The sequence below is a fragment of the Microthrixaceae bacterium genome (assembly GCA_016702505.1).
GTDB lineage: Bacteria > Actinomycetota > Acidimicrobiia > Acidimicrobiales > Iamiaceae > Aquihabitans.
On the sequence record JADJDU010000010.1, the window covers coordinates 55822 to 112931 of the forward strand.

Below are 57110 nucleotides of genomic sequence, written 5' to 3' on the forward strand. Positions count from 1 at the left end.
GTCGGGTGGAGGTGAAGTCGAAGAACTCCTCGGAGTCGACGGTGGCGACCTGCTCGGCCCCATGGCGGTGGATCAGCCACCGGACCGCTCCCGACGCGGCGTCTCCGGCATCGTTCCAACCCTCGAAAGCGGTCACCAGCACTGGTCGGCGCAGCTCGGGGTGGTGAATCCAACGGATCGGGCTCACGGGGCCCACGCTACCGGCCTACGCTCGGCGACCGTGGCCGTACAGGTAGAGATCGCAGACCAGACCACCGACGAACTGGTGGAAGCCTTCGTCCGCCTCACGCCCCAGCTCTCCAGCTCGGCCCCGCCTCCCGGTGCTGTCGAACTGGCAGAGATCGTGGCGTCTCCCGCCACCCACCTGCTGGTGGCTCGTGGCGACGATGGGACGATCCTGGGCTCGCTGACGCTGGTCCTGTTCCGCATCCCGACCGGAATGCGGGCGTGGATCGAAGACGTGGTCGTAGACGGCGACGCCCGCGGCCAGGGTGTGGGGGATGCTCTCAACCGCTTCGCCCTGGACCTGGCCGCCCAGCACGGGGCCCGGTCGGTGGACCTGACATCGCGTCCCAGCCGGGAGGCCGCCAACCGGCTCTACCGTCGGCTCGGCTTCGAACCGCGCGAAACCAACGTCTACCGCTATCAGGCGGGGTCCAACCTGAACACTGTTCCTTCCAGCGAAAGCACATAGACGTTGCCGTCCTGGTCGGTGCCGAACGAGGAGGGACTCGGGATGTGCAGGCCGAGGTCTACCGCCTCGATGGCGTCGTCTTCACCTACGAGCAGGGCCTGGACCCAGCCGGTGCAATAGTCAGACACCAGGTAGGCGCCGTCGAGGCCGACCAGGTTCGTGCCCCGATATACGACGCCTCCGGTGACCGAGCAACCGCCCAGGTCGTCGTCGTGGTGGTAGGAGAAGACCGGCGCCACGGCATCGGAGGGGCGACGGTCGTCGCCCTCCAGGTAGGGCTCGGGGCCCTCGTATCCGCTCCATCCGAAGTCGGCACCGTCCAGATCGGCCAGCGCGATGCGGTTCACCTCTTCGATGGCGTTCTGGCCGACGTCGGCGATCCACATCACCTGATCCTGGGGGTCTATGTCGAAGCGCCACGGATTGCGCAGCCCGAGGGCGACGATCTCGTGGTCCTCGTCTCCGCTCAGGTCGACCCTGATCAGCTTGCCCAGCAGGGTGTCGGGGTCCTGGGCGTTGTTGTCGGGGTCGTCGCCGGACCCACCGTCGCCCAGGCCCAGCCAGAGCTGGTTGTCGGAGTCGACGAGCAGGTGGCCGCCGTTGTGGTTGGAGAAGGGCTGGGCCTGGGTCAGCAACACCTGGCGGGTGTCGGGGTCGACTGTTGTTCCATCGTCGTCCTCGGTCACGTCGTAGGCGGCCACGGTGCTGGTGCCGTCCAGGTCGGTGTAGCTGACGAACAGGGTCGCACCGTCGGTGGAGAACGCCATCCCGAGCAGGCCCTGCTCCATGTCCAACGATGTCTCGTCCGACAGGTCCAACACCGGATCGGGAGCAGGATCGAGGGTGCCGTCGTCCTCAACCTCGAGGCGTCGGACGGTACCGGCCTTCTCGGCGGCCCACAGCTGTGCGTCGCCTGGGCGCACAACCAGGGCGATGGGCTCGGTCAACTCGGCCACCTCGGTGGCCTTGACCTTCCCGATGCCGTGATCGGCAGGGTCGGCATCGCCCGCTTGGGTGGTGGAGGAGGATGTGGTCGAACGATTCGAGCCGGTGTCCGAGGTGTCGGTGGATGCATCGTCGCTGCACCCTGGGATCAACAAGATCCCCGCAGCCGCCACGGTGGCGAGCGCGGTGCGGTAGAAGGTTCGGGCAGGTTGCATCGACAACGGAGAACTTCCCCTGGTGGTGTGTGCCGGGCGGTGGTCGCCGGTCGCCGGGCAGGCTAGAGCAGTGGTCACCGGGGCTTCACTCGGGCCGCCGATCGGCCGATGACTGTGGGGTGACCGTCGTCTCAGCCTACGATCGGGTCTTCGTGAACCTGAGTCCCTCCGCCCTCTACGCCCATGCCCGCAGTGAGCCGGGCCGGCGGGCCATCCGCTACGTGGCAACATCTGGGTTCGGCGTCGTCGCCACCCAGCTCCTGCTGGCTCTGATGCTGCACGTCTTGGAGTGGCGCTCAGGCGTGTCCAACGTGGTGGCGGTGTCGGTGGTGTCGGTCCCGGCCTTTCTCCTCAACAAGTACTGGGTGTGGGGGAAACGGGGCCGAGCCCACATGCGCCGTGAGGTTCTGCCGTTCTGGCTGTTCACCATCGCCGGACTGGGTCTGTCCACGCTCTTCGTGGTGCTGGTGGCGACGGCCACCAAGGACCCGACCGTCCCCGAGCTCCGCCACGGCAACCCCTTCGCCGTCCAGCTCGCCAACATCGCCGGATTCGGTGTGCTGTGGGTGCTCAAGTACATGTTCTTGGACAAGATCATGTTCGGCCCGCACCATCACACCCCCTACGACGAGGACATCGAGGAGCTGGAAGCGGCCGAGGCCCTCACCCACGCTCAGAAGACCCCGATGAACGGCTGATCGGCGACGGCGCGGAGGGGACGCAGGCACCGTGACGATCACCACACCACCCCAGGGGCTCGAACAGGAGGTCTTGGCGCGCGCCGCTCGGGCGACGGGGAAGGGGATCGGCTATCCCACCGACCGTCCTCCGCGGGAGCTGGGTCCAGCCCCGACGTTGGTCGAGGTCGCCATCTTGGGCGTGGCCTTCGTGATCGGCATCGTGCAGCGATGGAACCTTCTCACCGGGCCACTGGGATACATCGACCTGGACGAAGCTGCCGCCGGACTGGCCGCCCACAGCTTCTTTCGTGAACCATCGGTGTTCTTCCCGGGGCAGCCCTACGGCGGGACCCCCGAGACCGCCCTGGTCGCTGTCGTACACCAGCTGTTCGGGAGCGGGACCCTTCAGCTCAAGATCGTGCCGGTGGTGCTGCACCTGGTGGCGTGCCTGCTGGTGTGGGGAGCGGCCCGGCGGGTGGTGCCGACGCGGGCCGGCCAGCTAGCCGCCCCGATCCTGTTGTGGCTGGGTCCGGCTGGCGGGGTGTGGCAGTCGACCAAGGAACGCGGCTTCTACGGGGCGGCCATCGTGGCCGCGGCGCTGATCGTTTGGCTGGTGGCCCGACTGGACCATCACCTCCACCACGCTGGCCGCGTCGACCCGGCCCGAGAGGCCCTCACCCGTCGCGAACTCGTGGGCTTGGGCGTGGCCCTGGGTGTCGGTTGGTGGGTCAGCCCGCTGCTCTTGCTGGTGGGGCTGCCGGCGTTGGCTTGGGTGCTGTTTCGCGATGCTGGACGGCTCGATCACTGGACCCGGGTTCTGGTGGGGGCGGTCATCGGTGCTGCACCCTGGATCGTGTGGAACGTGATCCACGCCTTCAGTTCGCTGCGCCAACCCGCCAGCCTCGGATCCGATGCTCCTGGACGGTTCGGCGAGGGCATCGCCAAGCTGGCCGTCCTCCTCGGGCTCGAGACCCCGTGGGACCCGGACCGCACCCTCGTGCCCATGGCCCGGTTCGTGGCCGTGATCGTGTTGTTGGCCGCGGTGGCGGTGGCTCTCAGTCGCCATCCATCCACGGGAGCCAGCCTGCCAGCGGTGATGGTGATCGGATACTTGATCTTGTACCCGTTGGCCAACAACACGGGAACGGTCGGGGCCGACCCTCGCTACCTGTACCCCATGCTCCCGGCCATGGCCCTGCTGCTGGCCGGCCTGGTGCCGTCTCCCCGGGCCGTGCCACCGGCCGCGGTGGCCCTGGTGGTCGCGGTGCTGGCCGCCGCTTCCACGTCGTGGGGCATCTCGGGCATGAACGAGGTCAGTGGCACCGACGTTCGCTTTCTTGCCGCACCTGGGACCGACGACGTGATCCGGCTGCTGGAGGAGAACGACGTCGAGTACGTGGTGACCGACCTGGCCGGAACCCAGATCACCTACCAGTCCGGTGGCCGGATCAAGGCTTCGTCGTTCGCGGTTCCCCGCTTCGACGACCTCGAGTGCACGATGCTGGTCGAGCAGCCATCCACCTATGTCTTGGACAACAAGCTGGCCAACAACGTGGCCAACCTGGAGTGGTACCTGGCCACCAACCAGATCTCTTACTCGAAGCACCTGGCCGGCACGTGGACGGTGATCTTCGTGGACGAGTGGGTGCCTCCGTGGGAGGCCGGTCTGGGCATGCTCCTCGGTGTCGTCCCCATCCCCGACTGCGGTGACGGGGCGGGCCGTAGATAGCGTCTCGGCTCGTGACCGACCAGATCCTTCCTGACCCCGAGACGGACATGGCCGCCGGCGTCCGCCTGGCGGCGGTCGGAGCCCGAGGTTTCATGCCTACAGATGAGGGCGACTCCCTGTGGGTCGCGGCGATGGAAGCCACCGCCGCGGTGCCTGACGCCCCGCTGCTGGAGATCGGTTCGTACTGCGGCAAGTCCTCGGTGTGGTTGGGGGCGGCAGCTCAGGCTGCCGGTGTGGTGCTGTTCGCCTTGGACCACCATCGGGGGTCGGAGGAGAACCAGGCCGGATGGGAGTGGCACGAACCGGACCTGGTCGATACCGAGGTGGGGCGCATGGACACCTTGCCCCGGTTCCGTCGGACCGTGTTCGACGCCGGGCTGGAGGGATCGGTGGTGGCCGTCGTCGGGGACTCGCCCACCGTCGGACGGTTCTGGTCGACACCGCTGGCGTTGTTGTTCATAGACGGCGGTCACGGTTCGGAACCGGCCCACCGCGACTACGACCTGTGGACCCCGCACGTGGCGCCGGGCGGCACGTTGTGCATCCACGACGTGTTCCCCGATCCTGCCGATGGCGGCCGCCCGCCCTATGAGATCTACGTGAGGTCCCTCCAGGACGGGTTCGTGGAACGACGTGCGGTCGGATCCATGCGGATCCTGACCCGCCCGGCCTGATCGGCCCAACCCGTTCGGCGGATCGGGGCTCAGACCTTGGGCATGTCCACCGTGTCCATGTCGGCCTTGACCGTGGCCAGCTGCTGCTCGATGAGAGCACCCCTCAAGTTGAGCTTGGTCAGGGCGTAGGCGCCGGTGCGCAACGCCCCCAGTCGTTCGGCTTCGGCGACGGCGGCATCCACCAGGTCGGCTTCGGCCACCACCCGATCCAGGTAACCGGCGGCCACGGCCCCGGCCGGGTCGTACACCCGGGCTCCGAGCGTGGCCTCGCCCAACTCGTGGGCCGGGACCCGTTCACGGGCCAGTTCCACCGCGAACTTGGGGAGGGCCATGCCGATGGCCACCTCGTTGAGGCCGATCTTGGCCGGGACATCGGCACCGATCCGCACGTCGCAGCTCAACAAGGTCAACGCTCCGGCGGCCAGGGCGTGCCCGGTGCAGGCCGCCACCGTCGGCACGCCGAACCCGTACAGCCGCATCAGCCACCGGGCGCCGTGGACCACCAGGGCCCGCATGGATTCGACGTTGGCCGTCATCTCGCTCAGGTCGAATCCAGCGCTGAACTTCCCGGGGCGTCCGACGATCACCAGCGCCCGGGCTCCCTCGGTCTCCACCCGGTCCATGTGGGCGTTGAGGGCGTCGACCACCGCAGTTGAGATCACGTTGGCCTTGCCGTCGTCGAGGGTGACGATGGCGACGTCTCCTTGGCGGTGGTAGGTGGGCAGTGCAGCGGTGGTGTCGGACATGGGTCCGAAACCTAGTGCCGGTGTCAGCCTCTGCCGGAGGGGGCGAGTTGGCCCCGTCGGGTCTCGGCGGTGTCATATAGGGCACGGGCGTCGACGGTGCCGATCGTTCGACCGTGGTCGTCCACCACCAGCCCGGTCCTGATGTCTCCGCTGTCTATGCGCTGCACGGCCGTCAAGAGGGGCTCATCGGCCCGAACCACGGTGAGACGGTTGAGCGGGAAGGCCAGGTCGGAGTTGCGTAGGGCCTCCCACTTTTCGGCGGGGACGGCCCGGATGGCGTTGGCCGTCAACAGCCCCACCACCCGACCGTGGTCGGCGATCACCGGGTAGGCCTGGTGGCGGGTGTCGCGCGGCAGGGTGCGCAAGAAGTCGGCGACGGTGTCTTCGGCACGGGCGGTAGGCGGGTTGGCGTACATGGCGTTGCTCACCCGCACCCCCTCCAGCAACGAGTACAGCGGCGCCGAGCGCAGGGCCTGCCAGGCGTTCATGGCGATGAACCCGCCGACGGCCAGGATCCAGATGCCGAACCCGTCGCTGTCCTCGGCCCGCAGGTCCCCCAGGCCGTACCACGCCAGTCCGAGGCCCACGGCCACCCCGCTGCGGGCGGCCCAGACCTTGCCGGCGCTTTGGCTTCCGGTGCGCCACCAGATGAGGGCGCTGAGAACCGTGCCCCCGTCCAGGGGGGCAGCCGGCAGGAGGTTGAAGCCGGCCAATATCAAGTTGAGTACCCCGAGCCACGCCGACGCGGTGCCGGCCAGGTCCCACCGCCCGGTGTCGGGCAGAACGTAGGCGACCGAGATCAGGAAGGCGCCGCAGGCGGCGCTGGCCAGGGGGCCGACGACGGCGATGCGGAACTCGGCACGGGGGTTTGCGGTGACGACTCGAGGCGGGCCACTCCGCCCAGCAACCACAGGCTTATGCCCTTCACCCCGATGCCTTCCTCCCGGGCCACCAAGGCATGGCCCATCTCGTGCACGAGCAGCGAGACGAAGAACGCCAGCGCGGCCACTACGCCCGCCACCCAGTAGTCGGTGGTGGTCAAACCCGGAACCTGGATGGGGAAGTTGTTATCGGCCAGCACCCAAGCGTTGAGGCCGGCGATGAGCAGGACGCTCACGTTCATGCCGACCTTGATGCCGGCGATGCGCCCGAGGGGGATGTCTCGACCCATCGGGTCAAGCTATCGCCGAGGTCCGCCTCACACGTTTCGGCGGTATCGGCCTCCAACTTCGAAGAGGGCGTGGGTGATCTGGCCGAGGCTGGCGCTGCGGGTGGCATCCATGAGCACCGCGAACAGGTTCTCTCCGGCCAGTGCCGCCTCTCGCAGTCGGGTAAGCGCTGCGGTGGCCTCGGCGCTGTGGTCGACGTGGAACCGTTCCAGGCGGTCGAGCTGGGAACGCTTCTCCTCCTCGGTGGAGCGGGCCAAGGCCACGGGGGGACCATCGGTTGCCATCGAGTCCTCGGTTGAGCGGTCGCCGGGGGCGTCGGCGGCCCGGGTGAAGGTGTTGACCCCGATGATCGGCAGGGTGCCTTCGTGCTTGCGGATCTCGTAGTCGTGGGATTCGTCTTGGATCCGGCCCCGCTGGTAGCCGGTCTCCATGGCCCCGAGCACACCGCCTCGTGCGGCCAGCCGGTCGAACTCCGCCAACACCGCGGCTTCGACCAGGTCGGTCAGCTCGTCGATCACGAACGACCCTTGGTTGGGGTTCTCGTTGAGGGCCAGCCCCCACTCCTCGTTGATGATCAGTTGGATGGCCAGGGCCCGGCGGACCGACTCGTCGGTGGGGGTGGTGACGGCCTCGTCGTAGGCGTTGGTGTGGAGGCTGTTGCAGTTGTCGTAGATGGCGATGAGGGCCTGGAGGGTGGTGCGGATGTCGTTGAAGTCCATCTCCTGGGCGTGGAGGGAACGGCCCGAGGTCTGCACGTGGTACTTGAGCTTCTGGCTGCGCTCGTTGGCGCCGTAGCGGTCCCTCATGGCCACCGCCCAGATCCGTCGGGCCACCCGTCCCAGCACGGTGTACTCGGGGTCCATGCCGTTGGAGAAGAAGAACGAGAAGTTTGGGGCGAAGTCGTCCACGTCCATGCCCCGAGCCAGGTAGGCCTCCACGTAGGTGAACCCATTGGCCAATGTGAAGGCCAGCTGGGTGATCGGGTTCGCGCCGGCTTCGGCGATGTGGTAGCCCGAGATCGACACCGAGTAGAAGTTGCGGACCTGGTGGTCGATGAACCACTCCTGCATGTCGGCCATCATCCCGAGGGCGAACTCGGTGGAGAAGATGCAGGTGTTCTGGCCCTGGTCCTCTTTGAGAATGTCGGCTTGGACGGTGCCGCGGACGTTGGCCAGCACCCAGGACCGGACTTCGCCAGCTTCCTCGGCGGTCGGAGATCTTCCCTCGATGGCTTCGAAGGCGTCGAGCCGTTGATCGACGGCGGTGTTCAAGAACATGGCCAAGATGGTCGGGGCCGGTCCGTTGATGGTCATCGACACCGAGGTGGTGGGGTCGCACAGGTCAAACCCCTCGAAGAGCACCTTCATGTCTTCGAGGGTGGCGATGGACACCCCGGCGTTGCCGACCTTGCCGTAGATGTCGGGGCGTTCGTCGGGGTCGAAGCCGTAAAGGGTCACCGAATCGAAGGCGGTGGAAAGCCGAGTGGCGGGCTGGCCTGCCGACAGCAGATGGAACCGCTTGTTGGTGCGGAAGGCGTCGCCCTCGCCAGCGAACATGCGGGCCGGTCGTTCGTTGTCCCGTTTGAACGGGAACACCCCAGCCGTGAACGGGAAGCGGCCCGGGAGGTTCTCCAGCCACAAGAAGCGCAGCAGGTCGCCGTGGTCGTGCAGTCGGGGGAGGGCCACCCGGGGTACGGGGGTGCCCGACAGGGAGGCTTTGTGCAGTGTTGGATGGGCGGGATTCGACTGGTCGGCCTCGGTGCCGGTGCCGGTGTAGGCGGCGATGGTGGCGGGCCAGTCCGCCAGCAGGGCCCGGGCTTGGGGATGGAGGCGGTGATCCAGGTCGGCTTCCAGGCCGCCCAGCCGGTCTACCTCGGTGCCGTTGGGCTGTTCGCCGAGCATCGCTCGAACGGCGCGGACCTGTTGTAGCTGGCGGGCAACGTCGGCTTGGACGTTCACCTGGAGGTGGTGGTCACGAACCGTGTCGGCCACATCGGCCAGGTACCGACTGCGCGCCGCCGGTACCACGGCGGTGTCAGCCGAGGAGACCCGCACCGTGACCGGAGCCAGGCCTGCGGTCATCGGGTGGGCGGGGAGCCCGTGGGGCACCAGGAGGGTGCGCAGCTCCTGGTAGAGGGCGGTCACGCCGTCGTCGTTGAACCGTGACGCAACCGTTCCGAACACCGGCATGTCCTCGGGTGAGGCACCGAAGTCCTCGCGGTTTCGTAGGAGCTGGCGGGCCACGTCTCGCCGGGCATCGGCCCCTCCCCGTCGGTCGAACTTGTTGATCGCCACCAGGTCGGCATGGTCGAGCATGTCGATCTTCTCGAGCTGGCTGGCGGCTCCGAACTCCGGTGTCATCACGTAGAGGGACCGGTCGACGTGGTCCACGACGGCGGCGTCGCCTTGGCCGATGCCCGGGGTCTCCACGATCACCAGGTCGGCGCCGGCGGCCTTGGTGGCCGCCACGATGTCGTCGATGCCGGGCGGCACGGTGGTGGCGGTGCGGGTGGCCAGCGACCGGAAGTAGACGGATCCGCCATGGATGGCGTTCATGCGGATGCGGTCGCCGAGAAGGGCTCCGCCTCCCTTGCGGCGGGTGGGGTCAACGGCGATGACGGCGATGGACAGCTTGTCCTCGTAGTCGAGGCGGAACCGTCCGATCAGTTCGTCGGTGAGCGAGGACTTGCCCGAGCCACCGGTTCCGGTGATCCCGAGCACCGGAACGGCGCGGGCCGCGGCCGTGGCCCTCAACTCGTTCAGGAGGGTTTCGGGTAGGCGGCCCGCTTCGATGGCGGTGATCACCCGGGCCAGGGCGGTGTGGTCACCTCCCATCAGGGCGGTGAGGTCTGCTGGCACGCGGTCGGCCAGGTCGTGGTCGCAGTCGGCGACCAGTTGGTTGACCATGGCCGGTAGGCCCAGGGTTTGGCCGTCCTCAGGCGAGAAGATCCGAGACACGCCGTAGGCCTGCAACGCGGCGATCTCGCTGGGGATGATCACGCCGCCGCCACCGCCGAACACCTTGACGTGGCCGGCACCCCGGGCATCGAGACGGTCGATCAGGTAGCGGAAGTACTCGTTGTGGCCGCCCTGGTAGGAGCTGACGGCCACGCCGTGGACGTCTTCTTGCACGGCTGCGTCGACCACCTCGTCGACCGAACGGTTGTGGCCGAGGTGGATCACCTCGACGCCTTGGCTTTGGAGGATTCGCCGCATGATGTTGATCGACGCGTCGTGGCCGTCGAACAGGCTGGCGGCGGTGACGAACCTCACCGGGTTCACCGGTCGGTGGAGGGCGGTTTGGGCGGGTTCGGCGGAGGTGGAGCTCACCAACCCAGAATACTTGGAAATCAAACTATTTGTCGACCGACCATTGGGCGGTCCGGGAGCGTTAGCCTCCCTGGCCATGCGCCGTCCGCTCCCGTTCGACCCCATCGAGGAGGCCGGCCGCCAATGGGAGCTTCGATGGGATCAGGTGGAGGCCATGCAGGCGGCCACCTCCATCATGCGGGCCCAACAGATCCTGCTGGCCCGGGTCGATGAGGCCCTGAGGCCCTGGGACCTCTCCTTCGCCCGCTATGAGGTGCTGATCCTGCTCCACTTCAGCCGGGAGGGACGCCTTCCGCTGGGCAAGATGGGGGAGCGTCTGATGCTTCACCAAGCCAGCGTCACCAACCTGGTCGACCGTCTGGAAGGCCAGGGCTACATCGAACGTCAGCCCCACCCAACCGACCGTCGAACCACCCTGGCCGCCCTCACCCCGGCGGGGCGTTCGATCGTCGAGCCCGCCACCCGAGCCGTGGTCGATGCTCGGGTGGGACTGGCCGAGCTGTCCTCGGCCGATGCCATGAGGGTTCATCGCAGCCTGCGTCCCCTCCGGGCAGGGGCCGGTGACTTCGATCCCAATGTGAGGTCCCGTGGCTGAGCCCGCAGTGCCCAACCCCGGGGACCGTTCGACTTGGTCTCAGCGGATACTCACTCGGCGTCCGGGCGGGTCCCAGATGATCCTGGCGGTCCTGATGGTGGTCGCCCTCGCCCTCATCTTGGTGGTCCAGGGTCGTGCGGGAGGATCCCGGGGGGACTGGAACTCGGGGGTTCCGGTCCTGGTCACCGTCGGTGCCCACGTGGGTGACGACACCGCCGAGATGGTCGAGTACCAGAGCACCCGGCGGTGGATGATCGCCCGAGAGGCGTTGCGCCGGGCCGGATCCGACGCCATCGGCACCCGCTACCAGGCCCGACTGGTCGGCGATTGTCGATGCCAGCTCATGCTGGAAGAACCGGCCACGGTGCCGCCGGTGCTGATCGCCTTGGTCGGGGTCGGGTTGGCCAGCACCGTTCCCGGCCTGTTGGCCCGACGCCGATGGCGATACCAGCGTCAGGTTCTGGCCCGGCCATCGCGACCTGTGGCGGTGACCCCGGTGTGGCTCCGGCGGTCGCTGCGCCCCGCGGCCTTGGGTGTGCGAATCGCGGGCGACGCCGGACGAAGCGACGCCGTGTTGGAATTGGTGGGAACACCTCTGTCCTGGTTCCCCCAGGGCGCCGTGGTGCAGCTTCACGGCCCTGACCCCCGCAACGGGCTCTGCATCCTGGCCGCCCCCGGAGGCATGGCCGTGGCATCGGCCGCGCCCCGCCGAGCCGAAGGACCGCTCGTGGTCCCGTGGTCCGATGCCCTCAGCGTCGCGGCCGGATTGATGGAGGCCCCCCCGGAACGAGCGGTGACCGTCGGCGGACCTGGTGTCAGCCGGATCAGCGTCAGCGGCGGAGGCGATCGGTTCTCTCCTCCGGACGGGGTCGACGAGACGGTCCTGGCTTACGGCCCGGCGAGGTTGGCCAAGCGCCAGGCGGTAGCCGGGGCCCTGGCCTATGCGGTGGCCTTGGCGGTGGTGACGATCTCCGCTCCCGACGTGCGTACAGCCGCGACCTGGCTGGTGGCTCTGGGCATGGGTCTGGCCGCGCTGGCTCGCTTCGCCCTGGCCCGCAGCGCGGCGCGTCAGCCACCGCTTCGAACCTGGAGCGACCGCTCGGCAGCCCGGGCGGCAGCGGCCGCGGCCCACGGGGTGGGCCTGGTTCCGAGCCGGCGCGAGGCGGCAGTGCCCTTCGGGTCGCCCCGAACATCGTGACCGCGCCCTCGCAGCGACGCCGAGGTTGGCGCTCGTCCCTGGCGCCCCTCGGTCACCGCAACTACGCGCTGGTGTGGTGGGCCGGTCTGATCTCCAACGTCGGAACCTGGATGGAAACGGTTGCGGTCGGAGATCTGGTGGCGCTGCGAACCGACCAGGCCGGTTGGACGGCCCTGGTGGCCGCAGCCGGCTTCTTGCCCATGGGGCTGCTGGGGCCGATCGGAGGCGCACTGGCCGACCGCCTCGACCGTCGTCGCCTGTTGCTGGCCATGACCGCGGCCCAGATGGTCGCGGCTGGAGCCCTAGCCGTGTTGGCCGCCGCCGATCAGATATCACCGCCCTTGTTGGCCGTGGTGGTCTTCGCCGCCGGGTGCGTGGCCGGGCTCGGCTTCCCGGCCTATTCGGCCATGCTCCCGGACCTGGTACCGGGCGAAGACCTGCTGGCAGCCATGTCGCTGAGCCAGGCTCAATGGAACATGGGCCGGGTGGTCGGGCCGGCCCTGGCCGGGTTGGCCATCGGCCTCGGTTCCTATGCCAGCGCGTTCGCGGTCAACGCCGCGTCGTTCGCGGTGATGCTCTTGGCCCTGCGGGCCTTGCGCCTGACCCCGGCCCCGCGCCCAACCGACGAAGATGCGCTGTGGACCCGTATCCGGGTCGGGGCGGTGACGGCCTGGTCGGTGCCCGGGGTCCGATCGGCCATCGTGTTCATCTCGATCGTGGCGCTCACGGCTTCTCCCTTCATCGCCCTGGTACCGGCCATGGCCCGAGTCCACTTCGACGGTGATGCCGCTCTCACCGCCAGGTTGGTGACCGCGCAGGGGGTGGGAGCGGTGCTGGGCGCCCTAGCCCTACCGGTGCTGGCCGAGAGGTTCGGGCGATACCGGATGTTGATTGTCAGCCTGGGTGTTCTGGCGATCCTGCTGGCTGCATACGGGCTGTCGCCGAGCTCGCTGTGGGCAACCGTGGCAATCGTCGGTGTGGAGCGGCCTACATGTCGGTGCTGTCGGGGATCGGTACCGTCGTCCAGTTGCGGGCTCCCGCTGCCCTGCGGGCCCGGGTGCTCAGCTTCTACTTCTTGGCCTTGGGGGTGGTGTACCCGATCGGGGCCACCATCCAGGGCCCGCTGGCCGACCGGGCCGGTATGGGTGTGGTCACCGCGGCGTCGGGAGTGGCCATGGTGGCGGCGCTGGGCGTGGTGCGAATGGTCAGCCCGGCCCGTTTCGAAGCGATGGATGACCCCGAGCCGGACGATCTGTGAGGTCACCAATGGCATTCGGCCGTGTGACGAGCTGGAGCGGCAGAACTGGCGAATTCAGGCTCAGCTGATCAGCCCGGTGATGGTTCGGTCACGAAGTCGATCAGTTCCTCGACCGCCCCGATCAGGGGCGGCTCCAGATCGGTCCAACTGCCGACCCGACTCAGGAGTTGCTTCCAGAACTGCCACGGTTCGCCCCCGAACCCGATGCGGGCCAGGACGCCTTCCTTCCACGGTTCACCGCGCGGCACGTCGGGCCATGCCGCCAGACCGGCCACCGCGGGCTTGACCGCTTGCCACACGTCTATGAAGGGATGCCCGGTGACCAGGACGTCAGGTCCGGCGACCCCGGCGGCCAGGCGGGCTTCCTTGGATCCTTCCACCATGTGGTCCAACAAGATTCCGAGCCGCCGGCCAGGCCGAGGCCCGAAGGCGCGGATCACCTCGTCGAGGTGGTCGGCCCCATCGAGGCGCTCGACCACCACTCCCTCCACCCGCAGGTCATCGCCCCAGACCTTCTCCACCAGTTCGGCGTCGTGAATGCCTTCGACCAGGATCCTCCCGGCCCGGGCCACTCGGGCCGGAGCTTTGGGAACGGCGATCGAGCCCGACGCAGTGCGAGCCGTCTCGGCCGGTCGGGAGCCAGGGGCGGCGGCGCGGGGTTGGACCAGGGTCACAACCCGGCCGTCGACCTCGAACCCACCCGGCAACAGAGCCATGCGGTGCTCGAATCCCCGGCGGTCGCGGACCTGGAGAACCCCGTTGACCACGCCGATCACCGTCCCGGTGATGGGCGTACCCCGCTGCTTGACCTCGAGCCCGGCCCTGGCCGCCACCACCGGATGCTGTCGCCGAGGCCGGGCCGGACCATCGAGGTCGATGGGCTCCGAGAGGATGCCAGGGTCTCGTCGTCGGGGCGGAACAGCCATGGCCAGAGGCTATGGGGCGCCGACCCGTTGGTGATGCCGGCACCGTTCAGCATCTGAGGAGTCGGGGACTGATAGGTTCCGCGGCCCAACACGAGGTTCGGCGAGGATGGGCGAGATGCCAACGCTGTATCAGGTCAAGCGGGCAGTGCTGACGCCGCGCACTGTCTATCGCCGCCGGAAGCACCCCTACCTTCCGCCGGGCGTGCGCCACCTGCTCGACCAGAACTACTACCGGACCCCGTTCGTGGAGTTCCTGGTTGCCAGCGTCCTCACACCCGAGCTCCGTACCGATTTCCCCCTGGATCACTCGAGCGTGGTGGTGGACGTCGGGGCCCATGTGGCCGAGTGGTCCCAGGGCATCTGGGATCGCTACGAACCCAACATCTACGCCTTCGAACCGGCGCCTCCAGCCGTCGCCAAGCTTCTCGAAGGACCCGGCACCAACGAGCGGTTCCACGTTCTGCCCTATGGCCTCGGCGCTTCGGACACCACCGCAGAGATGCACCTGTCCGACGCGGGGTCGACCATCTACGGCGGGCAAGGTGAAACAGCCGAGATCCAGATCCGAGACGTGGTGGCGGTCTTCGACGAGCTGGGTATCACCCACGTCGACGTGCTCAAGGTCAACATCGAGGGCGGCGAGTACGACCTGCTCGACCGGCTGGCCGAAACCGGCTGGCTCGAACGCATCGACCACGTTCTTGTCCAGTTCCACGAGTGGCACCCGAAGGCCTACGGGCGAAGGTGGAAGAACCGCCGGGATCTGGCCAAGACCCACAAGGAAATGTGGTGTTGGTCGTGGGTGTGGGAGCTCTGGTCCCGTCCTACCTCCTAGCCTTGCCCCATGGTTGTAGGTGCTTGGAAGGTCACGCCGTCGGGTCCTCTGCGGGGGGACGTGTTCGTGCGCGGGTCCAAGAACGCCGTCACCAAGCACATGGTGGCTGCGGTACTGGGCGAGGGTCCCAGCACCATCAAGCGGGTTCCCGAGGTCGGCGACGTCGCCATCACCACTGAGATCCTGCGATCCCTGGGCGTGGGGGTGGACCACGACCAGGTGGCGGGCACCATCACGGTCGAACCCCACGACGGCGTCACCACCGAGGTGCCGTTGTCATTCAGCGGCCTCAACCGTATTCCGATCCTGCTGCTGGGCCCGTTGCTACACCGCAACGGGGAAGCGTTCGTCCCCTTCGTAGGTGGAGACCAGATCGGTCGTCGGCCCGTCGACTTCCACGTCGATGCTCTGAGGGCGCTGGGCGCGGAGATCGAGGTGACCGACGACGGGATCAAGGCCAAGGCCGCACGCCTGCGGGGGGCGAAGATCGAATTGCCCTATCCGAGCGTCGGTGCCACCGAGACCGTGCTGCTCAGCGCGGTGCTGGCCGAGGGGCGAACGGTGCTGCGCGGTGCGGCCACCGAGCCCGAGGTGATCGAGCTGGCCTTGTTCCTCCAGCGCATGGGGGCTCGAATCGAGATGTCTCCCGGCCGCAAGTTCACCATCGATGGGGTCGAGCGCCTGCGAGGGGCCGAGACCTCGCTCGACGGTGACCGCAACGAGGCGTTCAGCTACCTGGTCGCTGGCCTGGTCACCGGCGGTGAGGTGCGGGTCCACGGCTGCGCCCAGGACCGGGTGGTGACGGCCATCACCACCCTCAACCGCATGGGCGCCCAGTTCACCATCACCGATGACTTCATCCAGGCTTCGGCTCCCCACGGCTTGCGGCCCGCGGCGGTGCAGACCGAGACCCACCCCGGGTTCATGACCGACTGGCAGACCCCGCTGGTCGTGTTGTTCACCCAGGCCGACGGGATGTCGGTGCTGCACGAGACGGTGTACGAGGACCGCCTCGTCTACGTCGATGCCCTCAAGCAGATGGGTGCGGAGATAGAGCTGTTCAGCACCTGCCTGGGCGGTGAGTCGTGTCGGTTCCACGACACCAACGCCACCCATTCGGCTGTGGTCAAGGGGGTCACCCGGTTGCGGGGCGCGGCGGTGGACGTCCCCGACGTGAGGGCCGGGTTCTCGTCGGTGATCGCGGCGGCCATCGCCGACGGGCCGTCCACCATCTCGGGCATCCACCACCTCGAGCGCGGCTACCACCGGCCCCTCAGTCAGTTCGCCGAATTGGGGCTCTCAATCGAGCCGGTCACGTTCCGTACGTGAAAAGAACTTCTAGCCACGATAAGTGAGATGCGTCATACTCCTTCGCAGGGAACTACGGAGGCGAGCCGAAGGGTGAGCCGCCCATAGACACGGCATGGTTGGGCCAAGGCATCGTCTCGGTCTGGTCAACCTGGTAGCGACGACGACCGGACCTCCGCTAGGGCCGTGAGGGGATTTCGACCGACTGCGAGGATCCAACATGAGGACCATGTCTCAACCGTGGGCGCGCGCCATCGTGGCGTTGGTGCTGGTCGTTTCGCTGGCCACCGGATGCGGGGACGACGAATCGGGTGACGATGTCGCCGCTTCGACTTCGGGCCCGGCGTCGGCCACCTCGGGTGACTCGACGGCATCGACCCCGTCGGGCGAAGCAGGCAAAGAGGCGCAGAAGCTGACCGTCACGGCCACCGATTTCGCTTTCGAGGGCATACCCGACGAGATCACCGCCGGCGCGGTCAGTGTCACGTTCACCAACGATGGCTCGGTGCTCCACGACCTCGGCTTCGTGCAGGTGGCAGAGGACACCACGCTGGCCCAGTTCGACAAGGACTTTCCCCCGGTGGTCGAGGGCGGACCCTTCCCTGACTACGCCGAGGCGGTGGTGGTCCCGGTCCAGGCCGAGCCCGGAGCTTCGGCCGAGGCCGACTTCCTGCTCACCCCCGGCCGCTACGTCGCCCTGTGCGGAGCCAACGGCGACCCCGATCAGCCCGCCCAAGAGGATGGATCACCGGCCGAGGGAATGGTCCACAGCTCCCGAGGCATGGCCAAGATAGTGACGGTGGTGGATGGCGACGACAGCGCTGAACTGGCTGAGGCCGACGGCACCATCACCGCCAAGGACCACAGCTTCGACGCCGATCTGGAAGCCGGAGACCAGTCGATCCTGTTCGTGAACGAAGGCCCCGATGAGGTGCACTTCGCCTCGATCATGGCCTTCCCCGAGGGGACCACGGCCGTAGAGGCCGAGAAGGCCTTCGAGGACATGCTCAACATGCCCGAAGACCAGCCACCACCTGCCGATTTCGTCCCGCCCGAAGAGGTCGCCTTCACCGGCATCGCCAGCACCGGACTGGACATCAGGACCACCATGGCCGAACCGCTCGAGAGCGGTCGGACCTACCTGTTGGTCTGCTTCATCCAGGACCGGGCCGGCGGTCCGCCGCACGCCATCGCCAACAAGATGTACAAGGCCATAACCATCGAGTGATCGGGCTTCTAGCGTGGGGAGGCCATGATCCTCCTCCAGGCTTCTGACCTATCCGCATCCAGGCCCGGCCGTCGGCTGTTCCACGACGTGTCGCTCACAGTTTCCAGCGGTGACCGCCTCGGGCTGGTCGGCATCAACGGCACCGGCAAATCGACCCTGCTGCGGGTGCTGGCCGGCCGAAGCGAGCCCGAGGCGGGGACGGTGCGTCCGGGCCGCAGCACCCGGGTGGTGATGCTCGATCAGGCCGATGACCTGCCGGAAGGCACCGTGCGGGCCGCGGTTGCACCCGGCAGTCACCCTGAACGGGAGTGGGAGGTAGACGCCATCCTCCACCGGCTCGGAATTGACGACTTGGCCGACGTGGACACGACCCGGCTGTCGGGCGGGCAGACCAAACGGGTGGCGCTGGCCCGAGCCCTGGTCGAAGTCGGCCCGGGTGGAGGGCCCGACGACGACGCCGTGCTGTTGATCCTCGACGAACCCACCAACCACCTCGACATCGATGCCATCGCCTGGTTGGAGGAACGTCTGGTCAAGCATCGGGGCGGGCTGATCCTGGTCACCCACGACCGTCACGTCCTGGACCGGCTGACCACCCGGATTCTCGAACTGGACCGGGGCGGTGCCTTCATCCACGACGGCGGCTATGGCCGATATCTGGAGGGACGTCAGGGCCGGGAGGAACGGGCGGCGACGGCCGAGACGGTTCGACGCAACCTGGCCCGCAAGGAACTGGCCTGGCTGCGACGGGGTGCCCCGGCCCGGACCTCCAAACCCAAGGCCCGCATCGCCTCGGCCACCGCCGTGGTGACCGGAAAGGCTCAGGCCGCAGCTCGTACCGGCGAGCTTCCACTGCACGCCGAGACCCCGCGCCTGGGTGATCGTGTGGTCGAGCTCCATGGTGTGGGCCACCGCTACGGGGCTGAGGCACCGTGGCTCTTCCGCGGCGTGGACCTCAAACTCGACCCCCGAGAACGGCTCGGCATCGTCGGGCCGAACGGGGCAGGGAAGTCGACCCTTCTGAAGGTCATGGCCGGACGTGTCGCTCCAGAGGAAGGGGAGGTGGTGACCGGGTCCACCGTCTCGCTGGCGTTGTGGGATCAGCTCGGTGCTGACTTGGACCCGAACCAGAGGGTCCGAGATGCGGTGGCCGGTCCTGCCCGCAACGCCGACTGGTCCGATGCCGCCCTGCTGGAGCGGTTCTGGTTCGACGGCGACGCCCAGTGGGCCCCGATCGGCTCGCTGTCTGGGGGTGAGCGTCGCCGGCTCCAGCTCCTGCTCATCTTGGCCCAGCGTCCCAACGTGTTGCTCCTCGATGAGCCCACCAACGACTTGGATCTGGACACTTTGCGTTCGTTGGAGGACTTCTTGGAGGAGTGGCCGGGGGCGCTGGTGGTTGTCAGCCACGACCGGGCCTTCTTGGAGCGCACCGTCGCCGACGTGTTGGTCATCGACGACAGCCACGACGCCGAAAGGGTGGCCGGTGGCTACGCGGCGTGGGAGGCGGCTCGGCGAGAGGTGGGTTCGACTGGCCCGGTTTCGGCCGCGGCGAGCAAAGCCGCGTCGGGTAATGCCGCGTCGGGGGCGAAGGCCACCTCGGTGAGCAAGGTCAACTCTGCGGGGCGGAGCGCCAGCACCTTGCGCTTCCTCACCAAGGACGTCGAGAAGCGAATGCGGACCCTCGAAAAGCAGCACCAGGCGCTGGCGGCCGAGATGGCGAGCGTCGATCCGTCCGACCACCATGGGCTGGCCGACATCGGAGGCCGGCTGGCGGTTGTGGACGGAGAGCTCGCCGCGGCCGAGGACGAATGGCTGGCGCTGGCCGAGGAGGCCGAGGCCTGAACCCCCTCTGGGTTGCCGGTCACATGGGTCAGGGGTCGGTGCTCCAGGCCAGGGGTATCACGCCCACGATCAACACCAACGGCACCATAAGGGCCAGTCGCAACGTCGTGGCGTGAGCCAGCCCACCGACCAGCGCCGGCGCGGCCAGGTAGCTGCCGTAGCCGGCGGTGGTGACCACGGCGATGCCGTGTTCGCCCCAACGGTTTCCGGCGGCGGCGAAGGCCAGGGGAACGGCGGGAGCCAGTCCGGCCCCCACTCCCACCAACAGCACGGGGACGACGGCGGCCACCGGACTGGTCAGTACTCCGACCATGGCCACCGCGGCCAGGGCCGCGCCCCGTCGGACCAGCGGTGCCGGGCCCCAAATTGTGGTCAGGCGGTCGCCAAACAGGCGCCCGGCCAAACCACCCGCAGCCAGTCCGGTCACGGCCAAGGCCCCTGACACGGTTCCTCCGTCCAGCTCGTCGCGGACCAACACGCCGACCCAGTCGAGCAGGGCTCCGTCGCCCAAGAAGACGAACCCGCCGATGGCCGCCAACGCCACCAGCCGTCCGTTGTCTCCCGCCACCAGGACGGGACCGGTCAGATCGCTCAGCTCGTCGAATGGCTCCGCCGAGTCGGCCAAGCCCGGTGCGGCCAGGCGACCGTCGGGTAGACGGCTCCGGTTGTAGAGGGCAGCAACCACCAGTCCCAGGCCGACCGAGCCCAGGTGGGCGGCGACCGCCACCTTCGACGCTACGGCCACGGCACCGATTCCCGCCCCGACCAGAACGCCGGCGCTCCACCGGGCATGGAGCCCGTTGAGGAGAGGTTCATCGGCTTGTTGCTCCAACTGGACTCCGGCACCGTTCATGGCCACGTCCAACACACCCACGCTCACCCCCACAGCCAGGGCAGCCGCGGCCAGGCTCGCCCACGTCGGGGCCAGGCCAGGAGCGGACAACAGGGCCCCCACCATCATCCACGAGTAGGCGATCACGCCGCGTCCGCCGTAGCGCCTTACCAGGGCGCCACCGAACCACGCCCCGACGACGGCGCCGATCGACAAGCCCAACAGGGCGCTGGCCAGTGCACCGTCGCTCAGGCTCAGGTCGTCCTTGACGTCGGGGATCCTCGACCCCCAGGTTCCCGACGTGAGCCCGAGCGACCAGAACGCCGCTCTCACCGCCTTCTCGTGGGCGTCTGGCGCCGGCATCGTCACCTCCGAACCCATCGCTGCCGACGCTATGGGAGCCAGCGGACCGGACGCGACTCGGGTCGGCGAGATCGCCCGCCGTCGGTTCCAACCTGAAGGTCGGGCCGTTGTCGCACTAGCGTCGACGGTCGGGTCGCGCCCGGTCGCGGACGCGGCGGCCCTTCCCAAACCCTTCCTGACCGGAGCGCTCCGTGCCCAACGCCCAACCCGTCGACGTCGCCCCCGCCTCCGGCCGCCTCGGTGTGCTGCTGCCCGGAATGGGCGCGGTCGGCACCACGTTCATCGCGGGCTGCCTGGCCATCCGAAAGGGCCTCGCCCAGCCCATCGGCTCGCTCACCCAGATGGGTCACATACGCATAGGTGAACGGTCCGACGCCAACTCGCCCCGCATCGCCGACTACGTGCCCTTGGCCGGCCTGGACGACTTGGTGTTCGGGGGGTGGGACGTGTTCGAAGACGATGCCTACGTGGCCGCCAGCCGGGCCGGGGTGTTGGACCGTCACCTCCTCGAACAACTCGGCGAAGAACTGCGGGCCATCAAGCCCATGACCGCGGTGTTCGAGCAGTCCTACGTCAAGAACCTTCACGGCACCCACATCAAAGACGGGTCATCCAAGTGGGATCTGGCCCAGCAGTTGGCCGACGACATCAACGCCTTCAGCGACAAGCACGGTTGTGACCGCCTGGTGGCCGTGTGGTGTGGTTCCACCGAGGTGTACCGGGAGCCCACGGCCGTCCACCAGACGCTGGCGGCGTTCGAGCAGGGCCTGAAGGATTCCGACCCAGACATCGCTCCCAGCCAGATCTACGCCTATGCACTGTTGAAGCTGGGCATTCCCGTGGCCAACGGTGCACCGAACCTCAACTTGGACACCCCGGCGTTGTTGGAGCTGGCGGCGCAGAACCACGTGCCCGTCACCGGCAAGGATTTCAAGACGGGCCAGACCCTCATGAAGACAATCCTGGCCCCCGGTCTCAAGGCCCGGATGCTCGGAGTGCAGGGCTGGTACTCAACCAACATCTTGGGCAACCGCGACGGAGAGGTCCTCGACGACCCTGAGTCGTTCAAGGCCAAGGAGGTGTCCAAGCTGGGCGTGCTCGACACCATCTTCGAGCCGGACCGGTACCCGGATCTCTACGGCGACATCCACCACGTCGTCCGCATCAACTACTACCCGCCCCGCGGTGACAACAAGGAAGGCTGGGACAACATCGACATCTTCGGGTGGCTGGGCTACCCGATGCAGATCAAGATCGATTTCCTGTGCCGGGATTCCATCTTGGCGGCACCGCTGGTGTTGGACCTGGCCCTCTTCTTGGATCTGGCCAAGCGGGCCGGCATGGAAGGTGTGCAGGAGTGGCTCAGCTTCTACTGGAAGAGCCCCCAGCCTGCGGCGGCGGGTCTCTATCCCGAACATGACATCTTCATCCAGTTGCTGAAGCTGAAGAACACCCTGCGTCAGCTCATGGGTGACGCCCCGATAACCCACCTCGACGACGAATAGGCGCGGCGTAGCGTCACCAGGTGACGTCGTCGCAGCCCCGGTGATCTTCGGGCTCCACCTGCAAGGTTGCATGGGCGATCCCGTAGCGGTCCTGCAGCAGGGCGCGTGCTCCGTCGAGCACGGCATGGGCGTCCTGGCCGTTGGAGATCATCAGATGGGCCGACGCCACATCCATCTCCGAGGTGAGTGTCCACACGTGCAGGTCGTGCACGTCGACCACTCCGTCTAAGCCTTCGAGGTCGCGGGTCAGCGCCGGCAGGTCTAGGTCCTCAGGGGCGGCCTGGAGCAGGATCCGTAGGGCCTGGGACGCCAGGCGCCACGTTCGGGGGACTACCCACAGCCCGATGGCCACCCCGACTGCGGGATCGACCCAGCTCCAGCCGGTGACCTGCATCACCACCGCCCCCACGATCACGCCCACCGAGCCGATGGTGTCGGCCAGCACCTCGAGGTAGGCGCCCTCCACGTTGATTGACTCCTTTGACCCTTCCCGCAGCAGAGCGAACGCCACCAAGTTGGCGGCCAATCCGAGCCCGGCCGCGATCAGTAGGGGACCGCTGTTGATCTCGGGGGCATCCCCGAAGCGCTGGATGGCTTCTACGAGGACATATCCAGCCACCCCGAACAACAGGACTGCGTTGGCCAGCGCGGCGAGGATCTCCAGGCGGTAGAGGCCGAAGGTGCGGGTCGGGTGCGACGCTGCCGAACCGGCGGCATGACGGTCGGCCAGCCTTATGGCGGCCAGGGCCATGCCTAGGCCGGCGACGTCGGTGACCATGTGGCCAGCATCTGAGAGTAGAGCCAGCGAACCGGTCAATAGGCCGACCACAAGCTCGACGACCATGAACACGAACAAGACGGCGAACGCAACAGCCAGCCTGGCCTGGTGACGGGCCCCGGCCCGTGCGGCTCCCACACCGTGTGAGTGCCCGTGTGAGTGCCCATGTGACTGCCCGTGGGAGTGCCCCGACATGGCCGCAGGCTACGGCTCAGAGATGGGGCGGGCCGCCTTCGGGGTCGGGTGCGCTCTCGGCAACCACGCTGGTGACGATGCCGGTGACATGGGTGGGGGTGAGGCCCAATCCCCGCCCGACGCTGTCGATCACCCGCCGTTGGTCGGCAGCGACGGTTCCAGAGGCCAGCGCCACCCGAACCAGCGATGCGATCAGCCCTTCCTTGCCGGTCACCTCCAGGCCTTCGGCGAGGGGAGCAACGTAGGACTCGGCGAGAGCTGGATCCAATGCTGCGGTGTCACTGGTCAACACCGTGTCGTCATATCCAGGGTGAACTTGGGCCACGCGCTCGATCGCCGCCCTGCGCAGGTTGGGGTTGTCAGTGGCGCCCGTCCCCACGATCATGGACGTGAGTACCCGGACGGCGTCGTCGAGGACCGCTGCCAGCGAGGCCGTGGTCGGATGTTCCGCGGCCGACGGATCGAAACGGGAGTGGCAGGTCTCGCACTCGACCACCTCGCCCAAGCGGTTGAGGGGGAGGACTGGGATCCAAAAGAGGGTCAACCACCGCCGTGCTCGACGGCGGGCTCCGGCTCGGTCTCCACCACAGGCGGGACAGAAGAACACCAGCGAGGCGACGGTGGAGAAGCGCACCTTGAAGCCGAACACCAGCAGCATCGATCCTCCTGACGGCCCGAACTGAACTCCGACTGCGGCAGGTGTATCGACACTAGAGGCGTACGTGGCTCAATGTCGGGCGCGTCAGGCCGGACAGGGTCGGTCTGTGGTCGGTCCCGATAGCCTTGCTCGGGCATGGACGACGCCGCCACCGACACCACTGACACCAAAGAACCTGAGGGGCAGGCCAGTCCGGTTGCCACCGACGAAACCGCCTCCGAGCCGGCGCGCACGGTTCCGTTGCGGATCACCGAGGATGCCCTGAGCCAGGTGATGAGCATCCTTGCAGCCGAGGACGACCCCGAGACCCTGGGGTTGAGGGTGGCGGTCAACGGAGTGCAGGGAGTCGAGTACTCCTATGACCTGTCCTTCGAGGATCGAGCCTCGGCCACCGATGACGATCTGGTCTACAACCAGGGTGACTTGGTGGTGATGGTACCCCGCGACTCTGTCGACTCGCTGTGGGGGGCAACCCTCGACCTGCCGGCCGCCACCGGCCAGGGCGGGTTGGTCATCCGCAACCCAAATCGACCTGATCCGCTCGCGGGCATCGAGATCGAGCTGTCGGGGACGGTCGAAGAACGCATCGACCAGCTTCTGACCCAGCAGATCAATCCGGCCCTGGCAGCCCACGGCGGGTTTGCTTCGCTTCTCGAGGTGATCGACGGAACCCGTGCCGTGGTGATCATGGGTGGGGGATGTCAGGGGTGCGCCGTCAGCGCCATCACCCTGCGAGAAGGGATCGAGAAGTCGATCATGCAACACATACCCGAGATCACCGAGGTGGTCGACGGCACTGATCACGCTGCGGGCGAGACGCCGTTCTACGCATCCTGATCGGTCGGGTCGGCCGACCCTGAGGCCGGCCGACCCATTCGATCACGGCAGGAGACAGTTGCCGACGGCGGGCAGGCCAGCGAAGCGGGCTGCCAGCCAGTCCATGGCTGGCAACTGCCCTTCGACCATGCCGGTCACGTGCTCGCCGGGCAGCGGGGCCCATGTAACCGTCGCACCCTTGTCGCACCAGGTGCGGCGTAGGTCAGCGGCCTGCTGGTAGGGCACCATCTCGTCGACGAGGCCGTGGTACTGGAACACTGGGGCGCTGGGCTTGGTCGAGCCGAGCTTGTTCTCGGCCAGCCGGGCCTGCCAGGCCGGGGCGACCAGGGGATCGCTGTTCACGTAGTCGTTTCGGCTTGAGAACATGGTCTTGAAGATGGTGGCGATGCCGTCCACGTCGACCAGGCACAACTCGCCGGCTTCCTGCACGAGTTGCTGGCCCTTGGCGTTCAGGTAGTTCTCGAGGTTCAGCTCCGGGTAGGCGGCGTCGAGACCCAGCGATGCCATCAGGGCCAGGCCGACCATGGGACCACCTTCTACGAAATTGGCCACTGCGGTCAGGTCGCCGGGGATACCTCCGGCGGCAGTGCCCTTGATCTTCAGTTCCGGGGCGTAGCTACCGGCCAGCTCGGCAGCCCAACCGGCTGCGCCTCCGCCCTGGGAGTAGCCCATGAGGCCGACGGGTGTGTTGGCCGACAGGCCGGTTCCGGGGAGCCGGATGGCGGCACGGGCCATATCCAGGAGGGCTCTACCCTCGGATCGGCCGACCACGTAGGTGTGCAGGCCCGGGGTGCCGAGGCCTTCGTAGTCGCTGATGGCCACGGCCCATCCTCGGCTGAGGGCGGCCTGCACGAACAGGCCCTCGTAGTCGGCACCCTGGGAGAGGGTGTAGGAGGGGGCGCACTGGTCACCGATGCCGCGGGTGCCGACACCCATCGACACGAGCGGACGGGATCCTAGGCCGAGCCAGGGCGTGGTCGGTACCAGCACTGTGCCCGAAACGGCGTTGGCCTGGCCCATGGCGTTGGTGGAGCGGTAGAGCACCTGCTTGGCGTTCACCCCTGGGGCTGGGGTGTGGCCGACGGGGTCCAGCGTGAAGACGCTCGAACGCGACCGGATGACGTCACCGGGCTGACCCGACAGCGATGTCGGCGGCGTGTAGAACGCGTCCTGGTTGGGCAGCGGTGGGTCACACGCGGTGAGGCTGAAGGCGGCCATCGAGATGGCGGCAAGGGCGGCGAGCTTGGCGAACGGGGCTCGCCGCGAGAAGGGACGTACCGGCACCGGTTCCTCCGGAGGTTGGGGTGGGAACAAACAATGGCTGTGGAACGAGGCTGGTTACCGCGTGGTAACCATCACGTGCCCATCGTCACGTTGCGTGTGCCTTCTGTCAACCAGTTTCCCCAGGGCGTTCGGGTGAGCGAAACGTGAGGATCGGGCTGGGTCGGTAGCTCAGCGGTGGAGGCTGGCGCGCACCGACGCTGCGATCCCCTGGGCGTCCAAGCCGAGGCTGGCCAGGATGGCGTCTGGCTTGCCCTGAGCGATGTAGGCCGTGGGAATGCCCAGGATCGTCACCCGCGGCTCAGAGTCCTGATCTCGGCATCGGTCAGCCAACTCACGGGCGATCGACGAACCGATCCCCCCGTCACGCAGCCCATCCTCGGCCGTGACCACGTGAGAGAAGGTGGCGGCGTGATCGAGCATCATGGTGTCCAGTGGTTTGACCACCCGTGGGTCCCACACGCTTGCCTCGATTCCTTCGGTGGCCAGCAACTCGGCGGCGGCGAGGCAGGTCCCGAGCATCTTGCCCACTCCGATGAGGCAGACGTCTCCGCCGTCGCGGGCTTTGCGCGCCGACAAGCCATGGCCGACCTCGTCGTCGGGGACCTCTCTCGCCGAAGTCTTGGGCCACCGCAGGGCTACCGGCCCCGAACACAGGTCGAGCGCGTCGTTGAGCATCACCTGAAGCTCCTGGTAGGACGACGGGGCGAACACCGTCATCCCCGGAACCTTGGAAAGGAGCACCAGGTCGAGCACGCCGTGGTGGGACGGGCCGTCGTCGCCGGTGATGCCGGCGCGGTCCAGGCAGAACACCACCGGCAGGCCGTGGAGTCCCACGTCGAGGTTGGCCTGGTCGAAGGCCCGGCTGAGGAAGGTGGAGTACAGGGCGACGACCGGCCGGAGCCCGCCCATGGCCATGCCTGCCGCCGCAGTGACCGCGTGCTGTTCGGCGATGCCGACGTCCACGAAACGGTCCGGGAATCTCTCCTCGAAGGGCAACAGCCCGGTAGAGCCGGGCATTGCCGCGGTGATGGCCACCAATTCGGGACGGGCCTCGCCCTGCTTGACGATGGCCTCGGTGAATGCCGTGGTGTAGCTCGGAGCCCCGCCGGTGGCGGGCTGCGGACCGATCTCGGGGTTGAAGGCCGAGGTGTCGTGGAGGCACTTCTCCTCGTCTTGTTCGGCGGGCGGGTAGCCCTTGCCCTTGGTGGTGAGTACGTGCACCACCACCGGACCGTCGAACTCGGCGGCGTTGCGCAGCGCCTCTTCCAACAGTTCGATGTCGTGACCATCGAAGGGGCCGCTGTAGCGAACCCCCAACGTCTCGAAGAAGATCGGCGGTTCCAGCATCTCTCGCAGCCCGGCCCGAGCCCCAGACAGACCCCAGGCCAGGTGCTGACCGATGCCGGGCACCTGGCGCACCATCTCCTCGGCCCGGCGTCGCTGCCGCACGTAGCGAGGATCGAGGCGCAGCCGCGACACCGACGAGGTGAGGCGCCCGACGGTCGGTGCGTACGATCGCCCGTTGTCGTTGAGAATGATGATCGCCTTGCGGCCGCAGTGCCCCAGGTTGTTCAAGGCCTCGTAGGCCATGCCCCCGGTGAGGGCACCGTCACCGATCACGGCCACGACCTCCCGGCGGTCTGGGGCCGGCTCACCGCGCCTCAGGGCCTCGTCGTGTCGCAGATCCTCGGCCATGGCCAGGCCGTGGGCGTAGGACAACACCGTGGACGCATGGCTGTTCTCGATGAAATCGTGCTCGGATTCGGAGCGACTGGGATAGCCAGACAACCCGCCCGGACGTCGCAACTCGTCGAACTGGCCCCGTCGGCCCGTGACCAACTTGTGTACGTACGCCTGGTGGCCGGTATCCCACAGGATGCGGTCGTGGGGGGATTGGAACACCCGGTGCAGGGCCAAGGTGAGCTCGACCACCCCCAGGTTCGACCCCAGGTGGCCAGCGTTTCGGGCGACCGTGTCCACGATCACGCTACGGATCTCTTGGGCCAGGACCGCGAGCTGAGGAGCCGTGAGCGGCCGTAGATCGGCGGGCGAGGAGATGGAATCGAGCAGCATCGAGATGAGGGTGGCGAGGGTGGCCGGGATCAACGCTACCGCCCGACGGGTGGCGAGCCAGATCGACCTCGCAGTTGGACCGACCCACTACCTACCATGGGCCGGGTGGAACCCGTCGAACGGGCCCGGACAGCCGGAGCGCAGGCCCGGGTGGTAGGGCAGAGCGCGGTGGCGTCGATCCGACGGTCGGCGTCTGAGCGGCTGGCCGAGCTGATCCGCAGCGATCCGGAGTGGGCAGCCCAGGCCGCCGAGTTCGGACTGATCGACCGCACCTGGCTCGACGACCCGACCGGCCGCCCGTTTCGCACCGCACCCCCCGCCGAGGTGATGGAACGGTTTCTGGCCCGCATGGCCGAGCGTCGCCCATCGGTCCTGGCCTCAATGGGTCTCAACGCCGTGCAGGTGCTGTCCATGGTGGGAGCTCCCGCCGATGAGGACACCACGCCCAGCGAGGTCACGGTGATGTTCACCGACCTCGAGGGATTCACCCGCTTCACCGCCGACAACGGTGACGAGGCGGCCGTGGCCCTCGTGGCCGAACACCAACGCCAGGTCGGCCCCATCATCCGGAGCCGAGGGGGCCGGGTGGTCAAACGCCTGGGTGATGGGTTGATGATGGTCTTCCCCGCCCCCGAGGCCGCCGTCCTCGCCGGTCTGGAACTGGTCGATACAGTCGAGGTTCCGCTGAGGCTCCGGGCCGGCATTCACCTGGGCGAGGCCGTGGTCACCCACGACGACATCTTGGGCCACGCCGTGAACGTGGCGGCCCGCATCACCGAAGAAGCCCCACCAGGGGTGGTGCTCACCTCAGTAGAGGTTCGGGCCGCGGTGAGCAGAGAGGCAGACGGCGTGCTGCGCGGCGTCACCTTCGGTCGGGCCCGACGACACAAGCTGAAGGGCCTGGAGCCGATGAGCCTGTGCCGAGTCGAGTACGACCGGTGACGGTCGCGCCTCTGGGCGCCCGGCGCGACCGGCTGCTGGAGACGATCGAAATGCAACGGGCCGGCTGTGAGGTGGCGGGCTCCCCGCTCTACTCGAGGATCTTGAGCGCGCTGGCCACCGATGTGATGGCGGGTGGACCAGCCTGGACCCTTCTTCACCCCTACGCCACCTCTCCGGTGGGCGATGCGGTGCTGTTGCGCCTGCTGGCGGGGGTGCATCGTCTGGTTCTGGAAGGTGACGCCCCAGACCTGGCCGCGCACTACCCCTCGGTCGGAGGTCGAGACGGTCGAGGGCTGGAAACCACCTTCCTGTCACTTGTGGAGGAGCGGGCCGATCTGCTCGGTGCCGATCTCCGAGGTGGCGTCCAGACCAACGAGGCGGGACGAAGCGCGGCTCTGCTGGCTGGCTTCTTGGCGTTGGCATCGGAGAAGCACCCGTTACGGATCCTCGAGGTCGGTGCCAGCGCCGGGCTCAACTTGTTGTTCGACCGGTTCCGCTACGAACAGGACGCATGGAACTGGGGTCCGATCGACAGCGCTCTGGTGATCCGAGCGCCCTTCTACGGGCACCCGCCGATCATCGGTCCCGACCTGTCGATCGTGGAACGTCGAGGCTGCGATGTGGACCCGATAGACCCGACCACAGCGATCGGTCGGACACGGCTCAGGTCCTTCGTGTGGCCCGATCAGCTCCATCGTCGAGACCGACTCGACGACGCTCTGGGGGTCGCAGGCAACGAGGCTCCCTCCGTAGACCGGGCCTGCGCCGTCGAGTGGGCTCGCGACCAACTGGCCGGACCGGTCTCGGGGGTCACGACCGTCCTGTTCCACACCATCTTCTTCCAGTACCTGAGCCCCGACGACCAGCGTTCGTTACTGGCCACCATCGAGTCGGCGGCGCGGCAGGCCGACGAATCGGCTCCATTGGTGTGGCTGAGGATGGAGCCGGGGGGTGATCAGGCTGAGGTCCGGCTCACCCGTTGGCCGGGTGGTTCCACCCGGCGCATGGCCCGCAGTGCGTACCACGGCCCGCCGGTGGCCCTCGACGTGCAGTGACGTCAGGTCGTCCGCACCGATGTCTCCCCGAGGTCGATCGCCTCAGGTGCCCGGTTGCGGGCATCGGAGCGACGTTGGACCTCGCGGGCCACGCCTAGCCCGCCCAACAGAACCAGGCCACCCACGAGCGCATCGAGCCAGTAGTGGTTCCCGGTGATCAGGATGCAAAAGAGGGTGGCGGCCGGATACGCGAACACCCACCAAGAGCGCCGAGGCAACGGCACCGGTGGCTGCCCGGCGTCTCGGGCCCGAGCGGCAGCCATCGACCGCAGGACCATCACCATGGTCACCGCGCACCAACTCGACCAGCCGAAGTGAAGGCTGGGCATGGCCGCGTACTGGTTGGACACCACCGACATCCCCCCCTCACCGAACTTCCAGATCCCGCCCCACAAGTCGATCGTGTCCACGATGCCGTAGCCGTGACAACCCTGCACCTGGCCCTTGCAGCCGCCGTAGATGGAGTTGGCGTCCAACAGTCGAGGCGGCATGAGGGTGTACGCGGCGAAGCCGACCAGGGCCAGCAGCGTGGTGGCGGCCAGAGCAGTCCGGGCGAAGACGTAGACGCGGGGGGCCTTGAAGAACGCGAACAGCAGCACCCCCATGGTCACGGCGAAGTGGGCGGTGCCGTAGAAGATGTTCCAGCCCCGGATGAACCCGTCGTTGGGCAGGTCCAGGTACCACTGCTGCAGGCGCGGCTCGAACCACAGCCCCAGGGCCTCCTCGAGCTTGATCACGCCCCGAGCGTGGCGGAAGGCAATGGTGCGGGACTCTGCCCCCGCGCCGAACGTGCTCCGCACCAACGAGTAGAGCAGGTAGAAGGTGCCGGCGATCAGCACCTCCTTCCACCACTTGAGTTCAGGTTCTGGCCGGGCGGTTGGGACCACCTCGGTCTGGACGATGGTCATCAGGGCGGTCAGGCGGCGTGGTGGTCTGGTGGTGGGATCAGGTGGCGGTGGGGGTGCGCTGGCCGACGGCGAACGCGGGTGCACCCAGAAGGCTAACCACCAGGTTGAGCAGGTAGAGGAGAAGCCCGAGAGCCACGGCTTGGGATCGGGGTACGCCGAGGGGGTGGAGGAACAGCGCGAACAGGCCTTCTCGGACGCCCAGTCCGGAGATCGAGATCGGTATCACCTGGGCGATCAGCACCGCGGGCACGAAGGCGAGCAGGGCGGTTGGCCCCACGCCAGCTGGTAGCCCCAGGGCGCGGGCGGCCATGAGGGCGGCGCCGATGATCACCAGTTGGTAGACGAAACCGGTGGCCAGGATGCGAGCCGTTGCCCAAGGGTCGCGGGCCAGGTGTTGGATGCCGAAACGGGTGGCCCCGGTGAAGCGACGCCAGCCTTCGTTGTGTTCGAGGCGGGCTTCCAAGCCTTTGCCCGATCGGGCGGTGAGGGCCAGCACCGCGGCCAACAGGACGAGGGTTCCGGCCGCGGTGGCGAAGGCAATGGTGGAGGCCCGGCCGAGATCACGCAGGCCGGGGTTCACCGCCAGACCGGTGAGGGTGATGACCGGGAGCACGAGCCAGCCGGTGAGTCTTTCCAGGACCACCGAAGCAAACGTGGTGGGGGCTTCGCCGTTTTCCCGGCTCAGCCGAGCCACGCGTAAGGCGTCGCCTCCGATGGTGCTGGGCAGGACGTTGCCCATGAACTGGCCGGCCAGGTACAGCGACAGGAGGCGTCGAAACGGTGGGTGCTGGCCCAGGGCATCGAGTACCGCACCCCAGCGCACTGCAGACAGCACCACGCCTCCGAAGGTGAGCAGCAGGGCGCCCGTGAGCCAGGCCAGCGTTCCGGCGGTGGGGTCGGGGATGGCCTGGGACCAGTTGGCCCCGATCTTGGTCACCAGGACCCACAACAGCGCCGCGCTGACCACCAGTCGTGCCGCCAGCACGAGCTGTGGTCTGGTGAAGTGCACGCGTCGGCCCCTGAACCCGAGTCTGATAGCGGTGACGAGTGTACCCGCGGCCCCTCTGCGGCCTTGTCGGCCCTAGGATCTGCGCCATCGGTCCGATGTTGGAGGGAACCGCCATGACTGCACCGTCTCGTATCGCTCGCCATCATCGACGCCGGGTCCTGCTCGCCGGTCCGGCATTGTGCACGGCGCTGGTGTTGGGTGGATGTGGCGTCTCCGCCGATTCCGACCCGGCAACGCTGGCGGCCGGACCCGCTGCCAACTCGGTAGAGGCAACCTCGACAACGGCGGCCGAGAGCCAGGTCACCGAGCAGGTCACCGACTCGCCGGATCAGGGTGCGCTGGCCCGCGCGGCCGAGGCCACCGCCGAGGTCACCTCCATGAAGATGGCCGCTTCGGTTTCGATCACGGGTCAGCCCGAGGGCGACGTCACGGTGATGAGCTTCGAGGGTGCGGTAGACACCGTCGCCGGTCGCGCCCACTTCAACATGGACCTCGGCGACCTGATGGGAATGCTGGGCCAGGCCATGGGCGAGGACGTGGCCGGCTCGGGGCAGATGGAGCTGATCGTCGACGGCGACACCGTCTACCTGCGATCGGACCTCCTGTCGTCGTTCTCAGGGGGCAAGCCGTGGATCGCGATCACCGGGGAGTCCATGACCGAAGGCGGAGCCTTCGGTCTCGGAGACATGGTCACCGGTACCGGTGGACCGGATTCGTTCATGGCGATGCTCGAGGCCATCGATGCCGAGGTGGAGACCGTCGGGCGCGAACAGGTGCGAGGGGTGGACACGAACCACGTCCGTGCGGTGCTCGACCTGGACGCGATCCTCGCCGAAGCCGATGAGTCCATGGCGGCCGACCTGCGTGACAGCCTGGCCGAGATGGGGGCCACCGGGTCGCTCGGCACCCTCCCGATCGATGCCTGGATCGGAGACGACGACGTGGTTCGCAAGGTGGTAGTCGAGGTCGACCTGGCTGGGCTCGGGGGAGTGGAGGGCCTCGAACAGGGCACTCTGGTGATCAGCTTCGAGTTGTTCGACCTGGGTCAGCCGGTGGACATCACGCTTCCCGACCCTGCTGAGGTGGGCACCATGGAAGGCATGATGTCGGGGTTCTGACCTAAGTGTCCTGGCGGATAGGTGAACAGCGGTCAGGACTTCTCCAAGAACCGGTCTCGTTCGACCATCACCCGCTGGACCTTTCCGGCCGCCACCAGACCCCGGTCGTCGCTGACCGTAACCGTGAAGATCAGGCGACGGCCCTGGACCTTGTCGAGCTTGGCATCGGCGGACACGTGACCCCCCACCGCTATGGGGGCGACGTGGTCGAGCTGGATGCGCATGCCCACCGTCGTCTCGCCGGGTGGCAACTGTCCGTGGACGGCAGCCACCGCCGCCTCCTCGCACAGGGCCACGATCCGGGGGGTGGACAAGACCGGAACATCACCGGAGCGGGCCGCGATTGCGGTATCGGCGTCGGTGACGTCGAGTTCCACGTGGCCGGCGAGTCCGGGTCGAACGTGCACCTCGGTACCATTGCCGCTCATCACCGGGTCGGTCAATCCGCTCGGTGCCGCCGGCCGAGGAGAATCCCGTGATCGAAGCAGATGTCGTCGACCGAGTGCTGGGTGCGGCCCTGCGCACCGGTGGCGATTTCGCCGAGGTGTTCGCCGAGGACAAGCGATCGACCTCGGCTCACCTCGACGACGGCCGCATAGAGGAGATGGGTTCGGGTCGTCATCGGGGCGCGGGCATCCGGGTGGTGGCGGGGGAGACAACCGGGTTCGCCCACACCACCGATCTCAGCGAGCCCGGTCTGCTAGCCGCCGCCGAAGCGGCTGCGGCCGCCGCCCGGGCCGGGGGCGGGGGCGTGCGCACGGTGGCTGTCCGCGAGAACCCGAGCCAGCCCCAGCCGGTCACTACGAGGCCAGAGGACGTGGCCAAGGCTGACAAGGTGGACCTGCTGCGTCGAGCCGACGAGGTGGCCCGATCCCACGGCGGTGCCATCACCCAGGTGTCGGCCTCATATGGCGACAGCCGACGCCGCATCTTGGTGGCCAACACCGATGGGCTCATGGCCGCCGATGACCAGACCCGAACCCTGTTCGTGGTCGGGGTGGTAGCGGCGGGAGACACCGGGATGCAGACGGGGCGGCGCTCGGTCGGTCACACCATGGGGTTCGAGTTGTTCGACCGCCACCGAGTCGAAGACCTGGCCGCACAGGCTGCCGACCAGGCCCTCACCAAGCTGGCGGCCCGTCCCGCCCCCAGCGGCCAGCTACCGGTCGTCATCGGACCCGGTGGTGGTGGCGTGCTCTTCCACGAGGCGTGCGGTCACGGGCTGGAGGCCGATCACATCCACAAGGAGGTGTCGGTGTTCGCGGGCCGGGTGGGCGAACAGGTCGCCTCGCCCCTGGTCACCCTGGTGGACGATTCCACAGTGGCCCACGAATGGGGGACCTTCGCCATAGACGACGAAGGGACGCCAGCCCAACGCAATGTGCTGATCCAAGACGGCGTGCTGACCGACTACATGTGGGATCAGCTGAGGGCTCGCCGTGACGGCCATCGTCTGACCGGCAACGGTCGACGTCAGAGCTATCGCGATCTGCCCATGGTCCGCATGACCAATACCTACCTGGTCAACGGGTCCGCCAGCGCCGCCGACATCGTGGCCGACACATCAGAGGGGGTGTACGTGGCTCAGCTCGGTGGAGGTCAGGTGAACACGGCCACCGGTGACTTCGTCTTCGGGATGACCGAGGCGTACCTGATCGAGGGCGGCCGGATCACCGAACCGTTGCGGCAAGGGAACCTGATCGGCAACGGGCCCAAGGTGCTGGAGCTGATCGATGCCGTGGCCGACGACTTCGAGTTCGGTCCGCCCGGCACCTGCGGCAAGGACGGCCAGGGAGTCCCGGTCGGAGATGGTGTCCCCACGCTGAGGGTGTCCAGCCTCACCGTCGGCGGCACGGCGGCCTGATGAGCGACGTGAACGGCATGAGCGAACTTCTCGATATCGGCGATCGAATCGTGGCCCAGGCCCGGCCCGGCGAACAGGTGGAGGTGGTGGTGGGACGATCCACCTCCACCGAGATACGGGCCTACCGCGGAGACGTGGAGCAGTTCACCTCGGCAACCGGCGCAGGGGTGGGGGTACGGGTGGTGGCCGGGGGTCGTCAGGGCTTCGCTTACGCCGAGTCGCTCGACCCCGAGGTGGTGGCCGAGGTGCTGGCCGACGCCCGGGACAACGCCACCTTCGCCAGCCATGACGAGTGGCTGGGACTGGCCGAGCCAGACGGTGTCCCGGTGCCTCAGCTCGACCTGTACCGGGAATCGGCGGGAGCGGTGTCGGCGTCAGCCAAGATCGAACTGGCCCTCGATCTGGAACGGGCCGTGGCTGCCGCCGATAGCCGTATCGCTGCCGTGGAATCGGCCGACTACGCCGACGGGATCTCCGAGGGTGCCGTCGTTTCCACCACCGGCATGCGGACCTTCAGCCGGGAATCGTCGTGCTACGTGTCGGCGCACTGCGTGGCCACCGAAGGAGACGACACCCAGACCGGGTTCGGGTTCTCGGTCGGTCGCAGCATCGAAGATCTCGACTTGGATCGAGCTGCCGGAGATGCCGCTCGGCGCGCCACCCGTCTTCTCGGTGCCTCCAAGCCGGCCAGTGGGCGGATGACCGTGGTGCTCGATCCCTACGTGACCGCCCAGTTCCTCGCGATCATCGGATCGACCTTGTCCGGTGAGGCGGTGCTGAAGGGCCGATCCATCTTCGGGGACCGGATGGGTGAAGCCATTGCCGCCGGCGGTTTCACGTTGGTGGACGACGCCACCAACCCGTTGGCCTACAGCGCCTCGGAAACCGATGGGGAGGGACTGGCCTCCAGGCGCAACGTGTTGATCGAGGGTGGGGTGCTCCGCGGCTTCGTGCACAACGCGTACACGGCCCGGAGGGCGGGTACCACCTCCACCGCCAACGCAGTGCGGGGCATCGCCTCTACGCCCGGTGTCGGTTGTCGGGCGCTGGCCCTCCAACCCGGCATTCATGATCAGGTCGAGTTGTTGGCCGCCGTTGGAGACGGGGTGTTGATCAGTTCGGTGTCGGGCCTGCACTCGGGTGTGAACGCGGTATCAGGTGACTTCTCGGCCGGGGCCGAAGGGCTGCGCATCAGAGACGGCGCAATGGCTGAGCCGTTGCGGGAGTTCACCATCGCGTCCACCCTTCAGCGGATGATCTCAGAGGTAGGTGAGGTCGGGTCCGACATCGAGTGGCTTCCGATGCGAGCTGCCGGCGTGAGCCTGGTGGTCGGAGATGTGACGGTGTCGGGCCTGTCCTGAGCTTTGGATCAGCGGATGCCGGAGGTACCCACGACCTCGGCTTGGATCCGTCCGCCGGGGCCGGTGGCCATCAGGTAGAAGCGAGGCGGGATGTACACGGTGGCGTTGGAGGAGTGGCACACGGTGGCGTTGCCGTTGGCTGGGCCCAGCATCCACACCCCGTCCTCCACTCCGTACAGCACCTCGTCGGCGTCGGTTGTTGTCCACGCCAGTTCCCACGCGATCCCGCCTCGGCACTGCTTATCGAAGGTGACGGCCGAGAAGCTGGTGATGGTGGGAGGTGGTATGGCCGGGGTTGTGGTGGATGTGGTCGTGGTGGTCGATGGCGAGGTGGGCCGGGTGGTGTTGGACGGGGCTGTGGTGGCCGGTGTCGAGCTACCCGGTCGGGTGGTGGGTGGCGGGACGACTGGTGGTACGGCCGGCGGGCTGGTCGGGTTGCCATCCACGGGGTCGCCCGGCTCGGGGATGGTGGTGGGCACGCCCGGCGCCGCGGTCGTGCCGCCGTCGACCACGAACCCTCCCTCGGTGCTGGTCGTTGCTCCAATGGCCGTGGAGGTCGATGACGATCCGCTGCCCTCGGACGTGGAGCCGTTGGACCCCGAGGTCGGGGGCAAGGTGGCCACCTCGGTGGTCCCGCCCTTGACGGTGAGGGCACCGCTGAGCAACACCGCCATGGCGACCATCACGATGGCCACCGCCGCCACAGCAAGGATCCTGGGTGTGTTGGGTCCGGTCGGTCCCCGACGGTCGGTGGTGTGGTCGGTTGTCATGCCCGCTTCGGCGGGGTCTGGTCCGGTGCTGCCGACACCCTTTGGGGTCGGAATCGGGGTTGCGCCCTGAGCGGGAGCGGCACCGGCACCGGTACCAGCAGTTCCTGTCGAGGCAGTGGCCGACCCGGCCATGGGTACTCCGGCGGCCTCGAGGGCCGAGGCGGCCTTGGCCTTGAGCAGGAACGGGGCGGCCATCACCGGGGCGGCACCGAACAGAGCGGCGGGGGACAGTCGGTCTTCGCGCTCCCGGCTGCAGCCGTCGCAGACCTGGGCGTGACGCTCGATCACCTTGACGGCCTGTTTGTCGAAGGTCGCCACTCCGGCTCCGGCCAGCGTCCGGCGCAGGTTGTCACACGCCGGACGTCCTGCCCTCCACAAGACCAGGGCCCGAACGTTGGTCCCGAGCCGTTTACGAAGGGTGAACAGGATCTGGTGGGCGTTGTTGGGGGTTGTTCCCAGTTCCTCGGCCAGCTCTCCTGCCCCCAGGCCGTGGCGAAGGTGGAGGTCGAGGATGCTCATGTCCCGCTCGCCCAGAGCGGCGGCAGCATCCCACACCAGGGCGACCCGGCCGGCCTGGTCGAGGTGGGCGAGGGGGTCGTGGTCGGGGGCGTCGAGGTCGGTGAGTGTGGTCATGGTGTCTTGGTCCAGTGCGACGCTGCGCCGGTCCTTCTCGAGCCGGTTGAGCGACTTGTTCCGGGCGATCCGCAGGAGCCATCCGCCGAAGGCATCGGGGTCCTCAAGGGAATCAAGGCGGGTCCAGGCCGCCAGGAAGGCATCCTGGGCGACCTCTCCCGCTGTGCCCGGGTCACGGACGATGCGGCGGGAGAGGTCGTGGACCCGGTCGGACCAGAGGTCGAAGAGCTGTCCGAAAGCCCGGTTGTCTCCGGCTCGTGCTGCTTCGACCAGGTTTCCCTCAGGAGTTTCGGCCATGACCCTTCCCGCATCGTTCTCGTCCTGCATCTCGATGCTCTAGCGAACCACGACGGGGGTGCCGAGGGGAAGTAGATCGTTGAGCTGGGTGATCACCTCGTTGGGGACCCGTACACAGCCGTGGGAGACGGCCTGGCCGATGCTGGAGGGATCGTTGGTGCCGTGGATCCCGATCTGGCCGTCGCCGCCGGCGAAATCGGTGAGGACCTCGGACCGCCCCGACAGGCCGAGGGCGAAGGGGCCGTAGGCGCCGTTCGGGTTGGGGTCTTGGAGCTTGTCGGTGACCGAGAACAACCCGGTCGGGGTGGGGTACTCGCTGGATCCGATGGCGACGGGGGTGCTCAGGACCACCTGGCCCCGGTCGACCAGGGTGAGGGTCCGGGCGGCGAGGTCGACTTCGATCCGGGTCGTCACCGAGCGCAACTCGAACTGGGGGTTCTGGTCGGCGGACAACCACGCCTTGGTCCCGGTCGGTCGCCCGGGAACCAGGACCTGGACCCAGCCCTCGCTCTGGTCGGTGACCAGCAGAGCCAGGGCGCTTCCGAACTCGTTGGTTGCCGACATCGTCCGGCTCGGCGATCCGGCATCGGGTTGCTCGTGGACGACCAGATCGTGGTCGGAGCGGATCACGTAGGCCTCCTCCGCCATCACCGGAGCGGTGGTGGCGGTGGTGGAGGTGTCATCGCCGCTGTTGTTGGAGACGTCGGCGGTGGTGACGGATTGGCTGGTGGTGGATCGGGGGCGCTCGATGGCCTCGGGCCCTCCGCCGTTGGATGAGCAGGCCGAGCCCAACAGCCCAGCGGTGAGGGCCAGGGTGGCAAGGGCGGAGGAACGGAGACGGCGGTTGGTGTTCATGGCAGGTCCCTTTCGGGTCGGTGGGTGGTTGCTGGTGGTCCTGACCGTCGGCTGGAACATCCCTTAGGGATTTCGGCCAGGTTTTCTGCGGCGGCGTCGATCGGGGCGCTCCAAAACGCCAAAACGCCGAAGCCGGCGGGAGTCCGAAGACTCCCGCCGGTCGGCCCGCCACGGTGCCGGCTCCTGCCCGCCGGCACCGAGGACCTTGGAGGTGGGGTGGGATCAGCCGGTGAAGGTGGGACGAGCCATCACCGCGGAGTCCACCGTGGACTGGGGAACGGTGGGTCGAACCTCGGGCTGGTCCGGGGTGTCCGGGGTGTCCGGGGTGTCCGGGGTGTCCGGGGTGTCCGGGGTGTCGGGGGGTGTCGGGGGTGTCGGGGGTGTCGGGGGTGTCGGGGGTGTCGGGGGTGTCGGGGGTGTCGGGATCGAGCGGGGGCTCCTCCAGCACCGGCGGGTCGCAGTCGATGAACGGGCAGGGGTCGATCGGGGGAATCTCGGGGATGACGATGTCATCGGGGATCTCGATGACTGGAGGAGTGCAGTCCTTGATCACGCAGGGGTCGATCGGGGGAAGCACGATCTCGGGATCGATCGGGATGACCGGGAGAGCCGAGGCGGGCTGCACCAGGCCAGCGCCAGCCGCGAGTGGCAGGGCCACCAAGAGGGCAAGACGCCCGGCAGTCCGGCGGCGGCTGCGACGGTTGGTGGCGGCGGAGTTGGTGGTGGTGTTCATGGCGGGTGTCCTCCTGGGACTGGGGTTGGTGGGTTACGGATGTCCTGACCGGCCACGCCGACACCTCTTAGGACTTTTCGAGAAAAGTTTTCGGAGACGATCTCGGAGCTCCGTACACGGTTGGGCCAGGCCTGGCGCGTACGGTGATCTGCCGTGTCCACCATCGAAGCGATCATCCTCGGACTGGTGCAGGGCCTGACCGAATTCCTCCCGGTCTCCTCCAGCGGACACCTGCGGATCGTTCCGGCCCTGTTCGGTTGGGAAGACCCGGGCGCCGCGTTCACCGCCGTCATCCAGCTCGGCACCATGGCGGCAGTGGTCATCTACTTCTGGGGTGACCTGTGGAGGATCGCCGGTGCCTGGCTGGCCTCGTTGCGCAACCCCACCCGCCGGGGAGATCTGGATGCCCGCTTGGGCTGGTACCTGATCGTGGCCACCGTCCCCATCGGCCTCTTGGGTTTGGCGTTCAAGGACCAGATAGAGACGGGCGCCCGGGACCTGCGCCTGATCGCCACCACCCTCATCGTGATGGGTCTGGTTCTCTTGATAGCCGAACGCGTAGGCCGCCGAACCAGGGAGATCTCAGACCTCACGCCCCGAGATGGAGTCGCCATCGGTCTGGCCCAGAGCCTGGCGTTGGTGCCGGGCGTGTCGCGCTCGGGATCCACCATCACCGCGGGTCTGTTCCTCGGCTACTCCCGTGAAGCGGCGGCCCGATTCTCGTTCCTGCTGTCGATCCCCGCGGTGGTCCTGTCGGGCCTGTTCCAGCTCAAAGACATCGGAGCGGGCGATGGACCGGGCCTGGTGCCGACAGTGGTCGCCACCGGCGTGTCGTTCGTGGTCGGCTACGCCGCCATCGCATGGCTGCTCAAGTACCTGACGTCGCACAGCACCCTGGTGTTCGTGATCTACCGGGTAGGTCTGGGCCTAGTCCTGATCGCCTTGCTGGTGGGCGGGCAGATCGAACCTCGCTGAGATGGCGACCCGAGGCCCGATCAGGGTCCTGGAACCACCACCAGCACCACCGTTCCCACCGCGACGGCACCGACCACCTCGTCTAGATCAGAACGGGGGACAGCGATCTCGACCCCCGAACCGGTCACGGCGGTCACAACCGCGTTCAGGGTCGCCGCCTCGGGCCGGGCGATCCCGGCATCCCAAACCTCCACCACATCGCCAGAGTCGAGTCGAGGGGTTGAGTCCGAGCGAGCAATGCCCACCACGGCCCTGTCGATCAGGTCTGCGTCTGGGTGGGTGAGCAGCTCGGGGGTCAGCACGGTGGATGCCGGCAGGTCGACCCGGGCTCGGGCCTCGGGGGGTAGCGTCACCAGGGCGCCCTCCGGGACGGCGCCGAGAGGTAGCCGTCGGATCGATGTTTGGCTGGTGATCGAGGCACCGGCCTCGACCGCAGATGAGGTCACCAGTACGGGCACGGTGTCACCCCAGTGGCGCCGAGCCGCCTCGGTGTCGGCTACCGCGACTCGAACCGTTCCAGCGGCCAGGACGGCCAAGGCGACGGTGACCGCCCACCGCCAGGCGGACCGTCGGTCGCTGCGCAGCCGCCGGTGCCACGGCAAGGTGCTCTTGGGTATGGACGAACGGATGAACCCCATCGGGCGACCAGATACCCGACCGCCTCCGGGCTGAAACGCTCGGCTCCTTAGCCTCGATCCACCGATCGATCTTGGGTTGTGCTCGATTCTCCATGGTCACCCAGGCGAAACGGGTTCTCTGGGCGGCCACCGTTAGTGCTCGGCTGTCTGACGAGCTGAAGTCACAGGACTGGGCGGGGGTTCGGGGGCAGAGCCCTTTGTGGCGGAGCCCCTGACCTGCGGAGATCGGCTTTGCCGGTCGCAGCAGCGAAGACGTCGGCCGTCAGGCCGGCTACCGAACTCCGCCGGAAGGCTGTGCCTTTCGGTGGTGGATCCATAGGCACGGCATGGTTAAACCGAGGCGGAACCTCGGTCTGATCAACCTGGTCGCGACGACGACTGGACCTATCCGCTAGGACCCTAAGGCTCTGCCCTTCGGTGGATTCGGGATTAGGCCGAGGCGCGGGAGCTGGGCAGGTCGATGACGTGGGCCTCCACCTCGTTGGTGAGCATCTCGACCACCCACGGATGGCAGGTGAACATGAACACCTGCTGACGTTCGGCCACATGGCCGATGGCCCTTGACATGCGGGGCCCACGGCCCGGGTCGCTGTTGACCAAGATGTCGTCGAGCAGCAGCGGCAGGGGAGATGTGGTGGCCAGTTGTTCGGCCAGCGCGAAGCGGAGGCTCAGGTAGAGCTGTTCCACGGTGCCCCGGCTCAGCGATGCAGCATCTACCTGACGGCCGGCGGTGTCGACCACGAAGATGGTGGATCCGTCTACCACGAGCCGGTCGTAGCGCCCGTCTGTGATCTCGCCGAACAGTGTGGCCGCCCGCTTGACCACCATGGGCTGGCGCTCACGCTTGTAGCGCTCGCGGGTGGCCTCGATGATGCGGTGGGAGCTGGAGAGTACGGCCCACTGCCGTGCCGCCTGTTGGAGCTGGGCCTGCAACGACGAAACCCGGAACTGGAGCTGGGGAACATCAGAGGAGGTGAGGGTGGCGGCCAGGGCGTCCTCGGCCCGGGTCAGCTCGGCGGCCGCCTCCTGGTGGCTGGCCTCGGCGGCCAGGATCTGTTGTTCGACCTCGAGACCTTCGGCTTGCCATCCCAGTGGGTCTCCGGTGCCGAGGAGCTCCAGCGATTCATCGCGACGGTTGCCGCTTCGGAGGTCGAGCGCCTTCTCGGCGTCATCGATGACGGCCTGGAGGTGCCTGCGCTCCTTGATCCGCCGAACCACGTCCTCGGCTCCGGCCACATCGTCGGCGCCTGATTCGGCTACCACCGCGTCCAGCGCCGTCGAGGCCGAAGCCGTGTCGGCGGCCCGGGCCGCATGCATCTTGCGGGCCCCCGCCAACTGTTCGGCCAGCCGTTCCCGATCTCGCTCAACGTCGCGGGCGGCCCCGGCCCGAGCTACCAGGCGGTCGAGAAGCCGGATCACGTCGTCGTCGGACTCGTCGAGCTTGGTGGCCAGGTCCATCACCGCGTCGGCGAACGCCTGGCTCTCGGCCATTTCATTGGCCCGGTCGGTGCCGTAGGTGGCGAGCGAGTGCTGGGTCTGACGGGCCAGGTTGAGCAGGGCCAAGAACTCGCCCACGCCATCGGGGTCGAGTCCAGCGGGAAGGTCGTGCTCGCTGAGCCACCCGTCCCAGGCTTCGATGGCTTGCGTCAGTTCGGTGTCGGCATCTCCCACCGACTGGCGGTCGACGGTACGGATGTCTGAGGAGTAGGCCTCGTGGTCGGTCTCGGTCTGTAGCGCCTCTTGGTGGGTTTGGAGGGCGCCGGCCGCGGCGGCGTGGGCCTCGGCTGCTTCCTGGCGCAGGTTCATGAGCTCCACGGTGGACGGTCGGGCCCCTACACCGAGGGCATGGGCTCGATTCGCCACCTCTTCGGCAAGGCGGGCCACATCTTTGGACGCGGGCAGATCGGCTGGGGTGCCGGTGTCAGGGTCGATGGCCGCGGGGCGATGGCGGGCCAGCATCACAGCGACTGCGGCCAGGCCGACGCCGACAACGAGCGATCCGGCCCCGATGGCGGCAGCGCCGGTGGCCATGCCACCGGCACCAGCCAGGATGGCCAGGAGCGCCAACCCACCCACTGCGGGCACCAGCCAGGACGGGAGACCGCTGCCGGCGGTGCGGTTGGCGGCGTCGAGGGCAATGCGCTGGGTTTGTTCGTCTCGCTCGGTCTGTTCGAGCTTGGCCACCAGGTCGTAGAGGGCAGCGACCTCTTGGACCCGTCGTCGGGCCGCTTCGGGGTCGCCGGCCGCGGCCCGCTCCTCCTTGGCCTTGTTCAAGCGGTCGGTAGTGAGGTTGAGGGCACGGTCGCGTTCGCGAGACGTCTGAATGGCTCGATCCAGGGCGGTGCGGGCTCGCTGCACCTCGCCACCGATGCGGCGCATCTCGGCCTCGGACTCGATGGACTGGGGGCGGGCTGTCAGCCAGGCGTCATCGCATTCAGGGCCCAGCCTGGCCAACTGCTGATCCAACTCGGCGCGGTAGTGGGCGAGATGGCCATCCAGTTCGATGAGGCGTTTGCGACGGGCTAGCTCGGTGCCCCGCTGCTGGTCGAGTCGACCGACGGCATCGGCGTGTTCGAGCGCAGTGGTGTCGACGGTGAGGACTCCGAGTTGCTCCTCGGCCTTGATCACCTCGGACTCGGCATCTCGGGTGGCCCCGGCTTGGCTCTCGACGAGGTGGCGGGCCTCCGACAGCCTGGTCTCGTAGTCCTCGGCTAGATCGGGGACCGGTGTGAGGTCATCCTGTGCGAGCTTGGCCTTGGCCTCGAGGGCTGCCGACCACGAGGGCCAGATGTCGTCCACGGCATGGATCAACTCCAGGCGGCGCTGGAGGGCCCGTCCGTGGGTCCGATGCTGGGCGACCTGATCTCGTTGTTCGTCGAGTTCGCGTCGTTGGGCGGTGATTCCGGCTGCCACCTGCTGAGCCGTCCTCAGCTCCTCGGTGGCATCGGCCAGCTCGGTGCGCAACACGCGCAGCTGGTAGGTGTCGCCGCGGCCGCGAGGCTTGAACAGCTCGTCACGACGGGCCTCGATGGCGGCCAGGGCCAGTTCGGCCGACCGACCCGCACCCACCACTCCGGCCGAGAAGATCCGCTCACGAACGGCGTCCTCGTCGAGGCTGCGCAGGCCCTGGAGGGCATCGAGGTCGACGCCGAACACGTTGTCGAACAGCTCGGGGGTGACGTGACCGAGGAGGTCGGCCAATGCGGTGGCGCTCCGTTCGCCATGGTCGTCTCGAACCTGGAGCGACTTGCGCGATGCTCCCCGCTCGATGGTGACGGCAATGCCGGCCTGGTCGAGCACGAACAGCCGTCCGCCCATGGTGCCGCCGTTGACCGGCTCGTGGCGTCGCTTGGTACTGCGGCGGTCCGGGAAGCCGAACAACATCCCGGTGACGAAGTCCATGAGCGTGGTCTTGCCGGACTCGTTTGGGCCATGAACGACGATGAGGCCTGGGGGCAGATCGGTGACCTCGGCCTTGTGGAACTGGCCGAAGCCGTCGATGGACCAGCCGGTGATTCTCATGCCTGCCCTCCGGCAAACTCGTTGAGGGCCAGGTCGAGGGCCCGGGCGGTGATCTCGCCGTCGGTCAGGTCGATGGGTTCGGTGAGGTACCGGGCCACATCGGCGGGGAGGGTGGGTAGACCAGTTCGCCATTCGTCGGCACCCGGTGAATGGTCGACAGTGGCCAGGAGGTCGCTGAGGAAGTCGGTGCCTTGGCGGACCTCTTCCAGATCCATCACCGGTCGAGTCCGCCAGTCGATGTTGTCGACCCAGACGAAGGGGCTAGAGGCAGCGCCAGCGTTGAGGACCTTGGTGACCTTGGCGGCCTTGTCGGGATCGACCAACTCGTCGTGGAGAGGCCCGCTCCCGTTGACCACCAGGCTGGCCACCACCGATCGACCGTCGTGGTGGCCGGGGTCGATGGCGGCTTGGCAGCGGTCGATGAGCTCGGTGATGGTGTGTAGGGCGCTGATGTCGACCGAGACGGTGGTGAACCGCACAAGGTCGACGGTGAGCGGTTGAGGTTCGGCGACCCGCCCGCCGTCGACGGTGACCAGCAGGCCGCCGGGTCCGCCCCGATCGGTTGGATCGACGTTGCGGCCTTGAATGGTGCCCGGTTCGGTGATCCACGGTTCGCGGGAGTGGACGGTGGGGGTGTGGGCTCCGCCGATGGCCCAATAGCCGAGGCTGCGGCTGGCCAGTTCGGTGAGGGGCAGACGCCCGGCGCCGTGTCCGGCATGTAGGACGCCTATGTGGAATCCCTTGCCGGGCTGGGCCGGGAACCTCGACACGATGTCGTCGGGCAGGTTCCGAGCCGGGTTGCTGACCCCGTGGACGGTGACGGTCTCACCGCCGGCTTCGAAGGTGACCGACTCCACCGGCTGACCGCTCGGAGGGGATCCACCGAACACGTGGGTGCCCTCGGGCCAGCCGTCGATGGCCGTCCAGCCGGGCGGAGCGGCGTCGTCGTGGCCGAGAACCACGAATGAGCGAATGCCGGCCGCGTGCAGTCGACTCAGCCCCTCACGCAGACAGAGTTGCGCTCGAAGGCCGAGTTCGGGACCGGCGTAGAGGCCACCGGCCAGGATCACGAAGTCGACGCCGTGGGCGATGGCAGTGTCGACCAAGCCATCCCATGCCAGGATCGAGGCATCGCGCAAAGTCTCGGCTGCACCGGCCGGGAGGTTCCGAGCCGTGACTCCCGACACCGGTGAGTCCAAGTGCAGGTCAGCTGCGTGCAGGAACGTGAACATCAACTACTCCAAGGGCCGTTCTCGCGTAGGGCAGGCCGCGGAGGTTACACCGGCATCTCCACCCTCACCGTTGGCACCACCGCCCGTGGTGGAATCGCTCGGATCGTGAGCGGAAACTGGTCAGGAGCTGGAGCTGGACCCCGACGACGACGCCGCCGATGTCGTTCCCGAGCTGGTCGTCGATCCATTCGACCCGCTCGAAGTTGGTGCGCTTCCACTGGTGTCGCTGGTCGAGGACTTGGTCGATGACGACTTGGAACTGGATCCGGTGTCGGAGCGGTCGGCGTCACGGGTCGAGCCGAAGGAGCCTGCTGACCTGGAGTCGGTCTTGTAGAAGCCAGAACCCTTGAAGGTGATCCCCACGTTCCCGAAGACCTTCTTCAGCGGTCCTTCGCACTCGGGGCAGGTGGTAAGGGCATCGTCGGAGAAGGACTGCACGACCTCGAACTCGTGGTCGCAGGCCTTGCAGCGGTACTCGTAGGTCGGCATGGGTCCTCAAGGGAAGCGGTGGGTCACCTGTGTGTCCGAGTCGTTAGCAGTCTCAGAACGCGACTGCCAGTGTAGGGGTGGACACGCCCGAAGTCCCAGGTCGGTCGGACAGGCCGAAGACGGTCGTGTTGGCCCGTTACCTGCGCGAGACTTGACGGTCGTGACCGCACCTTCCTCGACAGTCCGCAAGGCCGTGATCACTGCGGCCGGCCTGGGCACGCGCTTCCTGCCCGCCACCAAGGCCCAGCCCAAAGAGATGCTGCCCGTGGTGGACAAGCCCGCCATCCAGTACGTGGTCGAGGAAGCGGTGGCGGCTGGCATAGATGACATCCTGATCATCACCAGTCGGTCCAAGCGTTCGATAGAGGACCATTTCGACCGCCAGTTCGAACTGGAGCACCACCTCGCCGAATCGGGAAAGTTCGATCAGCGCGACGCAATCGTCGACCTGGCGTCCATCGCCGACATCCACTTCGTCCGCCAGTCTTCTCCTCTCGGCCTAGGCCATGCCGTGTCGGTGGCTCGCAAGCATGTCGGAGACAACCCGTTTGTGGTCCTGCTGGGCGACGAGTTCATGGACACCACCTCGACGCTGCTCCCCGACATGATGCGGATCCACGACCAGTACGGGCGGTCGGTGCTCGCCCTCCAAGAAGTACCCAACGAGGAGATCCGCCGCTACGGCAGCGTCAAGCCCGAGCGGATCTCGGACAACCTCGTGCAGATCCTCGACCTGGTGGAGAAGCCCGAGCCCGCTTCGGCCCCCTCCAACCTGGCGGTCATGGGGCGCTACATCTTCACGCCGGAGATCTTCGACAAGATCGAGCTGGTGACCCCTGGGGTAGGTGGAGAGATCCAACTCACCGACGCCATCGCCATGCTCATCGCCGACCAGGCCGTCTACGGCGTCACCTTCCAGGGCGGACGCCACGACACCGGAACGGTGCCGGCATACCTGGAGACCATCGTGGAGTTGGCGCTCAGCCGAGACGATCTCGGCCCCGACTTCGGCGCCTTCCTCGCGGACCTGTGTCGTCGCAAGGGCCTGGTCTGAACAGATCGGATACCCAGACGTTGATCCCATTCGATGAGGCCCGGGCCCACGTGGTCGAGCGTTGCCAGTCCTTGGCGCCACGGATGGTCCCGCTGGATGAGGCCCTCGGTTGCGTGTTGGCTGGTCCCGAGGTGGCTCCTGAGCCGGTCCCTCCGTTCGCCAACTCGGCCATGGACGGTTACGCGGTCAGGTCCGATGATGTGGCCTCTGCGTCGGAGACCACACCGGTGCGCCTGAACGTGGTGGGTACGGTGCTGGCGGGCCAGCCCGGAGACCGCCGAGTCGGGCCTGGGGAGGCGGCCAAGATAATGACCGGCGCTCCCATGCCCGATGGGGCCGATGCCGTGGTGGTGGTGGAACGTTCTCGGACCGATGATCCCGGCTCGGTCCTGTTGTTCGAGTCTGCGGTACCCGGTCGCCACGTCCGCCCGGCCGGGGACGACATCGAAGCGGGACAGGAGGTACTGGCCGGGGGAACCGTGTTGAGTGCAGCACACCTCGGGGTGTTGGCCGCGCTCGGTCGTCGAAACCCCATGGTGGTGCCGAGACCAAGGGTTGCGGTGATGTCGACCGGCGACGAACTCGTCGACCACGACGGTCCCTTGGCGCCCGGGCAGATCCGGGAGACCAATCGCCCGACCCTGGTGGCCGCCGCCACTGGGTTCGGCTTCGATGCCGTCGATGCCGGAACCGTTGCCGATGACACCGACGCGATCCGAGCGGCACTGCTGGATGCGGCCCGCACCCACGACGCCGTGATAACCACCGGCGGCGTGAGCATGGGCGACGTGGATCTGGTCAAGGTCGTCCTGGCCGAACTGGCCGACATGGCCTGGATGCAGGTGGCCATCCGGCCAGCAAAGCCCTTCGCCTTCGGTCTGCTGGAAGGCACACCGGTGTTCGGTCTGCCCGGCAATCCGGTGTCGTCGTTGGTCTCCTTGGCCCTGCTGGGGGTACCGGGGCTCCGGGCCCTGGCCGGTCGACCGGACCTCGATCTGCCTCGGGTGCCGGTGAGGGTGTCACACCCGATCGGAAATCGCTCCGATGGGCGCAAGGCCTTCGTCCGGGCCACCGTGACGTGGACCGGGTCTGGTTTCGAGGCTGTTCCAGTGGCGCGACAAGGCTCGCATCAATTGGCGGCGTCGGCAGAGGCCAACGCACTGCTCATGATCGATGCCGAGGCGGCCGAAGGTGCGGTCGTGGACGCCGTGCTGCTCCGGGACCCTTTCGGGCCCTGAAGCACCTCGCCCCTAGCCCCCGATTTGGGACATGGAGCGGGTCGGCCGAGTGAAGTCCACAGCCGAGATGCCATGACCCGCCCACTTGGTGGCCACGGTGGCCTCTATGGCGCGGTCCAGGGCCGAGTCCATGCCGGTGCCGTCGGTGTCCACTCCGTCGACACCGAGCGCCAGACTCGGGTCGCGCACGATGGCCCGCAGATCTGTCTCGGTGGTGGCGAAGAGGCAGGATCGGAGTTGGCCGTCGGCGGTGAGTCGAACCCGGTCACAACTGGCGCAGAACGGTTCGGTGACGCTTCCGATCACGCCGATCTCGCCCTGGCCATCGGCATAGCGGAGGATGCGAGCGGGGCTGTGGCCGCGCTCGCAACTCTCGAGGGGGAACACTCGGTGGATGGTGTCGACGATCTCGCTGGTGGCCACCACTGCGTCGGGGGACCATCGATGGTCGGCATCGAGGGGCATGAACTCGATGAAGCGGATGATCACCCCTTCATCTCGCCCGAACCGGGCGAAGTCGATGATCTCGTCGTCGTTCACGCCGCGGGTGACCACCACGTTCACCTTCACGGGGTGAAGGCCCGAGGCCACCGCTGAGCGTATGCCGGACACCACCCGATCCAGGGAGTCGCGGCGGGTGACGGCGTGGAAGCGATCGGAGCGGAGCGAGTCCAGCGATACGTTCACCCGTCGGAGGCCGGCCTCGGCCAGGACCGGAGCCAGCGTGGTCAGGCGTGAGCCGTTGGTGGTGAGAGACAGATCCACCCGAAGTCGGGCCAGGTCGGAAACCAGTTCGGGGAGGTCTGCCCTAACCGTTGGCTCACCACCGGTGAGGCGGATGGCGGTGAAGCCGTAGCGATGCACGAACCGGCGGGCGATTCGTGCCAGTTCGGCTGCGGTGAGGATCGACTCAGATGGTTGCCACGCCAACCCGTCGGCGGGCATGCAATAGGTGCAGCGGAAGTTGCAGCGGTCGGTCACCGAGATCCGCAGGTCACGGTGGACCCGCGCGAAGCCATCCACCAGGTCGACGATCTCGGTGTCGACGACGGCAGACATGGGAACCGGCCTACAGCCCCAGGTCCAACTCGGGATCACTGGACACCCGGCGGAAGGTGCCCGAGCGTCCCCCCGTCTTCTCCCAGAGCGCCACCTCGCCGATGGTCATGGACCGGTCGGCCGACTTGCACATGTCGTAGATGGTGAGGGCGGCGACCGTCACCGCGGTTAGGGCTTCCATCTCCACGCCGGTGCGATCGACGGTGTCGACGTGGGCCTCGATCTCTATGAAGGAGTCATCGATGTGGAAGTTGACCAGCACGGCGCCCACCAATAGCGGGTGGCACAGCGGGATCAGGTCGGCCGTACGCTTGGCGGCCTGTATGCCGGCCACGCGGGCGACGTTGAGCACGTCACCCTTGCCGACCGCGCCGCGCGCTACCAGCGCGGTGGTCTCGGGCTGCATGTGGACCCGGCCCCGGGCCACGGCCCGACGATGGGATGGATCCTTGGGCGTCACGTCGACCATCCGGGCCCGGCCCAGCGGATCGAGGTGGGTGAGGCGTTCGGGCATGCTGTGAGCTTAGGGTCCTAGCGGAAAGGTCTAGTCGTCGTCGCAACCAGGTTGATCAGACCGAGGCTCCGCCTCGGTTTAACCATGCCGTGCTTATGGGTCGGCTCGCTATCGGCTCGCCTCCTTAGCTTAGGATCCCGTGGTGCCTTCGGTGGCCGTGGTGGATTGAGATCGAGCGGTGAGACGCTGGTCACTGCCCCTGGCAGTACGCGCGGGTTTCGTAGTACATTCGTAACAACCGCAGCACTCCCGTCATGGGGCCCAGGGGTCCTAGGGCAGGGCTGCTTTCCCTTCTGAAATCCGCCTCGGCCACCATCCACCCCGTGGAAGTAGGCCCGGACTACGGTCCCAAACAAGACGAAGGCAGGCCCGGAGCGTGACGATGCTCTTCCTTGTGATCCTGGCAGGTGTGTGGGCGGCGGTTCTGGTTCCGCCGATCCTCAAGTCTCGGCGGGAGGGTCGACCCGGTAGTTCGGTCACGATGTTCCGGGCTCAGCTCTCCACCTTGGAGCGGGCCACGCCCGGGAGCCGACTCAGCGCCGTCCCGACCTACGCCGTACCCCGGTCGCCCGTTGCCCCGCTCGACGCCCGTCGGCGCCGGCGGGATGTGCTGATGGGCCTGTTGGGTGGGTCGGCGTTCACCCTGCTGCTGGCGGTGGCGTTTGGTGGGTTCTTCACCTTCTTGTTCGTGCTCACCGCCGGTCTGTGTGGCGTCTACGTCTACGCCTTGCGCCAGATCCACCTGCGCTCCATGGAGCGGGCGGTGAAGGTGCGGCCCCTGCGGGTTGCAGTCCCCGCTCCTCAGCCGGTACTGGCGCTGCGCCGTTCCGCCAACTGAGCCTGGATCCGCCGAAAGGCAGAGCCTCCCAGCGGAGTTCGGTCTCCGGCTCGCTGGTCGAACGCCATAAGGGGCCGCCCAGGGAGCCGGCCTTGCCTCGGCTCTAACCACTTCGTGCTCATGGGGCGGCTCGCGTGTTTGCTCGCCTGCCCTTTTGTCCGTTCACGCGGAAAGGCCCGGGTGGTGGGAACCCGGGCCTTTCCGTGGGTGTTGGTTCTGAGGCTTCTAGCAGGTCTGGATGAAGGAGTGGACGGTGAAGATGACGGTCTGGCCGTTCACCTTGCCGGTGGCGTACCCGACGCCCACGCCGTTCCAGGTGGTGTTCAAGATGTTGCCGCGGTGGCCGGGGGATGCCATGTAGGCGTCCTCGATCTGGGCCACGGTGCCGCCGTAGCCCACGTTCTCGCCCAGGCCGCACCACCGGGCGGTGATGCCGTCGGCGAGGTTGGAGTGTGAGAGCTTGCCGTCGCGGGCGATCTTCTCGGCCCACGCCTGGGCCTTGGCCTGCGCTTGGGCGTGGATGCCGAGCGCCACCCGACCGTTGGCGGTGCGGTCGGCGTTCAGCTCGCTCTGTACCTGGGACTGGCCGGTGGTGAGGCAACCGCTCAAGACGAGGGCTACGCCCACGGTGGCGGCGCCGGTGGCTCCCCGGCGGAGAGTTTTGGTGAGGGGTGCTGCTGCCATGCTCAAGGTTTCGACATGATCGAGCCGGAACTTGAGCGATAAGACCCGTTATGGGGTGGTGGAGGTGAGGGGAATCGAACCCCTGGCCTCCTCGATGCGACCGAGGCGCTCTACCAACTGAGCTACACCCCCATTGGGGACGGCTCAGCGTAGCGCGCCGGTCTCGGCGCACCGAACGGCTAGGAGGATCTGTCACCACCGCACTGGAACGTGTTCTAGTCTGGCTCGGAGTTCACCCGAGGAGGCAGCTATGCGAATTGTGGTCGACTACGACCTGTGCGAGAGCAATGCGGTGTGCATGGGAATCGCACCCGACGTGTTCGAGGTTCGAGACGACGACCTCCTCTACGTGCTCCAAGAAGAGCCCGACGAGTCGAGGCGTGAGGCTATGGAGCTTGCGGTCGCCCGCTGCCCCAAGCAGGCCATCAGCATCGAGGGCTGAATGCCCGACAACCCAGGGCCGGGAATGCAACCCAGCGCAGGTCGCCCCGATGTCGGCCGGGTGGTGGTGGTTGGTGCATCGCTTGCTGGTATCAGAGCCGCCGAGACCCTCAGGACCATGGGGTTTTCCGGCGACCTGGTGGTCGTCGGCGACGAAGCTCACACCCCTTATGACCGGCCACCCCTGTCCAAGGAGATGCTCACGGCGGAGACCGAGCCCGAGATCGGCCTTCGAGCGGTCAGCAACGGACTCGACGCCACCCTCGAACTGGGCGTGGCAGCAACGGCGCTCCGTGTGCACGACCAGGAACTGGACCTGGCCGACGGAAGGACGATGGGCTACGACGGCTTGGTCATCGCCACCGGTTGCAGCGCTCGCGAGCTCCCGGGGACAACGGGCATGAGTCGGGTCCGCACTCTGCGCACGCTCGACGACGCACGGACCCTTTGCCACCTCCTGAGAAGCGAGGCCCGCCGGGTGGCCGTGGTCGGCGGAGGGTTCATCGGCTTGGAGGTCGCGGCCTCGTGTCGGACCCTTGGAATCGAGGTGACCCTCGTAGAACCACTTCCTCAACCCCTGGCCCGCGTTCTGGGTGAGCCGCTGGGGGCCGTGGTAGCCGACCTACATCGGTCCCACGGGGTAGATGTTCGGGTCGGGGTCGGGGTGTCGACGGTGGAGCAGCGCCAGAGTGGCCCGTCGGATGCGGTTCGAGTCGACCTATCCGACGGCGAGACCATCGACGCCGACGTGGTAGTGGTCGGAATCGGGGTAACCCCCCGAACCCAATGGTTGGAAGGCAGCGGCCTATCCATCGACAACGGCATCGTGTGTGACTCCACGACCCTGGCCGGCCCCGGAGTGGTGGCGGCAGGAGACATCGCCCGCTGGTACAACCCGCTGTTCGACGAGGTAATGCTGGTGGAGCACTGGGAGCATGCCCTCGAAATGGGCAGCCACGCTGCGAAGCGCCTTCTCTCCGATGATGCATCGGCCCTCGACTTCTCACCCGTACCTTGGTTCTGGAGCGACCAGTACGACCGCAAGATCCAGTTCGCCGGTCGGGCGCATCCCGACGACGAGCAGGTGCTGGTGGCCGGCTCGTTGGAGGAAAACCGGTTCTGCGTCGTGTACGGCCGGGCCGGCCGATTGGTGGGGGTGCTCGGCATGAACATGCCAGCTCAGGTGGTGAGGTGCCGGCGACAGATCGCCGAGCAGGTCGACTGGGACGACGTCACCGCCCAAGAACCCAAGCCAGGTTGACGTCGTGACGTCCATGGCCTGGATCTGCGCTGGCGTGGCCGCGATATCGGCCATCGCTGATTGGTGGGCGGTCTGGACCGACCGCCGGCCATTGCGACGGTTCACCAAGCCCGGTGCCTTGGCCTTGCTCATTGCGGTTGCGCTTCTGCTCGAACCATTCGACGAAGGTGTGCGGCGGTGGATGGTGGCCGGGCTGGTGCTCTCCCTTGCCGGTGATGTCTTCTTGCTCGGTGCCGAGCGGTGGTTCGTGGCCGGGCTCGCATCGTTCCTGCTGGGGCACGTGACCTACGTGGTGGCCATGCAGTCCCAGTTCGATTCCTGGGCGGGCATCGCCCTGGGCGTGGTGCTGGTCGGGGTTGCGGTCCTAGCCGTCGCCCGTCGACTGGTGAGAGCGGTGGCAGAAACCAAGAGGGAGATGGTGGCCCCGGTGGTTGCCTACATCTCGGTGATATCGGCCATGGTGATCAGCGCCTTCGGAACATCGTCGCCATGGGCGATCGGCGGGGCCCTGCTGTTCTACGCCTCAGATGCCACCCTGGCCTGGAACCGTTTCCTCGAGCCACGTCGCTTCGGTCCGGTGGCGGTGATGATCACCTACCACGCCGCCCAAGCCGGTCTGGTCGGGTGGTTGGCGGTCGGCTGAGGCCGCCCCCTCCGTCCGGCTGTCCGCCAACTTGTCCGCTCAGACGATGGGTGACTCGCGGTCTCGCTTGGCCGCCAGCACCCGGTTCCGGCCCGACCCCTTGGCCTGGTACATGGCCGCGTCTGCGGCGGCGACCACTGTGTCGGCGGTGTCGGTGGCGGTGAGCACGGCCACCCCGGCCGAGAATGTCTGCTCGCCGGGCGTGGCCTTCTGAAGACGTTCGATTGCCCGGAGGGCCTCGTCCATCTCGGTGTTGGGTAGCGCCACCACGAACTCCTCACCACCCCAGCGGGCCAACACGTCTGGGCTCCGCAACGCATGTGACCAGGCCGCGGCCGCGTCGCGCAGAAGGTCGTCACCGGCCAGATGTCCGAACTCGTCGTTGTAGAGCTTGAAGCGATCGAGATCCATTACCGCGACCGAGAGGGGATGCCCACTGCGACGGGCCAGGTTGATCTCGTGCTCGATCAGCTCATCCCAGGCCCGACGATTGGGGAGCGCGGTGAGGCCGTCGCGGTGGGCCTGGTCGTCGAGAACCTCCATGCGATCGAGCCGGTCGAGCGCTCGGCTCGCATCGACGCCCAACAGGCCGATGGCGCTTCGAACGAACGTAGAGGGTCGCCTCGGCGGCTGTAGCCACCTGGCCTCGGCTACACCGACCGGCTGGTGGAACGGACCGATCGGTACGAGGAGCCGGGCCGCCAGTTGGGGAGGCCAGTTCAGGTCCAGCGTGCCTCGTTCCGCACCGGCTGGGCCGTTGTCGGCGTCATCTGTGGTGGGCCGGCGTTCGAACACGGCCTCCCCTTCGAGAGCGGTCGGGTCGATCTGAGAGGTGGTGGCCTCGAGACGATGCTCGACCATAGAAGAATCCGGTGATCTTCCCGGCTCGACCACCACCATCGGACCCGACGTCGCCTGGCCCGATGGGGTGGACAGGGTCAGCAGCACCGAATCGGCAGCGGTCAGTTCACGAATCCCGGCGCCCAGCACCCCGAGGGGGTCATCGGTCCGGTTCAGGAGCCGCGACACGGCCACCACGGTCTGCATGGTCTGGTCATGGGATCTCAGGGTCCCGATCAGGCTCCGCAAGACCACCCCCAGAGCGGCAGCCACGGCCAGCAGGAGGATGGTGCGAGGCACCTCCTGGCGAACTGGATATCCGTCGAACACCATGACCGGGACCGCCAAGGCGAAAAGGATCTGAGCGAAGGCCAACGCCATGTCGATCCGACGCCCGTACACCGCCTGCCAGATGATGGGCAGAAGGAGGAGGACCCCGAAGCCCGTCGTGCCCTCGGCGTCGATCTCCCGGAGCATCACCACTCCGAGGCAGAACGTGACGGCGGGCAGGTGGCGCCACATGCTCGACAGCCGCTCCCAGGGCATCAACACGATCTGGAAGCCCGACAGCAGCAGCAGGCCCGTCGCCCCCCACAACCAGCGGGCCCGGTTCACATCGGTGTCGGGCACCGTGGCCATGGCCACGGCCAGGATTCCGAGGAGCCCGAAGGGCAGGATCTGGCGGAACCGAGTCCGCCGGGAGGCGGCGGCCCACGACACCGCGCCGGGAAGATCGGCTTGACCCAATGTTTCCAGCACCCTGATCTCCGAGCGGCCAGGGTCCGGTGCTTGGCCTTGCGGCGCCACGGCATCGGGCTTGGCAGATGCTTCGAGTTTCATGGGCTGGGGTGCATCTCCCTCAGACCGCTGGTGGCCAGGTCTTGTCGAAGCAACGGGAGCCGAGCGAACCGGGTGCGATCCAGCGCCAGGCGCCGGCTGCGGCCCGGCGGGTGGTCTCGGTCCAGCGTATGCAGTCCGGGTCGGTGACACGATGCACCACCTGTCTCATACCGCCTTCGCTGATGACGTAACCCGCCCACACCCCGGGGTAGTCCTTGGTGGAGCCGACCTGGGTGGCGACCACCCCTCGACGGTCCCAGTGCCGGTGTCGGTGGGTGTGGCCGCTGGACACGACAGCAGGAACTCCGGTCCGGGCCAATCGTTCCAAGAACCGAACCGATGCGCGCCGCCCCACTCCAACCGGCCACACCTCCTGGAGGGGATAGCGGTGAAGTTGGTGGTGCATGAAGATCAGTGCGATCGAGCCGCCAGGGGTGGACCTCACTGCATCGAGCGCGTCGTCAACCACGTTGACGAGGCCACCGTGGTTGTGGCCGCCGGTCGTCGAATCGACCAGGACCAGGCGATACCCGTCCCCGTCGATGACCTCGAGCGGGCTGGCCAGGTGGAACCCGAATGACACAGCGGCGTCCTCGGGGGACAAGCCGGTCCGAAAAGCTCGATCGTGGTTTCCGGGGACCGCGACCACCGGTACCGAACTGGTGGCCGCCACCTCGGCGTACTGGCGCCACTGGTCCACCTGGCCGTTGTGGGTCAGGTCGCCCTTGGCCACCACCAGCTGCGCACCCCACCGAGTGGCGCCATCGATGGCGGCTGCCGTGCATCGTTGCGGATGGGGGACCGGCGGTAGCGGGTCCTCGACGATGGTGCCCCGATGTCCGAAGGACCTCGCCCCTAGGTGGAGATCGCTCACCGTGCCGATCCGGCTCAGCTCCTGGCCCGGGAGGCGGTCCAGCGTGCGAAGCGACAGGTCGGCGCTGGTCCCCAATGCCGACCCCGAGATCTGGAGCAGGACATCGGTACCAGGGGGCAGGCCGTGGATGACGGTCCCACCCGCTCCGGCATCGAAATCGACTTCGAATGAGATGGTGGGCCCGTGGGTTGAGGCGATGGAGAGCAGGCCAGGTCTCAGTCCTCGCCAGACCAGTTGTGCCGAGGTGTCCTCGATAGCGAACACCTCCAGGTGGGTGCGATGTCTCACCCGAAGTGCTGCTCCAGCGGACCGCCCATCGCCTCGGCCAGGGCCACGGTCACCCACATGCGCTCCAGGTGCTGGCTGACCACCTTGTCGCCCTGGCCGAGAGGGTGGTCTTCGACGAACGATGCGATCAGCGACGCCAGCGCCCGGTCGGTGACGGGACGAACGCCGTCGAGCAGACGGGGCACGGTGGTGGATGGGAAGCGGGCCGCGATCTCGTCCCAACGGTCCTCTACGAAGGC

At 67.6% G+C, this 57110-nt stretch carries 52 protein-coding genes, 1 tRNA gene and 1 pseudogene (2 of these 54 only partly in view); 26 read left to right on the forward strand and 28 right to left on the reverse strand.

What is annotated here, in order from left to right; genetic code table 11:
• Positions 1–136: the 5' end (the start) of a PAC2 family protein gene (locus tag IPG97_11310; GenBank protein MBK6857104.1), read on the reverse strand. It extends 299 nt beyond the left edge of the window; 136 of the gene's 435 nt are visible here — the first part of the coding sequence; the start codon lies at positions 134–136; its stop codon lies beyond the left edge, outside the window.
• On the opposite strand from IPG97_11310, the gene IPG97_11315 reads away from it, so the two are divergent.
• A complete protein-coding gene (locus tag IPG97_11315) occupies positions 62–694 on the forward strand; it encodes a GNAT family N-acetyltransferase (GenBank protein ID MBK6857105.1) in 633 nt (210 codons plus the stop codon). The two genes, IPG97_11310 and IPG97_11315, sit on opposite strands and share 75 nt — an antisense overlap.
• On the opposite strand, the gene IPG97_11320 is transcribed toward IPG97_11315, so the two are convergent.
• Positions 646–1854, reverse strand: a complete 1209-nt coding sequence (locus IPG97_11320; GenBank protein ID MBK6857106.1) for a PQQ-dependent sugar dehydrogenase — start codon at positions 1852–1854, stop codon at positions 646–648. The two genes, IPG97_11315 and IPG97_11320, sit on opposite strands and share 49 nt — an antisense overlap.
• A gap of 152 nt (positions 1855–2006) precedes the next feature.
• Between IPG97_11320 and IPG97_11325 the strand changes: the two genes are divergently transcribed.
• The 3 genes from IPG97_11325 to IPG97_11335 are packed head-to-tail and all read left to right on the forward strand — an operon-like array spanning position 2007 to position 4937.
• A complete protein-coding gene (locus IPG97_11325) occupies positions 2007–2552 on the forward strand; it encodes a GtrA family protein (protein ID MBK6857107.1) in 546 nt (181 codons plus the stop codon).
• Between the two features lie 31 nt (positions 2553–2583).
• The gene (locus tag IPG97_11330) at positions 2584–4263 is read left to right on the forward strand and encodes a hypothetical protein (GenBank protein ID MBK6857108.1); all 1680 of its coding nucleotides are present in this window, start codon (positions 2584–2586) and stop codon (positions 4261–4263) included.
• Between the two features lie 47 nt (positions 4264–4310).
• Complete coding sequence (locus tag IPG97_11335; GenBank protein ID MBK6857109.1) at positions 4311–4937, forward strand: class I SAM-dependent methyltransferase; 627 nt, start codon at positions 4311–4313, stop codon at positions 4935–4937.
• A gap of 29 nt (positions 4938–4966) precedes the next feature.
• Here the strand turns inward: IPG97_11335 and IPG97_11340 are convergent, their stop codons facing one another.
• From IPG97_11340 to IPG97_11355, 4 genes are read right to left on the reverse strand one after another with little or no spacing between them, the layout of a single operon-like run.
• Complete coding sequence (locus tag IPG97_11340; GenBank protein MBK6857110.1) at positions 4967–5683, reverse strand: crotonase/enoyl-CoA hydratase family protein; 717 nt, start codon at positions 5681–5683, stop codon at positions 4967–4969.
• 23 nt (positions 5684–5706) lie between these two features.
• A complete protein-coding gene (locus IPG97_11345) occupies positions 5707–6594 on the reverse strand; it encodes a CBS domain-containing protein (GenBank protein ID MBK6857111.1) in 888 nt (295 codons plus the stop codon).
• The gene (locus tag IPG97_11350; GenBank protein MBK6857112.1) at positions 6483–6854 is read right to left on the reverse strand and encodes a hypothetical protein; all 372 of its coding nucleotides are present in this window, start codon (positions 6852–6854) and stop codon (positions 6483–6485) included. Before IPG97_11350 ends, IPG97_11345 begins: the two co-directional genes overlap by 112 nt.
• Positions 6855–6881: 27 nt before the next feature.
• Positions 6882–10259, reverse strand: a complete 3378-nt coding sequence (locus tag IPG97_11355) for a methylmalonyl-CoA mutase family protein (GenBank protein ID MBK6857113.1) — start codon at positions 10257–10259, stop codon at positions 6882–6884.
• On the opposite strand from IPG97_11355, the gene IPG97_11360 reads away from it, so the two are divergent.
• From IPG97_11360 to IPG97_11375, 4 genes and pseudogenes are all read left to right on the forward strand, one after another.
• Positions 10258–10776 (forward strand): MarR family transcriptional regulator, encoded by a 519-nt coding sequence (locus tag IPG97_11360; GenBank protein MBK6857114.1) that lies wholly within the window; start codon positions 10258–10260, stop codon positions 10774–10776. The two genes, IPG97_11355 and IPG97_11360, sit on opposite strands and share 2 nt — an antisense overlap.
• A complete protein-coding gene (locus IPG97_11365; protein MBK6857115.1) occupies positions 10769–11974 on the forward strand; it encodes a hypothetical protein in 1206 nt (401 codons plus the stop codon). Before IPG97_11360 ends, IPG97_11365 begins: the two co-directional genes overlap by 8 nt.
• Positions 11863–12948 (forward strand): annotated as a pseudogene (locus IPG97_11370) (MFS transporter). Before IPG97_11365 ends, IPG97_11370 begins: the two are co-directional and overlap by 112 nt.
• 17 nt (positions 12949–12965) lie before the next feature.
• The gene (locus IPG97_11375) at positions 12966–13232 is read left to right on the forward strand and encodes an MFS transporter (protein ID MBK6857116.1); all 267 of its coding nucleotides are present in this window, start codon (positions 12966–12968) and stop codon (positions 13230–13232) included.
• Positions 13233–13300: 68 nt separating this feature from the next.
• Here IPG97_11375 and IPG97_11380 read toward each other — a convergent pair whose 3' ends face one another.
• Positions 13301–14158, reverse strand: coding sequence for a DUF3097 family protein (locus IPG97_11380; protein ID MBK6857117.1), 858 nt, complete (start codon positions 14156–14158; stop codon positions 13301–13303).
• Between the two features lie 115 nt (positions 14159–14273).
• On the opposite strand from IPG97_11380, the gene IPG97_11385 reads away from it, so the two are divergent.
• From IPG97_11385 to IPG97_11400, 4 genes are all read left to right on the forward strand, one after another.
• Positions 14274–14993, forward strand: coding sequence for an FkbM family methyltransferase (locus IPG97_11385; protein ID MBK6857118.1), 720 nt, complete (start codon positions 14274–14276; stop codon positions 14991–14993).
• Positions 14994–15002: 9 nt separating this feature from the next.
• Positions 15003–16322 (forward strand): UDP-N-acetylglucosamine 1-carboxyvinyltransferase, encoded by a 1320-nt coding sequence (gene murA / locus IPG97_11390; protein MBK6857119.1) that lies wholly within the window; start codon positions 15003–15005, stop codon positions 16320–16322.
• Between the two features lie 199 nt (positions 16323–16521).
• Positions 16522–17529, forward strand: a complete 1008-nt coding sequence (locus IPG97_11395; protein ID MBK6857120.1) for a hypothetical protein — start codon at positions 16522–16524, stop codon at positions 17527–17529.
• 24 nt (positions 17530–17553) lie between these two features.
• The gene (locus IPG97_11400; protein MBK6857121.1) at positions 17554–19371 is read left to right on the forward strand and encodes an ABC-F family ATP-binding cassette domain-containing protein; all 1818 of its coding nucleotides are present in this window, start codon (positions 17554–17556) and stop codon (positions 19369–19371) included.
• A 28-nt stretch (positions 19372–19399) separates the two neighbouring features.
• On the opposite strand, the gene IPG97_11405 is transcribed toward IPG97_11400, so the two are convergent.
• Positions 19400–20584, reverse strand: coding sequence for an MFS transporter (locus IPG97_11405; GenBank protein ID MBK6857122.1), 1185 nt, complete (start codon positions 20582–20584; stop codon positions 19400–19402).
• 239 nt (positions 20585–20823) lie between these two features.
• Between IPG97_11405 and IPG97_11410 the strand changes: the two genes are divergently transcribed.
• Positions 20824–22071, forward strand: a complete 1248-nt coding sequence (locus tag IPG97_11410; protein MBK6857123.1) for an inositol-3-phosphate synthase — start codon at positions 20824–20826, stop codon at positions 22069–22071.
• A gap of 13 nt (positions 22072–22084) precedes the next feature.
• Here the strand turns inward: IPG97_11410 and IPG97_11415 are convergent, their stop codons facing one another.
• Together IPG97_11415 and IPG97_11420 are read right to left on the reverse strand one after the other, a co-directional pair.
• Positions 22085–23044 (reverse strand): cation transporter, encoded by a 960-nt coding sequence (locus tag IPG97_11415; GenBank protein MBK6857124.1) that lies wholly within the window; start codon positions 23042–23044, stop codon positions 22085–22087.
• Positions 23045–23060: 16 nt separating this feature from the next.
• Positions 23061–23702: a hypothetical protein gene (locus tag IPG97_11420; GenBank protein ID MBK6857125.1), complete on the reverse strand. Its 642-nt coding sequence runs from the start codon at positions 23700–23702 to the stop codon at positions 23061–23063.
• Between the two features lie 135 nt (positions 23703–23837).
• On the opposite strand from IPG97_11420, the gene IPG97_11425 reads away from it, so the two are divergent.
• On the forward strand, positions 23838–24539 hold the full coding sequence (locus IPG97_11425) for a NifU family protein (GenBank protein ID MBK6857126.1): 702 nt from the start codon (positions 23838–23840) through the stop codon (positions 24537–24539).
• Between the two features lie 42 nt (positions 24540–24581).
• On the opposite strand, the gene IPG97_11430 is transcribed toward IPG97_11425, so the two are convergent.
• Both IPG97_11430 and IPG97_11435 read right to left on the reverse strand, forming a co-directional pair.
• Positions 24582–25757: a triacylglycerol lipase gene (locus IPG97_11430; protein ID MBK6857127.1), complete on the reverse strand. Its 1176-nt coding sequence runs from the start codon at positions 25755–25757 to the stop codon at positions 24582–24584.
• A 234-nt stretch (positions 25758–25991) separates the two neighbouring features.
• Positions 25992–27896: a 1-deoxy-D-xylulose-5-phosphate synthase gene (locus IPG97_11435; protein MBK6857128.1), complete on the reverse strand. Its 1905-nt coding sequence runs from the start codon at positions 27894–27896 to the stop codon at positions 25992–25994.
• Between the two features lie 105 nt (positions 27897–28001).
• Between IPG97_11435 and IPG97_11440 the strand changes: the two genes are divergently transcribed.
• Complete coding sequence (locus IPG97_11440; GenBank protein MBK6857129.1) at positions 28002–28838, forward strand: adenylate/guanylate cyclase domain-containing protein; 837 nt, start codon at positions 28002–28004, stop codon at positions 28836–28838.
• Positions 28835–29893 carry a DUF2332 domain-containing protein gene (locus IPG97_11445; GenBank protein ID MBK6857130.1) on the forward strand — a complete coding sequence of 353 codons (1059 nt, stop codon included), beginning with the start codon at positions 28835–28837 and terminating at the stop codon, positions 29891–29893. Before IPG97_11440 ends, IPG97_11445 begins: the two co-directional genes overlap by 4 nt.
• A 2-nt stretch (positions 29894–29895) precedes the next feature.
• Here IPG97_11445 and IPG97_11450 read toward each other — a convergent pair whose 3' ends face one another.
• Both IPG97_11450 and IPG97_11455 read right to left on the reverse strand, forming a co-directional pair.
• Positions 29896–30801, reverse strand: a complete 906-nt coding sequence (locus IPG97_11450) for a phosphatase PAP2 family protein (GenBank protein MBK6857131.1) — start codon at positions 30799–30801, stop codon at positions 29896–29898.
• Between the two features lie 37 nt (positions 30802–30838).
• A complete protein-coding gene (locus IPG97_11455) occupies positions 30839–31810 on the reverse strand; it encodes a flippase-like domain-containing protein (protein ID MBK6857132.1) in 972 nt (323 codons plus the stop codon).
• 113 nt (positions 31811–31923) lie between these two features.
• Here IPG97_11455 and IPG97_11460 point away from each other — a divergent pair, with 113 nt between their 5' ends.
• Entirely contained in the window at positions 31924–32928 is a 1005-nt protein-coding gene (locus IPG97_11460; GenBank protein MBK6857133.1) for a hypothetical protein, read from the forward strand.
• A 32-nt stretch (positions 32929–32960) separates the two neighbouring features.
• On the opposite strand, the gene IPG97_11465 is transcribed toward IPG97_11460, so the two are convergent.
• Positions 32961–33356 (reverse strand): thioesterase, encoded by a 396-nt coding sequence (locus IPG97_11465; protein ID MBK6857134.1) that lies wholly within the window; start codon positions 33354–33356, stop codon positions 32961–32963.
• 47 nt (positions 33357–33403) lie between these two features.
• Between IPG97_11465 and IPG97_11470 the strand changes: the two genes are divergently transcribed.
• Positions 33404–34792, forward strand: coding sequence for a TldD/PmbA family protein (locus tag IPG97_11470; GenBank protein ID MBK6857135.1), 1389 nt, complete (start codon positions 33404–33406; stop codon positions 34790–34792).
• The gene (locus tag IPG97_11475) at positions 34792–36153 is read left to right on the forward strand and encodes a TldD/PmbA family protein (GenBank protein MBK6857136.1); all 1362 of its coding nucleotides are present in this window, start codon (positions 34792–34794) and stop codon (positions 36151–36153) included. The genes IPG97_11470 and IPG97_11475 overlap by 1 nt, the downstream gene beginning before the upstream one ends.
• A gap of 8 nt (positions 36154–36161) precedes the next feature.
• Here the strand turns inward: IPG97_11475 and IPG97_11480 are convergent, their stop codons facing one another.
• Both IPG97_11480 and IPG97_11485 read right to left on the reverse strand, forming a co-directional pair.
• Complete coding sequence (locus IPG97_11480; GenBank protein ID MBK6857137.1) at positions 36162–37883, reverse strand: sigma-70 family RNA polymerase sigma factor; 1722 nt, start codon at positions 37881–37883, stop codon at positions 36162–36164.
• 9 nt (positions 37884–37892) lie between these two features.
• Positions 37893–38708 carry a L,D-transpeptidase gene (locus tag IPG97_11485; GenBank protein ID MBK6857138.1) on the reverse strand — a complete coding sequence of 272 codons (816 nt, stop codon included), beginning with the start codon at positions 38706–38708 and terminating at the stop codon, positions 37893–37895.
• 886 nt (positions 38709–39594) lie between these two features.
• On the opposite strand from IPG97_11485, the gene IPG97_11490 reads away from it, so the two are divergent.
• Positions 39595–40416: an undecaprenyl-diphosphate phosphatase gene (locus IPG97_11490; GenBank protein MBK6857139.1), complete on the forward strand. Its 822-nt coding sequence runs from the start codon at positions 39595–39597 to the stop codon at positions 40414–40416.
• 20 nt (positions 40417–40436) lie between these two features.
• Here the strand turns inward: IPG97_11490 and IPG97_11495 are convergent, their stop codons facing one another.
• From IPG97_11495 to IPG97_11510, 4 genes are all read right to left on the reverse strand, one after another.
• Positions 40437–41054: a hypothetical protein gene (locus IPG97_11495; protein ID MBK6857140.1), complete on the reverse strand. Its 618-nt coding sequence runs from the start codon at positions 41052–41054 to the stop codon at positions 40437–40439.
• 429 nt (positions 41055–41483) lie between these two features.
• On the reverse strand, positions 41484–44576 hold the full coding sequence (locus IPG97_11500) for an AAA family ATPase (protein ID MBK6857141.1): 3093 nt from the start codon (positions 44574–44576) through the stop codon (positions 41484–41486).
• Positions 44573–45808, reverse strand: a complete 1236-nt coding sequence (locus IPG97_11505; GenBank protein MBK6857142.1) for a DNA repair exonuclease — start codon at positions 45806–45808, stop codon at positions 44573–44575. Before IPG97_11505 ends, IPG97_11500 begins: the two co-directional genes overlap by 4 nt.
• A gap of 120 nt (positions 45809–45928) precedes the next feature.
• Positions 45929–46297, reverse strand: coding sequence for an FmdB family transcriptional regulator (locus IPG97_11510; GenBank protein ID MBK6857143.1), 369 nt, complete (start codon positions 46295–46297; stop codon positions 45929–45931).
• Here IPG97_11510 and galU point away from each other — a divergent pair.
• Positions 46296–47351, forward strand: coding sequence for a UTP--glucose-1-phosphate uridylyltransferase GalU (gene galU / locus IPG97_11515; protein ID MBK6857144.1), 1056 nt, complete (start codon positions 46296–46298; stop codon positions 47349–47351). The genes IPG97_11510 and galU overlap by 2 nt on opposite strands.
• 20 nt (positions 47352–47371) lie before the next feature.
• Complete coding sequence (locus IPG97_11520; protein ID MBK6857145.1) at positions 47372–48589, forward strand: molybdopterin molybdotransferase MoeA; 1218 nt, start codon at positions 47372–47374, stop codon at positions 48587–48589.
• A 12-nt stretch (positions 48590–48601) separates the two neighbouring features.
• Here IPG97_11520 and moaA read toward each other — a convergent pair whose 3' ends face one another.
• Positions 48602–49648, reverse strand: coding sequence for a GTP 3',8-cyclase MoaA (gene moaA, locus IPG97_11525; GenBank protein MBK6857146.1), 1047 nt, complete (start codon positions 49646–49648; stop codon positions 48602–48604).
• A gap of 10 nt (positions 49649–49658) precedes the next feature.
• Positions 49659–50162, reverse strand: coding sequence for a cyclic pyranopterin monophosphate synthase MoaC (gene moaC / locus IPG97_11530; GenBank protein ID MBK6857147.1), 504 nt, complete (start codon positions 50160–50162; stop codon positions 49659–49661).
• A gap of 382 nt (positions 50163–50544) precedes the next feature.
• Between moaC and IPG97_11535 the strand changes: the two genes are divergently transcribed.
• Entirely contained in the window at positions 50545–51000 is a 456-nt protein-coding gene (locus IPG97_11535; GenBank protein ID MBK6857148.1) for a hypothetical protein, read from the forward strand.
• Positions 51001–51225: 225 nt separating this feature from the next.
• Here IPG97_11535 and IPG97_11540 read toward each other — a convergent pair whose 3' ends face one another.
• Both IPG97_11540 and IPG97_11545 read right to left on the reverse strand, forming a co-directional pair.
• Positions 51226–51684 (reverse strand): hypothetical protein, encoded by a 459-nt coding sequence (locus IPG97_11540; protein ID MBK6857149.1) that lies wholly within the window; start codon positions 51682–51684, stop codon positions 51226–51228.
• 56 nt (positions 51685–51740) lie between these two features.
• Positions 51741–51816, reverse strand: a tRNA-Ala gene (locus tag IPG97_11545).
• Positions 51817–51934: 118 nt separating this feature from the next.
• Here IPG97_11545 and IPG97_11550 point away from each other — a divergent pair.
• Genes IPG97_11550 through IPG97_11560 form a run of 3 tightly spaced genes read left to right on the forward strand, consistent with a single transcriptional unit; the run spans position 51935 to position 54029 of the window.
• Positions 51935–52126 (forward strand): ferredoxin, encoded by a 192-nt coding sequence (locus IPG97_11550; protein MBK6857150.1) that lies wholly within the window; start codon positions 51935–51937, stop codon positions 52124–52126.
• A 24-nt stretch (positions 52127–52150) separates the two neighbouring features.
• On the forward strand, positions 52151–53386 hold the full coding sequence (locus IPG97_11555) for an FAD-dependent oxidoreductase (protein ID MBK6857151.1): 1236 nt from the start codon (positions 52151–52153) through the stop codon (positions 53384–53386).
• A 4-nt stretch (positions 53387–53390) separates the two neighbouring features.
• A complete protein-coding gene (locus IPG97_11560; GenBank protein ID MBK6857152.1) occupies positions 53391–54029 on the forward strand; it encodes a lysoplasmalogenase in 639 nt (212 codons plus the stop codon).
• A gap of 39 nt (positions 54030–54068) precedes the next feature.
• Here IPG97_11560 and IPG97_11565 read toward each other — a convergent pair whose 3' ends face one another.
• The 3 genes in view from IPG97_11565 to IPG97_11575 are tightly spaced (at most 19 nt apart) and all read right to left on the reverse strand, a layout consistent with a single transcriptional unit that may run on beyond the window.
• Positions 54069–55709: a GGDEF domain-containing protein gene (locus tag IPG97_11565; GenBank protein MBK6857153.1), complete on the reverse strand. Its 1641-nt coding sequence runs from the start codon at positions 55707–55709 to the stop codon at positions 54069–54071.
• A gap of 19 nt (positions 55710–55728) precedes the next feature.
• Positions 55729–56871, reverse strand: a complete 1143-nt coding sequence (locus tag IPG97_11570) for a metallophosphoesterase (GenBank protein MBK6857154.1) — start codon at positions 56869–56871, stop codon at positions 55729–55731.
• Positions 56868–57110 carry the final stretch of a M1 family metallopeptidase gene (locus IPG97_11575; GenBank protein ID MBK6857155.1) on the reverse strand. The gene runs 2334 nt beyond the window's last position, so 243 of the gene's 2577 nt are visible here — the last part of the coding sequence; its start codon lies off the right edge, out of view; it ends in the stop codon at positions 56868–56870. Before IPG97_11575 ends, IPG97_11570 begins: the two co-directional genes overlap by 4 nt.

Coding starts and splice junctions, on each gene's coding strand:
- IPG97_11315 (MBK6857105.1), top strand. CDS start 62: ATGGCGGTGGATCAGCCACCGGACCGCTCCCGACGCGGCGTCTCCGGC.
- IPG97_11320 (MBK6857106.1), bottom strand. CDS start 1,854: ATGCAACCTGCCCGAACCTTCTACCGCACCGCGCTCGCCACCGTGGCG.
- IPG97_11335 (MBK6857109.1), top strand. CDS start 4,311: ATGGCCGCCGGCGTCCGCCTGGCGGCGGTCGGAGCCCGAGGTTTCATG.
- IPG97_11340 (MBK6857110.1), bottom strand. CDS start 5,683: ATGTCCGACACCACCGCTGCACTGCCCACCTACCACCGCCAAGGAGAC.
- IPG97_11350 (MBK6857112.1), bottom strand. CDS start 6,854: ATGGGTCGAGACATCCCCCTCGGGCGCATCGCCGGCATCAAGGTCGGC.
- IPG97_11360 (MBK6857114.1), top strand. CDS start 10,258: ATGCGCCGTCCGCTCCCGTTCGACCCCATCGAGGAGGCCGGCCGCCAA.
- IPG97_11355 (MBK6857113.1), bottom strand. CDS start 10,259: ATGGCCAGGGAGGCTAACGCTCCCGGACCGCCCAATGGTCGGTCGACA.
- IPG97_11375 (MBK6857116.1), top strand. CDS start 12,966: ATGTCGGTGCTGTCGGGGATCGGTACCGTCGTCCAGTTGCGGGCTCCC.
- IPG97_11380 (MBK6857117.1), bottom strand. CDS start 14,158: ATGGCTGTTCCGCCCCGACGACGAGACCCTGGCATCCTCTCGGAGCCC.
- IPG97_11385 (MBK6857118.1), top strand. CDS start 14,274: ATGCCAACGCTGTATCAGGTCAAGCGGGCAGTGCTGACGCCGCGCACT.
- murA (MBK6857119.1), top strand. CDS start 15,003: ATGGTTGTAGGTGCTTGGAAGGTCACGCCGTCGGGTCCTCTGCGGGGG.
- IPG97_11395 (MBK6857120.1), top strand. CDS start 16,522: ATGAGGACCATGTCTCAACCGTGGGCGCGCGCCATCGTGGCGTTGGTG.
- IPG97_11400 (MBK6857121.1), top strand. CDS start 17,554: ATGATCCTCCTCCAGGCTTCTGACCTATCCGCATCCAGGCCCGGCCGT.
- IPG97_11405 (MBK6857122.1), bottom strand. CDS start 20,584: ATGGGTTCGGAGGTGACGATGCCGGCGCCAGACGCCCACGAGAAGGCG.
- IPG97_11410 (MBK6857123.1), top strand. CDS start 20,824: ATGGGCGCGGTCGGCACCACGTTCATCGCGGGCTGCCTGGCCATCCGA.
- IPG97_11415 (MBK6857124.1), bottom strand. CDS start 23,044: ATGTCGGGGCACTCCCACGGGCAGTCACATGGGCACTCACACGGGCAC.
- IPG97_11420 (MBK6857125.1), bottom strand. CDS start 23,702: ATGCTGCTGGTGTTCGGCTTCAAGGTGCGCTTCTCCACCGTCGCCTCG.
- IPG97_11425 (MBK6857126.1), top strand. CDS start 23,838: ATGGACGACGCCGCCACCGACACCACTGACACCAAAGAACCTGAGGGG.
- IPG97_11430 (MBK6857127.1), bottom strand. CDS start 25,757: ATGGCCGCCTTCAGCCTCACCGCGTGTGACCCACCGCTGCCCAACCAG.
- IPG97_11435 (MBK6857128.1), bottom strand. CDS start 27,896: ATGCTGCTCGATTCCATCTCCTCGCCCGCCGATCTACGGCCGCTCACG.
- IPG97_11450 (MBK6857131.1), bottom strand. CDS start 30,801: ATGACCATCGTCCAGACCGAGGTGGTCCCAACCGCCCGGCCAGAACCT.
- IPG97_11460 (MBK6857133.1), top strand. CDS start 31,924: ATGACTGCACCGTCTCGTATCGCTCGCCATCATCGACGCCGGGTCCTG.
- IPG97_11465 (MBK6857134.1), bottom strand. CDS start 33,356: ATGAGCGGCAATGGTACCGAGGTGCACGTTCGACCCGGACTCGCCGGC.
- IPG97_11475 (MBK6857136.1), top strand. CDS start 34,792: ATGAGCGACGTGAACGGCATGAGCGAACTTCTCGATATCGGCGATCGA.
- IPG97_11480 (MBK6857137.1), bottom strand. CDS start 37,883: ATGCAGGACGAGAACGATGCGGGAAGGGTCATGGCCGAAACTCCTGAG.
- IPG97_11485 (MBK6857138.1), bottom strand. CDS start 38,708: ATGAACACCAACCGCCGTCTCCGTTCCTCCGCCCTTGCCACCCTGGCC.
- IPG97_11495 (MBK6857140.1), bottom strand. CDS start 41,054: ATGGGGTTCATCCGTTCGTCCATACCCAAGAGCACCTTGCCGTGGCAC.
- IPG97_11500 (MBK6857141.1), bottom strand. CDS start 44,576: ATGAGAATCACCGGCTGGTCCATCGACGGCTTCGGCCAGTTCCACAAG.
- IPG97_11505 (MBK6857142.1), bottom strand. CDS start 45,808: ATGTTCACGTTCCTGCACGCAGCTGACCTGCACTTGGACTCACCGGTG.
- galU (MBK6857144.1), top strand. CDS start 46,296: ATGGGTCCTCAAGGGAAGCGGTGGGTCACCTGTGTGTCCGAGTCGTTA.
- IPG97_11510 (MBK6857143.1), bottom strand. CDS start 46,297: ATGCCGACCTACGAGTACCGCTGCAAGGCCTGCGACCACGAGTTCGAG.
- moaA (MBK6857146.1), bottom strand. CDS start 49,648: ATGTCTGCCGTCGTCGACACCGAGATCGTCGACCTGGTGGATGGCTTC.
- moaC (MBK6857147.1), bottom strand. CDS start 50,162: ATGCCCGAACGCCTCACCCACCTCGATCCGCTGGGCCGGGCCCGGATG.
- IPG97_11535 (MBK6857148.1), top strand. CDS start 50,545: ATGCTCTTCCTTGTGATCCTGGCAGGTGTGTGGGCGGCGGTTCTGGTT.
- IPG97_11540 (MBK6857149.1), bottom strand. CDS start 51,684: ATGGCAGCAGCACCCCTCACCAAAACTCTCCGCCGGGGAGCCACCGGC.
- IPG97_11550 (MBK6857150.1), top strand. CDS start 51,935: ATGCGAATTGTGGTCGACTACGACCTGTGCGAGAGCAATGCGGTGTGC.
- IPG97_11555 (MBK6857151.1), top strand. CDS start 52,151: ATGCAACCCAGCGCAGGTCGCCCCGATGTCGGCCGGGTGGTGGTGGTT.
- IPG97_11565 (MBK6857153.1), bottom strand. CDS start 55,709: ATGAAACTCGAAGCATCTGCCAAGCCCGATGCCGTGGCGCCGCAAGGC.